General features: G+C 70.8%; 38 protein-coding genes and 1 pseudogene (1 of these 39 running past the window's edge). 12 read left to right on the top strand and 27 right to left on the bottom strand.

Annotated elements, in window-relative coordinates; all coding sequences use genetic code 11:
- From AB0F88_RS37365 to AB0F88_RS37355, 3 genes are all read right to left on the bottom strand, one after another.
- A protein-coding gene (locus tag AB0F88_RS37365; RefSeq protein WP_362695544.1) for a LamG domain-containing protein crosses the window boundary here: on the bottom strand, positions 1 to 1,647 show its 5' portion. It extends 1,005 nt beyond the left edge of the window; only the first 1,647 of its 2,652 coding nucleotides appear in the window; its start codon is at positions 1,645 to 1,647; the stop codon falls past the left edge of the window.
- A 540-nt stretch (positions 1,648 to 2,187) separates the two neighbouring features.
- Entirely contained in the window at positions 2,188 to 3,867 is a 1,680-nt protein-coding gene (locus tag AB0F88_RS37360; protein WP_362695542.1) for a BTAD domain-containing putative transcriptional regulator, read from the bottom strand.
- Positions 3,868 to 3,963: 96 nt separating this feature from the next.
- A complete protein-coding gene (locus tag AB0F88_RS37355; protein ID WP_362695540.1) occupies positions 3,964 to 7,653 on the bottom strand; it encodes a helix-turn-helix domain-containing protein in 3,690 nt (1,229 codons plus the stop codon).
- 261 nt (positions 7,654 to 7,914) lie between these two features.
- On the opposite strand from AB0F88_RS37355, the gene AB0F88_RS37350 reads away from it, so the two are divergent.
- Complete coding sequence (locus AB0F88_RS37350; protein WP_362695538.1) at positions 7,915 to 8,316, top strand: VOC family protein; 402 nt, start codon at positions 7,915 to 7,917, stop codon at positions 8,314 to 8,316.
- Positions 8,317 to 8,448: 132 nt separating this feature from the next.
- Here the strand turns inward: AB0F88_RS37350 and AB0F88_RS37345 are convergent.
- A pseudogene (locus tag AB0F88_RS37345) lies at positions 8,449 to 8,556 on the bottom strand (tyrosine-type recombinase/integrase); the annotation flags it as partial.
- Positions 8,557 to 8,948: 392 nt separating this feature from the next.
- On the opposite strand from AB0F88_RS37345, the gene AB0F88_RS37340 reads away from it, so the two are divergent.
- The 3 genes from AB0F88_RS37340 to AB0F88_RS37330 all read left to right on the top strand — a co-directional run bounded on the left by AB0F88_RS37340 (position 8,949) and on the right by AB0F88_RS37330 (position 10,559).
- Positions 8,949 to 9,236 (top strand): hypothetical protein, encoded by a 288-nt coding sequence (locus tag AB0F88_RS37340; RefSeq protein WP_362695536.1) that lies wholly within the window; start codon positions 8,949 to 8,951, stop codon positions 9,234 to 9,236.
- Positions 9,237 to 9,297: 61 nt separating this feature from the next.
- Positions 9,298 to 9,837, top strand: a complete 540-nt coding sequence (locus tag AB0F88_RS37335; protein WP_362695534.1) for a DUF6461 domain-containing protein — start codon at positions 9,298 to 9,300, stop codon at positions 9,835 to 9,837.
- A gap of 68 nt (positions 9,838 to 9,905) precedes the next feature.
- The gene (locus AB0F88_RS37330; protein ID WP_362695532.1) at positions 9,906 to 10,559 is read left to right on the top strand and encodes a TetR/AcrR family transcriptional regulator; all 654 of its coding nucleotides are present in this window, start codon (positions 9,906 to 9,908) and stop codon (positions 10,557 to 10,559) included.
- A 192-nt stretch (positions 10,560 to 10,751) separates the two neighbouring features.
- Here the strand turns inward: AB0F88_RS37330 and AB0F88_RS37325 are convergent, their stop codons facing one another.
- The 5 genes from AB0F88_RS37325 to AB0F88_RS37305 all read right to left on the bottom strand — a co-directional run bounded on the left by AB0F88_RS37325 (position 10,752) and on the right by AB0F88_RS37305 (position 15,684).
- On the bottom strand, positions 10,752 to 11,021 hold the full coding sequence (locus AB0F88_RS37325) for a hypothetical protein (protein WP_362695530.1): 270 nt from the start codon (positions 11,019 to 11,021) through the stop codon (positions 10,752 to 10,754).
- A gap of 8 nt (positions 11,022 to 11,029) precedes the next feature.
- Positions 11,030 to 12,232 carry an alpha/beta hydrolase gene (locus tag AB0F88_RS37320; RefSeq protein WP_362695528.1) on the bottom strand — a complete coding sequence of 401 codons (1,203 nt, stop codon included), beginning with the start codon at positions 12,230 to 12,232 and terminating at the stop codon, positions 11,030 to 11,032.
- Positions 12,233 to 12,293: 61 nt separating this feature from the next.
- A complete protein-coding gene (locus AB0F88_RS37315) occupies positions 12,294 to 13,733 on the bottom strand; it encodes a S41 family peptidase (RefSeq protein ID WP_362695526.1) in 1,440 nt (479 codons plus the stop codon).
- Positions 13,730 to 14,797 carry an ABC transporter permease gene (locus tag AB0F88_RS37310; RefSeq protein ID WP_362695524.1) on the bottom strand — a complete coding sequence of 356 codons (1,068 nt, stop codon included), beginning with the start codon at positions 14,795 to 14,797 and terminating at the stop codon, positions 13,730 to 13,732. Before AB0F88_RS37310 ends, AB0F88_RS37315 begins: the two co-directional genes overlap by 4 nt.
- Positions 14,794 to 15,684, bottom strand: a complete 891-nt coding sequence (locus AB0F88_RS37305) for an ABC transporter ATP-binding protein (protein ID WP_362695522.1) — start codon at positions 15,682 to 15,684, stop codon at positions 14,794 to 14,796. The genes AB0F88_RS37310 and AB0F88_RS37305 overlap by 4 nt, the downstream gene beginning before the upstream one ends.
- Positions 15,685 to 16,401: 717 nt before the next feature.
- Between AB0F88_RS37305 and AB0F88_RS37300 the strand changes: the two genes are divergently transcribed.
- Positions 16,402 to 17,463, top strand: a complete 1,062-nt coding sequence (locus AB0F88_RS37300; RefSeq protein ID WP_362695520.1) for a histidine kinase — start codon at positions 16,402 to 16,404, stop codon at positions 17,461 to 17,463.
- Complete coding sequence (locus AB0F88_RS37295) at positions 17,460 to 18,131, top strand: response regulator transcription factor (protein WP_362695518.1); 672 nt, start codon at positions 17,460 to 17,462, stop codon at positions 18,129 to 18,131. Before AB0F88_RS37300 ends, AB0F88_RS37295 begins: the two co-directional genes overlap by 4 nt.
- Positions 18,132 to 18,312: 181 nt before the next feature.
- Here AB0F88_RS37295 and AB0F88_RS37290 read toward each other — a convergent pair whose 3' ends face one another.
- From AB0F88_RS37290 to AB0F88_RS37270, 5 genes are all read right to left on the bottom strand, one after another.
- Complete coding sequence (locus AB0F88_RS37290; protein WP_362695516.1) at positions 18,313 to 20,055, bottom strand: biotin carboxylase N-terminal domain-containing protein; 1,743 nt, start codon at positions 20,053 to 20,055, stop codon at positions 18,313 to 18,315.
- A 153-nt stretch (positions 20,056 to 20,208) separates the two neighbouring features.
- On the bottom strand, positions 20,209 to 20,961 hold the full coding sequence (locus tag AB0F88_RS37285; protein ID WP_362695514.1) for a 4'-phosphopantetheinyl transferase superfamily protein: 753 nt from the start codon (positions 20,959 to 20,961) through the stop codon (positions 20,209 to 20,211).
- Positions 20,962 to 21,050: 89 nt separating this feature from the next.
- Positions 21,051 to 21,698 (bottom strand): response regulator transcription factor, encoded by a 648-nt coding sequence (locus tag AB0F88_RS37280; protein ID WP_362695512.1) that lies wholly within the window; start codon positions 21,696 to 21,698, stop codon positions 21,051 to 21,053.
- Entirely contained in the window at positions 21,685 to 22,788 is a 1,104-nt protein-coding gene (locus AB0F88_RS37275) for a sensor histidine kinase (protein ID WP_362695510.1), read from the bottom strand. The genes AB0F88_RS37280 and AB0F88_RS37275 overlap by 14 nt, the downstream gene beginning before the upstream one ends.
- Before the next feature lie 345 nt (positions 22,789 to 23,133).
- On the bottom strand, positions 23,134 to 24,813 hold the full coding sequence (locus AB0F88_RS37270) for a 2-isopropylmalate synthase (protein ID WP_362695508.1): 1,680 nt from the start codon (positions 24,811 to 24,813) through the stop codon (positions 23,134 to 23,136).
- A gap of 346 nt (positions 24,814 to 25,159) precedes the next feature.
- Here AB0F88_RS37270 and AB0F88_RS37265 point away from each other — a divergent pair, with 346 nt between their 5' ends.
- Positions 25,160 to 26,086, top strand: coding sequence for a UbiA family prenyltransferase (locus AB0F88_RS37265; protein WP_362695506.1), 927 nt, complete (start codon positions 25,160 to 25,162; stop codon positions 26,084 to 26,086).
- Positions 26,087 to 26,102: 16 nt separating this feature from the next.
- Here AB0F88_RS37265 and AB0F88_RS37260 read toward each other — a convergent pair whose 3' ends face one another.
- The 4 genes from AB0F88_RS37260 to AB0F88_RS37245 all read right to left on the bottom strand — a co-directional run bounded on the left by AB0F88_RS37260 (position 26,103) and on the right by AB0F88_RS37245 (position 31,133).
- On the bottom strand, positions 26,103 to 28,862 hold the full coding sequence (locus AB0F88_RS37260; protein ID WP_362695504.1) for an AAA family ATPase: 2,760 nt from the start codon (positions 28,860 to 28,862) through the stop codon (positions 26,103 to 26,105).
- Positions 28,863 to 29,074: 212 nt separating this feature from the next.
- A complete protein-coding gene (locus tag AB0F88_RS37255) occupies positions 29,075 to 29,362 on the bottom strand; it encodes a DUF5988 family protein (protein ID WP_362695502.1) in 288 nt (95 codons plus the stop codon).
- Between the two features lie 65 nt (positions 29,363 to 29,427).
- Positions 29,428 to 30,231 (bottom strand): ABC transporter permease, encoded by an 804-nt coding sequence (locus AB0F88_RS37250; protein ID WP_362695500.1) that lies wholly within the window; start codon positions 30,229 to 30,231, stop codon positions 29,428 to 29,430.
- Between the two features lie 56 nt (positions 30,232 to 30,287).
- On the bottom strand, positions 30,288 to 31,133 hold the full coding sequence (locus tag AB0F88_RS37245; protein WP_362695498.1) for an ABC transporter ATP-binding protein: 846 nt from the start codon (positions 31,131 to 31,133) through the stop codon (positions 30,288 to 30,290).
- A gap of 206 nt (positions 31,134 to 31,339) precedes the next feature.
- Between AB0F88_RS37245 and AB0F88_RS37240 the strand changes: the two genes are divergently transcribed.
- The 5 genes from AB0F88_RS37240 (at position 31,340) to AB0F88_RS37220 (ending at position 37,217) form a co-directional block, all read left to right on the top strand.
- Entirely contained in the window at positions 31,340 to 32,053 is a 714-nt protein-coding gene (locus AB0F88_RS37240) for an ABC transporter ATP-binding protein (RefSeq protein WP_362695497.1), read from the top strand.
- Positions 32,053 to 32,775 (top strand): ABC transporter permease, encoded by a 723-nt coding sequence (locus AB0F88_RS37235; RefSeq protein ID WP_362695496.1) that lies wholly within the window; start codon positions 32,053 to 32,055, stop codon positions 32,773 to 32,775. The genes AB0F88_RS37240 and AB0F88_RS37235 overlap by 1 nt, the downstream gene beginning before the upstream one ends.
- Positions 32,772 to 33,992 carry a sensor histidine kinase gene (locus AB0F88_RS37230; protein ID WP_362695494.1) on the top strand — a complete coding sequence of 407 codons (1,221 nt, stop codon included), beginning with the start codon at positions 32,772 to 32,774 and terminating at the stop codon, positions 33,990 to 33,992. The genes AB0F88_RS37235 and AB0F88_RS37230 overlap by 4 nt, the downstream gene beginning before the upstream one ends.
- A 3-nt stretch (positions 33,993 to 33,995) precedes the next feature.
- The gene (locus AB0F88_RS37225) at positions 33,996 to 34,634 is read left to right on the top strand and encodes a response regulator transcription factor (protein ID WP_362695492.1); all 639 of its coding nucleotides are present in this window, start codon (positions 33,996 to 33,998) and stop codon (positions 34,632 to 34,634) included.
- 105 nt (positions 34,635 to 34,739) lie between these two features.
- Positions 34,740 to 37,217, top strand: coding sequence for a PEP/pyruvate-binding domain-containing protein (locus AB0F88_RS37220; protein WP_362695490.1), 2,478 nt, complete (start codon positions 34,740 to 34,742; stop codon positions 37,215 to 37,217).
- Between the two features lie 121 nt (positions 37,218 to 37,338).
- Here the strand turns inward: AB0F88_RS37220 and AB0F88_RS37215 are convergent, their stop codons facing one another.
- From AB0F88_RS37215 to AB0F88_RS37175, 9 genes are all read right to left on the bottom strand, one after another.
- Positions 37,339 to 38,313: a methyltransferase gene (locus AB0F88_RS37215; RefSeq protein WP_362695488.1), complete on the bottom strand. Its 975-nt coding sequence runs from the start codon at positions 38,311 to 38,313 to the stop codon at positions 37,339 to 37,341.
- Positions 38,314 to 38,376: 63 nt separating this feature from the next.
- Positions 38,377 to 39,117, bottom strand: coding sequence for an alpha/beta fold hydrolase (locus AB0F88_RS37210; RefSeq protein ID WP_362695486.1), 741 nt, complete (start codon positions 39,115 to 39,117; stop codon positions 38,377 to 38,379).
- Entirely contained in the window at positions 39,114 to 40,148 is a 1,035-nt protein-coding gene (locus AB0F88_RS37205; RefSeq protein ID WP_362695484.1) for a Gfo/Idh/MocA family oxidoreductase, read from the bottom strand. The genes AB0F88_RS37210 and AB0F88_RS37205 overlap by 4 nt, the downstream gene beginning before the upstream one ends.
- Positions 40,145 to 41,218 (bottom strand): saccharopine dehydrogenase NADP-binding domain-containing protein, encoded by a 1,074-nt coding sequence (locus AB0F88_RS37200; RefSeq protein ID WP_362695482.1) that lies wholly within the window; start codon positions 41,216 to 41,218, stop codon positions 40,145 to 40,147. Before AB0F88_RS37200 ends, AB0F88_RS37205 begins: the two co-directional genes overlap by 4 nt.
- Positions 41,215 to 46,605 (bottom strand): amino acid adenylation domain-containing protein, encoded by a 5,391-nt coding sequence (locus AB0F88_RS37195; RefSeq protein WP_362695480.1) that lies wholly within the window; start codon positions 46,603 to 46,605, stop codon positions 41,215 to 41,217. Before AB0F88_RS37195 ends, AB0F88_RS37200 begins: the two co-directional genes overlap by 4 nt.
- Positions 46,602 to 52,964, bottom strand: a complete 6,363-nt coding sequence (locus AB0F88_RS37190) for an amino acid adenylation domain-containing protein (protein WP_362695478.1) — start codon at positions 52,962 to 52,964, stop codon at positions 46,602 to 46,604. The genes AB0F88_RS37195 and AB0F88_RS37190 overlap by 4 nt, the downstream gene beginning before the upstream one ends.
- Before the next feature lie 39 nt (positions 52,965 to 53,003).
- Positions 53,004 to 56,087 carry an amino acid adenylation domain-containing protein gene (locus AB0F88_RS37185; RefSeq protein WP_362695476.1) on the bottom strand — a complete coding sequence of 1,028 codons (3,084 nt, stop codon included), beginning with the start codon at positions 56,085 to 56,087 and terminating at the stop codon, positions 53,004 to 53,006.
- Positions 56,084 to 56,902 (bottom strand): hypothetical protein, encoded by an 819-nt coding sequence (locus tag AB0F88_RS37180; RefSeq protein WP_362695474.1) that lies wholly within the window; start codon positions 56,900 to 56,902, stop codon positions 56,084 to 56,086. Before AB0F88_RS37180 ends, AB0F88_RS37185 begins: the two co-directional genes overlap by 4 nt.
- Positions 56,903 to 56,916: 14 nt before the next feature.
- Positions 56,917 to 57,671: beta-ketoacyl reductase (locus AB0F88_RS37175; RefSeq protein WP_362695472.1), on the bottom strand; the 755-nt coding region annotated here is incomplete at its 5' end.

Here is a 57,671-nt window from a genome sequence, read left to right as displayed (position 1 = left end):
GCAGAGGTAGGCGTCACAGCCGCGCACCCGCCACGAGTAGGCGCCTTCGGGTAGGTTGGTCGGCACCTGCCAGGACGCGGCCTGGCCGGCGGCCCTGTTGGCGACCGTGGTGCCCGACGCCGCCTTCTGGACGGCGCGGGTGGCCTGGTCGTACACCTCGAACTCGACCCTGCTGAGGGTGCCCCCGTTGGGGTCGTTGGGGGTGGCCTGCAGCGTCGGCTGCCCCGACCGGACCTGCGCGCCGGACGCGGTGCAGGAGAAGCCGCAGTCGCCGGCGATCTGCAGCGCGGTGGGCGCGGTCGGGGTGTGGTTGTAGGTCACGACCAGGGCCGCGCTGCTCGGCACGAAATACGACCAGCCGTATTCGTCGTCCTCGTTGTTCGACCTCAGGCCCAGCGTCAGCGAGTCGCTGTTGCTGTTCGCCAGGGCCTGGAGCTTGGCGTCCAGGACCGTGCCGGCCTCGTCGAAGATCTTCTGCTGGTTGGGGCTCGGGCAGCTGGCCTCGTTGGACTTGAAGGTCTGGGTTTCGATGTGCCCCAGGTAGTCGTCGGCGGCCGTGTTCCAGGTGTAGGAGTGGAAGTTGCTGATGTGCCGCGTCTGCCACAGTTGCGTCTTGTAGCCGGCGCAGGCGGCCACATGGTTGGCCGTCACCTTGAAGAGCGCGCTATGGATCTTCGCGCCGTTCATCTCGCCGATGTCGAACTGCATGAACGTCCGCCAGACGCAGCTCTCGTTCCACTTCCTCCCGACGCGCATGTCCGATCGGTACTGGGTGAAGTACGAGCCGCTCTTGTCGCAGCTCGTCACGTGCGTCCAGTAGGTCGGCGAGGGCTTGCTGAAGGTCGGGTCGATGTACAGGGGGTACTTCACGTCCTTGGCGCGGAGCATCTCCGCGACCGGGGTGACCGTGAACTCGGTGGCGTCGGCCGTCGTCTCCATCTTCTCGACGCGGTGCCGCACGGCGTTCGCGCCGGTCATGTCGGTGCCGGTCGGCGCCGCGCCGGAGTCCCACATCAGGGCGGAGCCGGACTGGAACAGCTGCTTGCCCGCAGAGTCCACCACCTCCAGCACGCCGTCGCGCTTGCGGACCGTGCCGTTCTCCGCGTCCACTCCGAACCGGAGCCGGGCCAGCGCGGGGTTGGCCGCCGCCTGGGCGTTCTTGACCACCAGTAGCTGTGAGAATCCATCCCGCTCGGCGCGTAGCTGGAGATCCACGCCCGGCAGGACCTCCGGGTAGGTGGCGGTGTCGCCGCTCAGGACCGGCTTGGGCAGCAGCCAGGGCGACTTCAGCCGGACCCGGGTGTCACGTTCGCCGAGCGTGACCAGCGGCGCGGAACCCCCTCCGGAGAACCGCACGTGCGCCGTGATCGCCCCTGGGCTCACGGCGCCGTCGGCGTCGAAGCGAAGTGAGGTGTCGATCGGCCGCCAGCCGCCGGCCGTCCTGACCCGTACGGGGATGATCGTCTGAACCGAGGTCAGCGTGCCGTCCGGGTTGGCGAAGACCTGTCCTGTCTCCGTCCGGAGCGACAGGTCCTCGATTCTGCCGCCGCAACGGGCGGCCTCCACTGCGGCCAGCGCACCGGTGACCGCCTCCGGCGCGCATGAGGGCTCCGCCCGTACGGCGGCTTCGGCGGGCGTTGCCGTCAATCCGGTCAGAAGTAAGCCGAGCACAACACCGACGCGAGCCGGCAGTCTCAAAGGGGGCATCGACAACTCCGTGTTCGAGAGCGAACGTGCGCCAGAAAATGGCCACACCGACGCAACTATCACAAACCCCAGCTATATCTCCGTATATCCAGCGTATATGGGCGTTGATACAAAACGGATATCCATCCGATGCGCCCCGCCCTATATCTTCGAGAAAGTCTCACCGTCAGGGAATTGGAGCATTTTCAATGCGGAATCTCAGACCGATCAGAGCGCTCACTCTGGGACTCGCCATGAGTGCCGCGCTCGTGACCACGGCGGTCACCCCGGCCTCGGCGGCCTCCAGCAGCTGCGCGATCACCTACCTCAGCTGCCAGACCGGCACCATCCCCGCCAACGCCTCCGGGCATTTCATCGTTCTCTCGGTCGCGCCCCCGAACGCGGGTACGGTCAGCTGCACCGTCCACGATGCCTATTCCGGTATCGCGGAGGGCTCACTCAGCCGGGGTTATCGCGACCAGCCGAGAAGCATTAAAATCCCTAACCTCTACGGAAGATATTTCGCTGTTTGTGTGAACAACCGGAACAGCGGTGCCGGGGCGATCCAGAACAGCTGACCATGGGCTGCCAAGGCCGGGCTACGAGCGTCTTCCCCGGCCTGGCGGTCAACCCCGGGTCCTCGCGGAGAATCGCCGAGTGCAGGTTCCTCAGGACCGGGCTCGGGTCGAGCCCGGTCCGCTCGACCAGCAGGGCCCGCACGGCCGCGTAGGCATCCAGCGCGTCGTACCGGCGCCCCGCCAGGCACAAGGCCTTCATCCACAACTCGACCAGCCGCTCCCGGAGCGGATACTCACCGACCAGCTCGCCCAGCTCGGCGCTGACCTCGGAGTAGCGCCCCAGGCGGAGCTCCAGCTCCAGGCCCCGCTCGCGGCACCGCAGCCGCTCCTCGTCGAGCCGTTGCGCGGCGGCCGTCAGCAGCGGCGACCGCAGCCCGCCGAACGCCGGGCCACGCCACAGGGCGAGCGCCTGGCGGAGCAGGTCCACCGCCTCGATCGTCCGGCCCTGGCCGGCCAGCGAGAAGCCCTGCTCCGACCACCGCCGGAACTCCCACAGATCCAGCTCGACCCCGGCGGTGTCCAGCGTGAACCCGGCCTCGCCTCGGGTGATCAGGGTCGCTCCGGTCACCGGCTCCAGATTCCGGCGCAACCTGCTCATCACGGTGCGCACCTGCGCCCGGGCCGTCGCGGGCGGGTCCTCCGCCCACAGCGCCCGGGTCAGCTGCGCCACTGTCACCAGGCTGCCGGGCCGCGCCAGCAGCGCCGCCAGCCCCTTGCGCTCCCGTGGCCCGCCAACAGATACGGCCTGGCCGCCGCACCACACCTCGACCGGCCCGAGGAGACCGAATCTCACCTCACGGACCTTCGTGGCGCCCGCGCCACGAACCGGATGGCACATCCGCACCGGCGCACCCGCCCTCAGCCCGTCGTCCGCGGCGTCCTCGCCGAGGATCGACTCGTGCAGCGCCCTGAGCTCGGGCCCGGGCTCCAGGCCCAGCTCACGCACGAGGCTCCGGCGGCCCTCCCGGTAGACGCCCAGGGCGTCGGCCCGGCGGCCGGACCGGTGTAGCGCGAGCATCAGGTGGGCGCGCAGCCGCTCCCGCAGCGGGTGGCTGGCGACCAGGGCGGTGAGCTCGGCGACGAGGTCGGCGTGACGGCCCAGCCCCAGGTCGGCGGTGATGCGCTGTTCGGTGGCCCACAGCCGGGCCTCGTCCAAGCGGAGCACGCTCTGCCGTACGAGGGGCAGTTCCGCCAAGTCGCCGTAGGCGGGGCCGCGCCACAGCGCCAGCGCCCTGCCGTACGCCTCGCTGGCCTCGGCCAGCCGTCCGTCGGCCAGATCGAGGTCCGCCTCGCGGACGAGGCCCTCGAACTCCTCCACGTCCACCTCGCCCGGCCGTACGACCAGGCGGTAACCGGCGGGCTCGCTGATGATGCGGTCACGATCGCCGAGAGCGCGGCGCAGATAGTAGAGGTACAACCGCAGGTTCTCGCCCGCCGACACCGGCGGCGAATCCCACAGCGTCTCCATCAGACGCCGGCCGGACACGCTCCGGCCGGAATGGGCCGCCAGCGTGGCGAGCAGCACGCGCTGCTTGGCCGAGCGAAGCGGAACCCCCTTGCCTTCGACCGTCAGGGCGAGCGGACCGAGAACCCCCAGTCGCATCAGACGCACCTCCCGCTGCATACCCGGATACGAGGGAAGTCTCCGAGGTGAGCGAGTTGTCCGGCAGAGCGCTGGGGGTCGGACAATCAACTCCGATCAATCGCAGATCGCCTGGTACGGCGTGGAGCCCAGGTAGTCCGCCCAATCGGCCGGGCTGAGCCCGTGCCCGACCTCACGGCAGATCCGCGCCGCGGCCCGCTCCGGATCGAGCGCCCACCGGATGATCCGGCTGTCGTTCCCCCCGGACACCAGGTCGCCGTCGGCGGTGAACGTCAGCCCCTGCACCGGTGCCCCGTGCCCGCTCAGCACCGCCACCGGCTCCCGGGTCCGGAGATCCCTGACGATGATCGTGCGGTCGGACCCGGCCGACGCCAGCCACCGCCCGTCCCGGCTGAACGCCACCACCTCGACCGTCCCCGCGTGTCCGGGCAGCGTACCGAGGGCCGCGCCGGTCGCCGCGTCCCACAACTTCACCGTGCGGTCGGCACCTCCGGTCGCGATCACCTTCCCGTCCGGACTGTAGGCCACGTCCAGGATCGAGATCTGTCCGGTCTTGATCCGGTAGCGGGGCGTCTCGGTGGCCAGGTCCGACCCTGTCAGGTCCCACCCGGTCAGGAATCCGGAGCTGCTCGTCGCCACCACCATGCGCCCGTCCGGCGCGTACGCCACCCCGGTGGCGACCAAGGGGAGGAACGGCGACTCCGTGCCCTTCCCAGCGGGGTCAATCGTGAACCGGTGCCAGCCCAGGGCGGCGGCCACGAGGCTTCCGCCGTCCGGATGATAGGCGACGTCGGTGGAGGCGCCCATCCCGTCGTAGGCCAGGGTGGCGAGCTTCTCACGGGTGGTCAGGTCCCAGAGCACCACGTGGTGGTCACGGGTCACGGCGGCGAGCCTGCGCCCGTCCTGGCTGAAGCTGATGGCCTCCACATGGTCGGGATGGCCGTCCAGCCGGTCGAGCTGGTTGCCCGCGTTGTCCCAGAGCCTGACGGTCTTGTCACTGCCCGCCGAGGCGATGAGCGTGCCGTCCGGGCTGGTCTCGACCGCGTTGACGGCGGCGCTGTGGCCGCTGAACGGCGGCAAAGCCGGCTCACGTACCACGATCACGCCGCCGAGCCCGGCCGAGACCAGCCGCCGCCCGTCCCTGCTCAGGCTCAGGCTCAGCGTCTCGGCCCTGGTCCTGTCCTGGTAGGTCGCGAGCAGCTCGTTCTTCGCGTGGTCCCAGATCGTGATCGAGCCGTTCTCGTCGGCCAGCGCGATCCGGTCGCCCACCGGAGCGGAGATGTCCCACGCCCACGGCGACAGCTTGGGCAGCGCGTTGACCTCGACGTTCCGGTCCAGGTCCCACAGGTGCACGCCGAGGCGGTCGGAGGCGGTGACCAGCAGGTGGCCGCTCCCGAACACCACCCGGTGCACGGACGTCGCCGGGATCGTCCCCCGCTTGTCCCCGGTGGCGACGTCCCATACGATCGGCCGTTCCTCCCCGCCGGAGGTGGACACCAGCAACCTGCCGTCCTGGCTGAACGCGAGCCCGCCGACCGGGTCCCGGTGTCCGGTGAGCACGTGGTGGGTGCCGTCCCTCAGGTTCCACACCTCGATCTTGCCGTCGCGGGCGCCGAAGGCCAGCCGGACGCCGTCGGGGCTGATCGCCATGGCGTTGGTCATCTGATCCCTGGACAATCGGAACACCTCACGGCCGGTGCTCGGCTCCCGCACCACCACCAGGCCCGTCTGCGCCGGGCCCTGCTCGCGGCCGAACGAGGCGAGCAGGTCGCCGTCGCCGCTGTAGGCGACGCGACGGGCGAGGATGGCCTTACCCGGCTGGACGTGCTCGGTGAAGGTCCGGACGGGGGCGCGCCGGGCGGGGTCCCAGAGGGTCACCACACCGTCGGCTCCGGCAGCGGCCAGCAGTGTGCCGCTCGGGTCCTGCGCCACGTCGTAGACGCCTGGGCCCCCCGCGTTCAGCTCGATCCGCCGCCGCGCGGCCGCGGCCGCGCTGATCACGCCGCCGCTGGTCTCGGCGTCCGGATTCAGCCGGTACGCGATGACGGCCAGCAGCCCGGCCAGGTCGGCATCGGTGTCCAGTAGCTCAAGGGCCTTCAGCGAGACCTGGTGAGAGACGGCGATGCGCTGCTGGCGCCCGGCCTCGCGCCCCTGCTGGAGTGCCATCCCGCCCGCCGCCAGCGCGGCCACCAGCAGCACGGCCATCACCCCGGCCACCCTGGTCAGCAGCCGCACCCTGCGCCGCTCCAGACCTCGGCTGGCTTGCAGGAAGTCCGATTCGAGCGGGTTCAGTTCGGCGGGGTTCTCCTCCGCCCAGGCCCCGGCCACGGCCAGCTGCGCGCCCCGGTAGAGAGCGCCGGAGTCGCGGCGCAGGTCCTGCCACCGGTGCGCGGCGTCGGTGAGCCTGCGGTGGGTGAGCAGGTTGGCCCGATCGTCGGTGAGCCAGCGGTGCAGCCGGGGCCAGGCCCGGATCAGCGCCTCGTGCGCCACCTCCGCCGACTGCTCGCCGACCACCACCAGCCGCGCGGCGGCCAGCCGGTCGAGCACGTCCTGGTCCCCCACGCCCTCCAGCTCGGCCAGGGCGACCGGGCGGCGGGTGTCCTCGGTGCCCTCCCCCAGCGCGGTCAGCCGCACGAAGATCCGCCGCACGAAGTGCTGCCGCGGCACGTCCATCTCCGCGTACACCCGCTCGGCGGTCTGCGCGATCGCCCCGCGCACCCCGCCGATCTTCTGGTACGCGGCAAGCGACAGCCGGTCCCCCGCCCGATGGCGCCAGGTCTCCTGGAGGGCGTGCGAGAGCAGGGGCAGCGCGCCCGGCTCGGTGGCGGTGTCGGCCAGCACGGCGGCCAGCAGGTCGGGGTCGACGGTGAGACCAGCTCTGGCGGCTGGGCGCAGCACGATCTCGCGCAGCTCGGCGGCGGTGGGCGGCCCGACGAGCAGTTGCGCCTCCCCGCTCAGCGCCGCGATCAGGCGTGGATCCAGGTGCCCGATGAAGTCGGCCCGCACGCCGATCACCACGGTGGTCCGCCGCCCCGGCCCGATGGCCAGGTCGAGCAGAGCGTCCACGAACTGGCGGCGCTCCTGCTCGTCAGGGCAGAGCGTGAACACCTCCTCGAACTGGTCCACCACCAGCAGCGCCCGGGTGTCCTCCGAGGCTCCCGCAAGTGCGCCGCGCACGGCGATGTCCAGTGCGGCCGGGTCCTCCCTGAGCTGTTGGATTTCCTTTCCGGACAATTTCGCGACCTGGCCGGACAACGCGTCCAGCGGGTGCGCGGTGGGGGTGGCGAGCATGGTCCGCCACCGGGCGTCCCCGGCCAGCGCGCCCAGCAGGCCCGCCCGCAGCAACGACGACTTGCCGCTCCCGGACCCGCCGAACACGCCGACCACCGGCAGCCGCCCGGTCAGCTCGCGCAGGCGCGCGGCCGGCTGGTCCCGGCCGAAGAACCACTTGCCGTGCTCCGGCTCGAAGGCCATCAGCCCCTGGTAGGGGCACGGCGTCTCGGGCGGCCAGTCCGGGTGGTCGTCGCTCTCGGCGGCCGCCTGCCAGCGGGCCCGCCACTCGGCCTCGTCCCCGCCGAGCGCCCGCACGTAGGCGAGGGTCACCTCCAGGGACGGCAGGCGGTCGCCCTTGGCGGCGTCCGCCAGCGTGCTCGCCGAGTAGTGGGCCAGCTGGGCGAGCCGCCGGTAGCTCATGCGCCCGGTCCTGTCGCGCAGCTGGCGCAGGTGCCAGGCGAGGGCTTGTACCGGCCCCGCCTCCGGGTCGAGCGGGCGTTCTGGCCTGCCCATGACCGCCTCCGCTGTGATCCCGATCTCGCCAACGCGCGCGACCCAACCACACCCTGCTATAGATCGTCCAGATGCAGTCGCACTTAATGCGAAATCTCCAGTGGAAGCACCATAGTGAGCCCGCCGCCGGGCGTCTCGTTCGGGACCAGGCTGGCGCCTGTGGCCCGCACAGAGGACGGCTCGGGCAAGGCTCCTGGAGCCGCCCCGTTCCCGCCGTCGTGGCCAGGGCCTATACCAAAGATCTTGTGAAAAGATCTCGGGATGCTGCGATTCACCGATTTCATCATCGACTGCCCGGACACGATGAAGCTGGCGACTTTCTACTCTGAGGTGACGGGCCGCCCCGTCAAGGAAGGCAGCCACGAGAACTGGGCCAGCATCACGTTCGGCGAGGTCGAGCTGGCCTTCATCCGGGTGGACGACTACCGCGCTCCGCAGTGGCCCGACAGTGAGCACCCCAAGCAGTTCCACCTCGACTTCGAAGTGGACGACATCGAGTCCGAGCAGCGCCGCGTCCTCGACCTCGGCGCGACGCTGCAGCAGGACTTCATCGGCCCCGAGGGCTACGGCTGGCGGGTCTACACCGACCCGATCGGTCACCCCTTCTGCCTGTGCCGCAACAAGGGCGTCGTCTGGACCGACCAGGGCCTGATCTGGCCCTAACCGTGGGTCACCCACCGCCCCCGTACGGGTCGCGGTCGCGCTGTGGCTGATCAGCGGACCGGTTGACGGCGATCGAAGGGCCGGGCTGACGAAGGAAGCCCGGCCCGCCGCCTCGATCGCGAGCGTCTCGGTGATGTGGGTGTACGGCCTGGTCGTGGTGAGCTGGGAGTGTCCGAGGAATGCCTGGATCACCCGGATGTCCGCCCCCTGTTCGAGCAGGAGCGTTGCGGCCGTATGGCGCGCGTCTCACCGCGTGCCGTGCAAGGTGGTTTGAGGTTCTCCTCGGGGCCGGCAGGAGCATGGAAAGAGCGTGGCGATGACCGGGCACAGGACTGGTGCGCATGCCCGGCACAAAAGACGAGCAAAAGGTGCCCTTTGAGGTCCCGCTTTGGTGGATTTCGGACTCGGTGTGCCCGCGATCATGTCGCTTGGACGGGTCGCGTAAACGGATATGGTCGCCGACTGGTTCGAGGCGTTACACTATCGCGTCAAAACACCTCTTCCTGATGGTTTCAGGATGAGGTCCGGAGCCGTCGCAGGCAGATGATGCCGAATATCAGGCCGAGCATCGAGAAAGCCGATTCCAGCCTGCCTTGGTACAGCTCCGACCGATCTACCATAATGGAAGATTTATGATCTACGATGTGATCGGAATGCTGTATCAGACCCTGCCCTTAACTCTCGGCGGATTGGTATTCGTGGGGCTCTATCTGGGCCTACGCCGCACGCGACCGGGGTGTCGCCATCTGCTGTTACCGGCTGCGGCCTGGTTCTTGGCCGCCCTTGACCAGTGGTACATGAGCACCTACCAGCCGCAAATGAATATCCGTATCGACATGCTGCCCTTCCTGGCGCTGATGGCCGTCACCACGCCATCCGGCATTCTTCTGGCAGCCCTGGGCGAGCGTTCACCGCGTTGATCAACGGACGCCGCGCCGCCGCGGCCAATCGCAGGTTCGATCCTTCAGGAAAGGCGTGTTGATGAGCGGTGCAGCGGCAGGGGAGTACGAATGGCTCCATCAAGAGTTCACCGATGGTGCCGGTGACACCTGGCTCTGTGCCAGCTTCGTGCAGGGCCTCACCCCTCGCGAAGTTCTGCACCGGATCGACGTCGTTCCTGGAACCGTCGGCGATTTCGGAGTCGGAGCTTACGCGGCCGACGGAGGAACAGTGCTGATCGACTATGGATGGGGCACGTCGGGGGGCACGGCGCCGGGGTCGCTGTCGTCGGGCACGACGATGGCCAGGGTGTTCGCCAACATCAAGGGCGACGATTTCAGCCTCCTCGTCGACGGGGTTCTGATCACCGAGTTCAGTCTGTACGGTTACTCCTATCGCTCCGGAGAGGTCCCCGGACATCTTCTTCCCGACCTTCACGAACTGGGCCTCGACCGTGATGACTTCACCGAGAACGCCGTCCCCGCGGCTCTCGCCTTCGCCTCCCGCGCCACCGGTGTGCGTTTCTCACGGAGAAACTACGCCCGGGACGCCCTGACCGGCGCGAGCGACCACCTCCAATGACCTGCGTCCACAACCGCTGCCGCGTTCTCCCCCTGTAGACGACCCGGCCTTGATCACGTGCCGGACGCATGTCGATACCGAACGTTCTATCTGCTAAACTCCCGGCAATGGTGCAGAACACTCGAGGTCAGGTGTCCGAAGCGCGATCACGGCTGCTCGGCACTGCCACCCGGCTCTTCTACGCGGAAGGTCTCCACTCCGTGGGGATCGATCGGATCGTCGCGGAGGCGAAGGTGACCCGCGCGACGTTGTACCGGCATTTCCCCAGCAAAGACGAACTCGTCGTCGCGTATCTGCAAGGAGCCGACCAGGCCATCCGCGATCGGGTCGGCGAAGCCCTCGGCAGCGGCAGGCCGGCGGCCGACATCGTACGAACCATCGCCAGGTCGATCGCCGAGGACATCGAGTCGCCCGGATTTCGCGGCTGCGCCTTCCTCAACGCCGTGGCGGAGTATCCAGACCCCGGGCATCCCGTGCACAAGGCCGTCCTCGCGCACCGCCAGTGGTTCCTGCGCACCATCGTCGATTTGCTCGCGCAAACCGGAGAGACGCCGTCCGAGCCCGCGGGCCGGCATTTCGTCATGCTGCGAGACGGCGCGATGGCGGCGGGCTGCCTGTCCGACCCCGCGGCGGTCCGCGAGACGTTCATCCAGGGAATCGAGGGAATCCTGCGGTTCCGCGCCGGCTCCACGGCTCCTCGGCCCGGGACAGGAACCGCCTGAGCGCCACGGACCGCGGGGTCTCCTCTTCGCAACCGGCCCTTGAGGTCACCCACGGCGTGCTCATGGGTGCGGGGGCGTACCTGAGCGAGATGACCGTCCGAAACAGTGATCAACCCGTTCGGCTCCTCCCGCCACCGGGAACGGCACGCGGTCTCGCGCGAGAAGCCGCACGGCTCGGCACGACTCACCGGATCACCGTTTGCGGGCCAGCAGCTGCACTGCTCGCGCCGGGTGACCGTTCATCGTGACAGCGGAGATCCGGCGCTCTTCCACGAGATCGAACCCAGACAGGAGGGCGTGCAGCGCGGCCATGTCGTGGTGCCGCACCACCGCGCCGTCGTCGGTGGCGAACACCCCGTACGGGGTTCCGAATCGCCGGGCGTAGGCGGCGTAGCGGTCCCGGTTCCGCTCGTCCGTCGAGTGTCGAGAGACCATCGCCGCCCGCGTGCTGGAGTGGCCCATGCGCTCCATCAGCTCCCGGATCGACGCCCCGGCGTTCGCGGCAGGGGTGTTGCCGGTGTGCCGCAGGTCGCGGGGCAGAAGGTGACCTCGGGGTAGCGCGGTGATGGCCCCTCCAGCAGGGGCTGTCGCTGTGATTTCAGGTGCTGGTCGAGGAAGGCCGCCACGTAGGTGCGGGTGAGCTCCGCGCCACGGGCCGCGGGCAGCATGCCGGGAAGAGGTTCGAGGCCGATGACGTCTGCCAGCAGCGGGATGTCGGTGAAGGACTGGTGCTCGGCGTCCGACAGCGTGAGCCAGCGTTTCCATCCGGTCAGCCGCTTCCAGTCGCGGTCCCAGGAGGTGTCGCGGCCGCCCGGGACATGTTCTCGAGAACCCAGGAACATGAACGGCCGGGCGAGGCCGCCCGTGGGGATGCGGGCGTAGGTGGTGCCGTCCATGTCGATCCCGGCGCGCACGCGGGAGTCCTTGATCATGGCCGCCACGGCGCCGGCTCCGCCGATCGACTGGCCTGCCATCGCGATCCGGGAGCGGTCGATCAGGCCGGGATGCCTCCACGCCGACGGCAGCCGGTCGAGGACGAAGGAGACGTCGGCGGCCCGGCCCTGGACCACTCTGGCGCCGAAGCCGGGGTCGGTGTCGCTGTCGCAGGCGAGGCATTCGGCGACCCGGCCGTCGGACAGGGTGGTGGCGTGGCTTTCGTGGGTGTGGTCGATGCCGGCCACGACGTAGCCGCGGCTGGCCAGGTCCTCGGCCAGGGAGGTGAGGGTGCTCACCGGCTTGGTGAAGCCGGGAGAGAGCACCACCAGCGGGAGCCCGCGCCCTGCGGGGTCGGCGTCCTTGACGGCGTTCGTGCGCGTCTTGCTCAGCACGTCGTACGGCGCGCTCGCGACGTTGGAGCCTTTCAGGAGGAGTTCCGATTCCTTGGCCGTCATGTAGGGCGCGCGGTGGCCGTCGCGTTGCCTGGTCGGGTACCACAGGGTGACTTTGAGCTGCCGGGCGTCGAGGTCGGGATCCCAGGGATCGGGGCGGGAGGTGTCGGTCAGGTGCAGGACGGTGGTGGCGACCGGGTGGGCTCCGGTGGGGGCGGGCAGGGTGGCGGGGCCGGTCGAGGTGGGCGGCGGGGCGGCGGCGCGGGGCGGGGTGGGCGCGGAGCAGGCGGACGCGGCCAGGACGACCAGTCCGGTGGTCACGGTCACGGTCAGGAGCTGTCTCATGGGGCCGTGGCCATGGCCAGGAGCTGTCTCATGGAGGGATCCCTTCGCGGGTGCAGCAGGGTCAGGTGTGCAGCAGGGTCAGGGCCTTGGCCAGGGCGGGGTCGCGTCCGGCGGCGGCGTCGGCGGCGGTCAGGGGCACGTGGTGGTCGGGCGGCACGCCGATCTTGTCGATCACCTCGCGGTCGGGGCCGAGGTGGTGTCGGGTGGGGAAGCTCAGCAGGGTGTTGTCGGTGAGCAGGTAGGAGCCGGCCGGGCCGGAGATGAGGCCGGCGGTGCGGGTGCCGATCAGCCGGCCCAGGCGCAGGTCCTTGACCGCGGAGCTGAAGTGCTCGCACGCCGAGGCACAGCCGCGGTCGGTGAGGACCACCAGTGGCAGGTTGACCAGCTCGACGGTGTCGTCGGTGCGCATGGTCTGGCAGGTGCCGTCGGCGGCGCACTGGTGGGCGGTGACCTTGCCGTGGGCGAACGCGCTCAGCAGCCGGATCGCCTCCACGGGGCTGCCGCCGCCGTTGCCGCGCAGGTCCAGCACGACGCCGGACAGGGTGCGGCCCGTGCGCAACCGGGTGATGGCCTTGAGGACCCGGTTGGCGGAGTCGGGCGCGAATCCGGTCATCCGCACGTAGGCGACGTCGTCGTCGAGCAGCTGTGACCGCACCACCTGCAGTTCGGTCAGGTCGCGCTGGAAGAGGCCGGGTTTGAGGGTGACCGTCCAGCGGCGGCCGGTGCTCTGCCGTAGCAGCCGTAGCTGGACCGGTCGGGCTTGGGGGTAGCGCGGGTACAGGGCGGTGATGGCGGGGGTGGCCTTGGCGTCGATGAAGGGCGCCGAGTCGTTGATCGACTCGATGATGTCGCCGGGGCGCAGGCCGGCGGCCCGGGCGGCGCCGCCTTGCACGGTGGTGACGAACAGCGGGCCGACGGCGGTGCCGGGGTTGGCGTCCGCTTGCGGGCCGTCGATGTTCGCGGTCAAGCCCAGGCCGTAGCCGTCGCCGTCGTAGTGGTCGGGGTGGCGCTCGACGTCGTGCGTCCAGCGGGCGTGGTTGTCGCCGAGAGCGGCCACGATGGCCTCGAGGGTGACGGCGGCCAGTGCGTCGCGCAGGTCGAGAACCTGGTCGGTGATCTTGCGGTAGGTGGTCTCGAAGGCGCTCCAGTCGGCTTTGCGGTCGCCGGTCAGCGCCGGCATGGCCGCGGTGGGCACCTCGCGCCCGGCGCGGTTGAGCTCCTGGGTCAGGGCGACGAATCCGGCCCTCAGCAGCGCGCGGGCGTCCAGCGTGGCGCCGCTGTAGTAGGTGCCCAGGATGCAGAAGTAGGCCTGCTCGATGACGTCGATCGTGGTGGCCGTCTCCGCCCCGGGAGGTCCATGGGGAGGCGCGCAGACCGCCGGCCCGGCGGTGCCCGCCTGGATGCGCGGCGGCGTCGGCGCGGTGCAGGCCGCCGCCAGCAGGAGGGCGAGCCCGGCAGCCGTCCGGGCGGCGGCCCTGACGGCGGGCTTGGCGGCGGTCATGACAGGCGCCTTCGGACCCACCAGAAGCAGAACCAGGTCAGGGCGGCGGTGAGCAGGGCGTAGATGCCGGTCTCGATCCACTGGAAGGGCCAGAAACGCTCCAGGGGCTGGTAGGTCGCCTGCTGCCGGTAGCCGAGCCGGTTGATCTCGGCCGGGCACCCCTCCGCGGACAGTCCCTGCGGTGAGCAGGGTCCCGACGTCGTGGAGACCGGGACGGCCCGCACGATCGTCGACGACGGTCCCGAACTTCCGTCTCCGCCGGAGACCGTACGTCCGGACGGATCGACCAGCCTGCTGGACAGGACCCAGGCGCCCGGGTGGCCGGGAACGGCCGACGTCCTCAGGAAGATTTGCAGGGATCCGCCTCTTGGCGCGCCGAGGCCGTCCATGTTCTCCCGGCCCAGCTCGAAGGTCCCGGTGACCGGGGGCATCAGGTGGGGACGGACCAGCAGCGGCATGGCGAGCTGGATCGCGACGAAGACGGCCAGGGTGAGGGCCATGGCGGGCAGCGTGCGGCGCACCAGCATGCCCACGGTCACGCCCAGGACGAAGGCGAAGGCCGCGTACCCCATCGGGGCGATGCCGCGCGCGCCGAACACCACGGGAGCCATCTGCGCCATTTCCGGCACGGCCGACTTGTCCAGAGGGGCGGACCACCAGGTCACCGCGAGGCCGCACACGCCGGCCGCGGCCACGGCCACCAGGCCGGTGAGCCCGAGCTTGACCGCCAGCCACCGGCCGCGGGTGACGCTCTGGTTCCACACCAGCAGGTGCGTGCCCGCCTCCAGCTCCCGGGTGATCAACGGTGCCCCCCAGAAGAGCCCGACCAGCGCCGGCAGGATGAGCACGACGAGGGTGAGGGCGAGGAAGGGGATGTCGTACTCGCCGAAGAACCGGTCGAAGAAGTCGAGGCAGGTGTTGTCCGGGGTGCAGTCGGAGATCCCGGCAGCGTAGCCGGAGGCCAGGTTCGGGCCGGTGAGGGCCAGGACGGTGGCGAGAACCACGAGTACGGCGGCCATCATCGCGGCCGAGCCGCGGAACTGGCGCCAGGTCAGCCAGATCATCGCCACACCTCCAGGGCGGCCCGCCGGTTGTCGGCGGTGCGTTTTTCCATGTAGGCCAGGACGAGGTCCTCCAGGCCGAGCCGGCCGACCGTCCAGGCGGGGTCGTGGATCGGGGCGTCGGTGCGGACCACGTACGTGCTCTGCCGGTCGGTGTGGTGCGCGGAGACCACGTGCTGGTCGGCGGGGAGCCGCTCGAGGGCGCCGCGCGGGCCGGTGAGCCGGTGGTGGGAGGCCAGTAACCGGTCGACCTCCCCCGCCATCCGGACGCGGGAGTCGACGAGCACGATCACGTAGTCGCAGATCCGTTCCAGGTCGGAGACCAGGTGGGAGGAGAGCAGCACGCTCAGCTCGTGCTCGACGGTGGCCTCCATCAGTCCCCGCAGGAACTCGTGGCGGGCCAGCGGGTCGAGCGCGGCGACCGGCTCGTCCAGGATCAGCAGTTCTGGCCGCTTGGCCAGGCCGAGGGTGAGGGCGAGCTGGGCGCGCTGGCCGCCGGACAGCTTGCCCGCCCGCTGGGTGGGGACGAGACCGAGCCGCGCGATGCGCTCCCGTGCCGTGGCGGCGTCCCAGCGGGGGTTGAGGCGGGCGCCCAGCCGCAGGTGTTCGGCGACGGTCAGTCCCGCGTAGACGGGGGTGTCCTGGGCGACGAACCCGACCTTGGCCAGCTGCTCGCGACCGCCTGCGGGACGGCCGCCCAGCACGGTGATGCCGCCCGCCGTCGGCTCCAGCTGGCCGCCGGCCAGCTTCAGCAGCGTGGTCTTGCCGGCGCCGTTGGGGCCCACCAGCCCCACGACGTGGCCCGCCGGGATGTCGACGGTGCACTCGCGCAGCGCCCAGCGCCTGCCGTACTTCCTGCCTAAACCTCGGGCTTCCAAGACAGCGGTCACGCTGTGTCCTCCTGAGCGGTGGTCCGAAAGGTGGTCGTGAACAGCGCCTCGATGCTTTATCGAGGGCGCGGCGAGGGGAGGCGAGGGCAATGTCGCGGTCGCGGCTCCAGAACGATGTGACGGCGGGAACGAAACTAGGCACTGCCCCTGCCGGTGCGCGTCGGCCGTCATGCCGAGATCGCGTACCTCCCGAGGACGAAGGGCCGGCGGGTCATCCCTGCGATGTACTCCCCGAGACCGTGAGCCCCCGTCACAACGGCCGATGCGGGACGGACGGGCAGACGTGACAATGTGCCGGTGGACACCGGTGAACGACCGCCGTGGTGGCGGCATGTGCTCGACCTGGACAGCCGGCTGGACAAGGTCCTCCCGGACCGGCACGGCGTCCGGGACACCCCGGGGCCGAAGGGCGACGGACCCTCGAGGCCGTCTCGCGGAGCACTCGCCGCCGACGCGGTGGTCGCGCTCGTCCTGACGGTCATCGCGGTGACCGTATCGGTGGAATACCCGGTGACCGGCCCTGTCGCGGATCAGCCCGAAGTGATCGAGTACTTGCGGCTCCGGCCTACCGTCTCACCCCACCCGCCGCTTCCTGATCTCCCGACGATTCCTGATCTGCCCTCGCTCCCCGATCTCCCCTCGATTCCTGATGCCCCGCCCGGTCACTCACCACCTCCTGACGGCCCGTCCCCACCCTCCGGCGACCCTTCCGGCAACGTGCCGGCCCAGCTCCTGCCCTACGTTCCGACCGCGTTCCTCGTGGTGCTGACGGCGTTGCCGCTGGCGGCGCGGCGCCGGTACCCGCTCATCACCTTCTGGGTGGTGCTGGCCGCGGCGCTGGCCACACACGCGGTCGCGACCTGGATCACCGTGCTGACCTGCGCTGTCGCCGCGTACGGCGCCGTCACCCACGGCCGTAACCGGTTCCTGGCGATGGGCGGCCTCGTGCTCGCGGCCGGGCTCGCCGGTGGCGCCTTCCGGGACGTCGCGCCCGGGCTGCCGGACTGGACGGTGCCGTTCGTCGTCCTGCTGAGCGTCGGCGTCTTCGGGAGCTTCGTCCGTTTCTGGCGGCGGCAGCTGGGAGCCAGCCGGCATCGGCTCGCCGAGCTGCAGCAGGCGCAGGCGAACGCCATGCGCAGAGCCGTCGCAGAGGAGCGCTCCCGGATCGCCGCCGAACTCCACGATGTGGTGACCCACAATGTCAGTGTGATGGTGATCCAGGCCGGCGCGGCCCGCAAGGTCATGGACGTGGAGCCGGAGCAGTCGAAGCAGGCCCTGCTCGCGATCGAGTCCGGCGGCCGGGCCGCCATGGCCGAACTGCGACATGTCATGGGCCTGCTCGCCGGCCCGGGCGGCGAGCGTCTCGACGGGCCTTCCGACGGGCTGGAACCCCAGCCCGGGCTCGACCAGCTCGACGCCCTGGTGGAACGGGTCCGCGCCGCCGGCGTGCCGGTGAGCGTCGAGGTGTCGTCGCCTGGACCGCTGCCTCCCGGGGTCGACCTCGCCGCCTACCGCGTCGTGCAGGAGGCCCTCACCAACACGATCAAGCACGCGGCCGGAGCCGCCGCGTCCGTGACGATCGGTCATGACGGCGACTGGCTGGAGATCGAGGCGACCGACACCGGCGGGACACGCAGCGCCGGGCCGCGGACCGGCGACGGCAGGGGGCTGATCGGGTTGCGCGAGCGGCTCGCCGTCTACGGGGGAACGCTGTACGCCGGACGGACGGCCGGGGGCGGATTCCAGCTCAAGGCCCGCGTCCCGTGGAGGACGACATGACCGAGCGGTTGCGCGCCGTCATCGCCGACGACCAGGCACTGGTACGCACGGGATTCCGCATGATCCTCGCCGCCGACGGCATCGAGGTGGCTGCCGAGGCGGCCAACGGGGACGAAGCCGTCGCCGCGGTCCGCCGTACCAGGCCCGACGTCGTGCTCATGGACATCCGGATGCCGCAGACGGACGGCCTCGAAGCCACCCGGCGGATCTTCGCGGGCGACGCCGGGGACACCCGCGTGCTGATCCTGACCACCTACGACCTCGACCACTACGTGTACGCCGCGCTCGCCGCGGGAGCGAGCGGGTTCCTGCTCAAGGACGTCACACCCGAACACCTGGTGGCCGCGGTACGCCTGGTGCGCTCGGGCGACGCCCTTCTCGCGCCTGTCATCACCCGCCGCCTGGTCGAACGTTTCGCCCGTCGCGACGACGTGAAGCCCGCCCTCCACCGTGATCTGTCCCAGCTGACGCCCCGGGAACTGGACGTGCTGCGCCTGCTCGCCACCGGACTGAGCAACGCCGAACTCGCCGACCGGCTGACCCTCAGCGTGGCCACGGTGAAGACCCACGTCGCGCGCATCCTGTCCAAGCTCGGCCTGCGTGACCGTGCCCAGGCGGTGGTGGTCGCCTACGAGACCGGTCTGATCTCCCCCGGCGGAATCCGTTAGGAGCCGTTGGGTGGGCGGGCTGCCGACGGCGTCCGGGCGGCAGCCCGCCCACCGGTGCGACGGTGTGCGTTCCGCCGCTCGTGCGGCGCCGCACGGCGATCTCGTTCTCCGGCTCGGCGCGCGGGTCCCGGTCGTGCGCGGGGCGGGCGGGCCGTCCGCGAGCGGGTCCCCGGCCCCGGGGTCACATGTCGACGATCTCGCAGATGACGGCGCCGGAGGCGATGGTCTGGCCCGCGGTGACGCCGAGGTTGGTGATCATGCCTGGTTTGTGGGCGGTGATGGCCTGCTCCATTTTCATGGCCTCGATGACCACCACGAGGTCGCCGGTGTCGACCAGGTCCCCGTCGATCCTGGCGACCATCGCGACGGTGGCCTGCATGGAGCTGACCAGCGCGTCTCCCCCCGCCGGCGCCTGCCTGGCCATGCCGCCGCCGCGCCGCGGCGTCCTGGGCGCCGGAGCCGGCGCGGCGGAGCCGAAGCCCGCGGGCAGCACCACCTCCAGCCGCCTGCCGCCGACCTCGATGAGCACCTTCTCGCGCGGTTGCGCCACCTCGATGTCGCCGGTTCCGGAGTGGGGCGGGATGGTGTTGTCGAACTCGGTCTCGATCCAGCGGGTGTGGACGGTGAAGGGTTCGGAGGTGAACGCCGGGTCCGCCACGATCGCGCGGTGGAAGGGCAGCACGGTCGGCATCCCCTCGATCTCCAGCTCCGCCAGCGCCCGCCGCGACCTTTCCAGGGCCGCCGCGCGGCTCTGCCCGGTCACGATGAGCTTGGCCACGAGCGAGTCGAAGGTCTGCGGCACCGTCTTCCCGGCCTCGTAGCCCGCGTCGAGGCGCACCCCGGGCCCCGACGGGGTGCTCATGCGCGTGATCGTGCCGGGGGCGGGCAGGAAGTTGCGGCCGGCGTCCTCGGCGTTGATGCGGAACTCGATCGAGTGGCCGCGCACCGCCGGGTCGGTGTAGCCCAGCGGCTCCCCGTCGGCGATGCGGAACATCTCCCGTACCAGGTCGATGCCCGTCACCTCCTCCGAGACCGGGTGCTCGACCTGCAGGCGGGTGTTGACCTCCAGGAAGGAGATCGTGCCGTCCTGGCCCACCAGGAACTCGCACGTGCCCGCCCCGACGTAGCCCGCCTCCTTCAGGATCGCCTTGGAGCTGGTGTAGAGCAGGTCCAGCTGCTCGGGCGACAGGAACGGGGCGGGCGCCTCCTCCACCAGCTTCTGGTGGCGGCGCTGCAGCGAGCAGTCGCGGGTGGACACCACGACCACGTCGCCGTACCTGTCGGCCAGGCACTGGGTCTCCACGTGCCGGGGACGGTCCAGGTAGCGCTCGACGAAGCACTCGCCCCTGCCGAACGCGGTGACGGCCTCCCGGACGGCGCTGTCGTACAGGTCCAGGATCTCCTCGATCGTCCTGGCGACCTTCAGCCCGCGCCCGCCGCCGCCGTACGCGGCCTTGATCGCGATCGGCAGTCCGTGCTCGCGCGCGAAGGCGACGACCTCCGCCGCGCCCTGTACGGGCTCCTTGGTGCCCGCCACCAGTGGCGCGCCCACCCTGGCCGCGATGTGCCTGGCCTGGACCTTGTCGCCCAGTGCCGCGATCGCCTCGGGGGGCGGCCCAATCCAGGTGAGCCCCGCGTCGATGACGGCGCGGGCGAAGTCGGCGTTCTCGGCCAGGAAGCCGTAGCCGGGATGGACCGCGTCGGCGCCGGACCGCGCGGCGATCCGCAGCAGCTTGGCGATGTTCAGGTACGTCTCCGACGGCGACTGACCGGCCAGCGCGTACGCCTCGTCCGCCATCCTGACGTGCAGCGCGTCCAGATCCTGCTCGGCGTAGACCGCCACGCTGCACAGCCCGGCATCCCTGCAGGCACGGGCCACCCTTACGGCGATCTCACCGCGATTGGCGATCAGGACCTTCCTCATCACGCGTTCCTCCGTGAACGTGGTGACCGACGACCTCGGGTGTGGCTCGGACTCCGCACCGCGCTCGGTCTCTGCGCCGTGCCCGGACTCCGTACTTCGCTCGATCTCTGTGCTTCGCCCGGTTCCCGGGCCGTGCCCGGTCCCCGCCGCCGCTCAGACTCTGTACGGCGCGCGTTCTCTGTAGCGCGCCTGCTCCCTGTAGTGCGCCCGGTCCCGGTGCTGCACGCGGTCGGAGCGCGCCGATATGGCGATGGCGGTGAGGATCAGCCCTTCACTGGCCATCCAGCGGCCGCGGAACCCGGTCAGCGGGCGGCCGAACACGCTGGGCCCGTTCACCAGCAGGCGCGCGTAGAAGGTGCCGCGCAGCGGGTCGAACGTCACCGTCGCGCTCTCGAAGTCCAGCCAGCGTCTGGTCAGCGGGAACCACGCCTTGTAGACGGACTCCTTGGCGCTGAAGAGCAGGCGGTCCCAGGACGGGCCCGGGTGATCCCGGTTCAGGGCCCGGATGGCCTCGCGCTCCTCGGGTTTGGAGATGGCCTCCAGCACCCCGCTGGCGATGCCCTTGTCGGGCTCCGCGTCGATGCCGATCGTGAGCCCCTCGCTGCTCGCGCCGACCACGGCCGCGCGGTAGCCCGTGCAGTGGGTGATGCTGCCGACGACGCCCTTGGGCCACTGGGGCTCGCCGCGCACGCCGGGCAGCACCTGCTGCGGGGGCAGGCCGAGCGCGCCCATGGCCTTCCTGGCGCACATCCGGGCCGTCGCGAACTCCGCGCGCTTCTGCGCCACGGACCTGCTGATCACCTCTGCTTCCGCGGGAAAGAGCATGGCATCGGCGTGGTCCTCGAAGGTGTCGGCAGCCATCGCCCATGGGGGCAGGATGTTCGCGATCAAAGCCTCGGCGTTCACAATTTCACTGTAGGGAGGCCCTCAACGCAGGAGAATCGCCACGACGCCCTTCTGGGGTCACGCAGAACTTGATCAGGGGGCGGACGGGGTCATCGTGTCGGTGTGATCAGCGAGGCGTCGATCGCCCGGTTGACGGCGTCGATGCGTGAGGCGGCCCCGAGCTTCACGAAGATGTTGCGCAGGTGGCGCTTGACCGTGGCCTCCGTGGTGTTCAGCCGGGAGGCGATCTGCCTGTTGCTGTACGCCTGGGCGACCAGTTCGAGCACCTCTCGCTCCTTGGTCGTCAGAACCTCGGTGCGCGCGGTCTCCATCTGGGCGAGGCTCTCCGGGGAGATGACCAGGATGAGGCGGTCGGGTTCGTAGTGCACGCTCCTGATCGCCGCGACGAGTTCGTAGCGGTGCACGGTCTTGAGCAGGTAGCCCCGGATGCCGGCGGACAGCAGTTGCCGCAGGAGATGCGGCCCGTCGTACATGCTCAGGATGATGATCTGGGTGGCCGGCGAGATCACGCGCGCCCGGGAGACGGTGTGCGTGACCGCGTCACCGGGGATCTCGACATCGAGCAGGAGCACGTCGGGGCGCTTCTGCGAGACCAGTTCCAGGGCGGTGAACGAGGTACCGGCCTCGCCCACGACCACCAGGTCCTCCTGCGCCTCCAGGATCTCTCGCACCCCCTCGCGGAACAGGGCGTGGTCGTCGACTATCGCTATTCTGATGGGGTGGTCACTCTTGATCATCGAAGGACCCCGGTAATGGCACGGCGAGATCGATTCGGGTGCCCCGTCCCACTTCGGTACTGATGGTGACCATGCCGCCGAGCAGGGCGGCGCGTTCCTGGATGGAGGCCAGCCCGAGGCTGTGATGTGCGGGACGACTGTTGACGTCGAAGCCGCAACCGTCGTCGATCACCGACGCCCGCAGCTCGTGCGGCGCGATGTCGACCCTGATGTAGATGGCCGACGGCCGGCCGTGCCTGAGCGCGTTGCGTATCGCCTCGCTCAGGATCAGCAGGCACTCCTCGCTGATGGCCGGCGTCGCCCAGACCTCGTCACCGTTGACCACCAGCTCCGCCGTCATGTCCTCGACGCCGATGGCCTCGAGATGCGCGAGCAGCGCCTTTTCCAAACTCTGTATCGGTTCGAGGGGGTGGAGGTCGGAGGTCAGTTGCCGTAATCGCCACATGGCCTCCTGGATGGCCTCCTGCACCCGCTCCATCTTGACCACCGCCTGGGCGGGGTCGCTGGTGCGGTACATGACGCAGAGTTCGGCCTGCCGGTGGGCGACGCTGAGGCTCTGCCCGATGCGGTCGTGCAGTTCCCTGGCGATGCGTCCGCGCTCGGCCACGTGCGCCTCATGCACCTTGCTGAGCAGGAAGCCCGCGTAACTGGTCGCGGCCTCCCGGATACGGAGCGAGACGGACTGCTCCAGCGTGGTGACCACGTTCCTGAGCAGCCGGTCAGTCTCGGAGTCGTCCTGGATCCACTTGCTCAGAATGGTGAAGGCCGCTCGGAAGAACACCGAGGCGGCCAGCAGGGACTCTTTCGGATGGACGCCTGTGGCTGCTCTGGTCAGGCCGATATCCCAGGACAGGAAGCGGAACGACTCGTCGGAGTGGGGAAGACCGTTGTCCAGGGCGGCGGCGATATCGGTCAGGATCTGATTGGCATTCGCCATGACCTGGGCTTTCGCCTGCTCGTCCTGGACGAGGACGCTGCCGACGACTTCCAGATCCTGTTCGTACTTGGCGAGGATATCCGCCCGGCACTCCTCGATAAGAGCTGCTGACGGACTCTGCGTGCGGGCTACTCCATCGTCGTCTTCCGCCATCCTGCCCCCTGCTTCCCTGCTGCCCCCTGCTGCGTTTCCGGGTTTTCCCCAGATGTTCACATCATGGTTCATGGATGGCGAGTAGGCAACCGACACCGGGTGAACAGGGCAGTCAAGCGGCAAAACCCGAGCCTAACTCAATTATCCCGGGCCCTTTACTGAATATCTCACAAATAGTCAGCATTTTTATATTGGAAGCAACTCGGCGGCGGCGAATGTGAGGCCGTCGCAATGCCGCGAAGCGCGAACCGCGCACCCGCGGCCGAGGCCGGGAGTGCGCAGTCCCTGATCAGCGGTCCCTGATCAGCGGTCCCTGATCAGCGGTCCCTGATCAGCGGTCCCTGATCAGACGTGCGGCGTGACGACGGCGGCCGCCTGCTTGCCGCCCCGCCTGAGGGCGACCCCGACCGCCGACAGGGCCGCGCCCACGGCGGAGGTGTCCACGCCGACCCCCCAGACCGTCGCCCCCCCGACCCGATACTCGGCGTAGACCGCGGCTCCCGTGAGCGCACCGCCGGCCGGGTCCACCTCTGCCGCGCGGTGCACGGTTCGTACGTCGATGCCCCAGGGGGCGAGCTTGGCGCCGATGGTCCTGGCGTCGTGCTCCCCCGCGCCGTCGAGGTGGAGTGTCGCGGCGACCCGCCCGCCGGCGATGTACGGCTCACCGACCGGGCCGTCGGAGGAGATGTACTCCTTCTCGAACAACTCCCAGACCTGTTCGGGCGAGAGCTCGCTGCCGAGCAGTTCCGCGCTCGACTGGACCACTGTCGCGAAGTCCTTCTGGAGCTCCTTCGGCAGCCGCATGCCGTACCAGGCGCTCATGATGTAGGCCACGCCGCTCTTGCCGGACTGGGTGGTGATCCGCACGATCGCCTCGTAGGTGCGTCCCACGTCCTTGGGGTCGACCGGCAGGTACGGCATCTGCCACGGCTGCTCGTCGATGCTCCCGCCGGCCTCGACCGCGCCGCGCTCGAGGTCGTCGAAGCCCTTCTTGATCGCGTCCTGGTGGGAGCCGGAGAAGGACGTGTAGACCAGCTCGCCCCCGTAGGGGTGCCTGGGGTGCACGGGGATCTCGTTGCACCACTCGACGGTGTCGCGGATCCTGTCGATGTCGGAGAAGTCGATGCCGGGGTCGACGCCGTGGCTGAACATGTTCATCCCCAGGGTCACGAGGCAGACGTTGCCCGCCCGCTCGCCGTTGCCGAACAGGCAGCCCTCGATGCGCTGGGCGCCGGCCAGGAGGGCGAGTTCGGCCGAGGCGACCCCGGTCCCCCGGTCGTTGTGCGGGTGGATGGACAGGCAGACGTGCTCCCGGCGCGACAGGTTCCGGTCGAGCCACTCGATCTGGTCGGCGAAGACCGAGGGCAGCGAACGCTCCACGGTCGTGGGGAAGTTCAGGATTATCGGCCGGTCGGAAGCGGGCTCCCACGCGTCCATGACGGCTTCACAGACCTCGAGGGAGAAGTCGGCCTCGGTCTCGTTGAACAACTCAGGGGAGTACTGGAACCGGAAATTGCCGCCACGGAGCTCTTTTTCGGCATATTTCTTCACGAGTTCCGTGCCCCGGACGGCCAGGTCCTTGCACTGCTCCCGGTCCATTCCGAACACCACGCGCCGGAACAGCGGGGCCGTCGCGTTGTAGAGGTGGAGCGTGGCCCTGGGCGCTCCCGACATGGAGCGGATGGTGCGCTCGATCAGTTCGTCGCGCGCCGGCACCAGAGCCGATATCCATACGTCGTCCGGGATCCGGTCCTCCTCGATGAGGAGGCGGACGAAGTCGTGGTCGTCCTGGCTCGCGACCGGGAATCCGATCTCGATCTCCTTGTAGCCGATGTCGACCAGAAGCTCGAACATCCGAAGCTTCCTCGCCGGGGACATCGGGTTGGCGAGTGACTGGTTACCGTCTCGGAGGTCGGTGGACAGCCAGCGCGGCGACGAACTAATCCGCCCGTCCGGCCACGTCCGATCGGGAAGAACGAGGGGAGTAAAATCGGAATAACGCTCTACAGGCCGGTTCGCGCCCATTCCCCAATCTCCTTCACTGAGATTATCCGACTGCCTCGGATGTTCACCATTACCAAATAGCCATTGAATTCCCCGGTCAAGACAAGTGGTCAGGAGTATTCCCGTCCCGCACCGAAGGATCACTTCGGGTATCGAAAGTTCGACCCGGTGCGCCCGTCTGACCGCTCCGGGGTGAAACATCGGATGTCTGTGCGGGGGTGCCGTGTGTGACACTAGGTCGAAACCTGGCGTCGATCTGCGACGACCCCTCTATCGGTAAGCGCTTGCCATGAATGCGTCCCGGGCGAGGGACACGACTGGAAACGATCACTCATCGATCTTCAGTTTGGCGGAAGGGCTGACAGTGATGACGACGAGCATCAGTTCCCCGACTGGGTTTCTCCCCCTCAGGCACACCGGGCTGTGCCTGGCCGAGGCCCGTCCCTCCGTGCAGTTCAACTTCCTGCTGCGCTTCCTCACCGGGGCGTCGCTGAGTTCCGCCGTCGCCGGCGAGGGCGACCTGGGCAGGACCGCGTGGGGCGCGCTGACATGGACGCTGGCCGTCTTCGCCGTCTATCTCTACAACGGCGTCACGGACGTGTGCGAGGACCGGCTCAACGGCTCGCGCCGGCCCATAGCCAGGGGCGAGCTACCGCCGGCCTTCGCCATCGCGGTCGCGGCCGGGGCCGCGGTAGCGGCCGTCGCGATCAGCGTGGCGCTGGGGCCGGTGAACGTGGGGATGGTCGCCTTCATGCTGGCCCTCGGCTACCTCTACTCCGGACCGCCCTTCCACCTCAAGCGCAGGACCAGCGGAACGGTCGCGATCGGGCTGACGGCCAGCATCCTGACCTACTACGCCGGCGCCCACGCCTACGCGGGGGGCATCGACCTCGGGACGCAGCTGATCGTGTTCGTCCTCGCCGCCTCGCTCTGGACCGGTCTCGTGGGTACGACGACCAAGGACCTGCCCGACCTGGAGGGCGACGCGGCGGCCGGCCGCGTGACGTTCGCCGTCGTGCACGGCGAGCGTGCGCTGCGGCTGGCCATCGTCGGCGTCTCGCTCGCCCTGCCCGCCGTCGTCGCCGGGGGGGTGCTGCTGCTGGGGGATCCGTCGCTGTACCCGCCGGCGGCCGCCATGTGCCTGGGCGGGCTGGCCGTCGCCCTGCTCTGCCGCGCCCCGATCCCGCCCGGGCCGCGCCGGCGGCGGCCGTACGCCGTCTTCATGGTCACCCAGTACGTGCTGCACGCCTGCGTGATCGTGCCGCAGGTGGTGCGTGACTGGCCGCTCCTCTGAGCGGCCGGTCACGCCGCTAGCGGCCGGCGGCCGGCCTGGCCGGGTGTGCCCCCTCGCGGGCGAGACCGGGAACGCGGCCGGGCTGGGCCGTCAGGTCCGGCGGCAGGTCCGAGCGCTGGGTGATGTTCAGCTTGCGGTACACGCGCGTCAGGTGCTGCTCGACGGTGCTCACCGTGATGAACAGCTTGGCGGCGATCTCACGGTTGGAGTAGCCCACCGTGGCCAGGCCGGCCACCCTGCGCTCGGCGTCGCTGAGGATGGCGACCACCCTGCTCGTCTCGCCGTCCCCGTCCTCCGCGCCGCCGTCGTCGGCGAGCGCCTGGCTCAGCGGGCGGGCACCGCACTCCTGGGCCAGGGCCCGCGCGCGGCTGGCGATGATGCCCGCCCTGCGGAACTCGCCCACGCCGTGATAGGCCTCGGTGAGGTCGATCAGCGACCTGGCCAGCTCGTAGCGGTCTCCGCACGCCTGCAGGTGCTCGGAGGCCTGGCGCAGGAACATCGGCCGGTGCCGCACCTCGCTGGTGGCGGCCAGCACCCGCAGCGCGACGCCGTCGGTGCGCTCCGAGCCGGCGCCCGACCGGCTCAGCTGCTCCTCGACCAGGTCGCGGGCCTCGTCGTGCCTGCCCAGCGCGATGAGGGCCTCGGCCACGTCCGTGCGCCAGGCGACGAACCCCGGGGCGTCCATCTTCCAGGCGGTCAGCAGCTCCCCGCAGAGCCGGAAGTCGCGCAACGCCGCCACCGGGTTGTCGACGGCGAGCTGGTAGCGGCCGCGGGCCTGCAGGAACCGCACGCCGCACCTGGTCTGCAGCATCGCCTCCGGGAACGCCTGGTTGAGCTGCGCGAGCGCCTCGTCGTAGCGTCCCATCGCGGTGGCGGCCAGCATGAGGGTGGCCGCCGGTCCGCCCACGGCCACACCCCAGCTGCCCGGCGGAATGATCTCCAGGGCCAGGCGGGCGTACGACGCGGCCTCCTCGAGCTCTCCCTGGCGCAGCGAGATCTCCGCCCGGATCGCGGTGAGACGCGCCCGGCGGGCGGGCGAGCCCCCGGAACGCAGCTCCCCGATCAGCGCGTCGCACCGCGGCGCCGCCCGGTTGGACCGCCCGGCGTACACGAGGGCGAGCAGCGCGCTCTCCACGGTGTCCATGGACATCTCGTCCAGGTTGGAGCCGCGCAGGATCCGCTCGGCCGTGGCCACGATGCGGTCGTGGGGACCGCCGGTGAGCACGCCGACCAGCGCGTTGATCGACTCCAGGCGCCGGCTCACCTGGAACGGCAGCACCGCCTCGCTGATGTTCTTGCCCGCCCAGCTGTTCATGTGGGACAGGAGCGGCGGCGCGGAGCAGCGCAGCCACATCCTGGTGCTCACGCCCTCGGCGACCGTGTGCGGGTCGGTGTCGCCGAACTCCGCCGTACGCTCCAGGACGTCGCAGGCGACGTCCATCCTGCCGTGCCACAGCAGCGCCCTGGCCAGGATGATCGCGTCACTGCCGCGCAGGCTCCCGTTGTGCAGCGCGTCGGTGAGCTCCTCCATGTGGCTGATCGGCGCCTTCGGGTCGATACGCCACTCGGCGCGCATCAACATGGTCGCGATCGACGTGCGCTCCTGGTCGTCCAGGCGGCCGCGCAGGGCGAGCTTGAGATAGTCGACGGCCGACTCGACCTCTCCGTCGGTCAGCCTGCGGCGGGCCGCCGACCGCAGCACGGACACGGCCCAGGGCGTGTCGGCGTCGTCGGCCTTGCTCAGCTGCTCGGCGATCGCCAGGTCGGAGGCGCCCTCGCCGTTCAGCAGCTCGGCCGCGCGCCGGTGCATGTACTGGCGCTTGTCGGCTCCGAGGTCGGCCAGGACCGCCTCCTCGCCCGCCTCGTGGTGGAACCGGCCGTCCTTCAGCAGCCCCGCCGTCTCCAGCCAGCGGATCGACAGGGGCACCGACGGCGTGTCCGCGCGGGCCAGCCGGTGGACGAGCGCCGGATCGTCGATCGCCGCCGCCCACCTGGCCACGTCCAGCAGGGGCGGATCGACGCGGTGCAGGCAGGACAGCACGGCCTCGCCGTACCTTTCCGCCGGCGCTCCCGTGCCGTTCCTCGCGAAGTCCTCGAGCAGCCCGGCCACGAGGATCGGGTTGCCGCCGCTGAGGTCGTGCCACTCCGGCGCCAGCCGCTCGGCCGTCTCGTGCCCCAGGTGCTCGCCCACCATGCTCAGCACGGCGCCGCGCGAGAGCGGATGCAGCCGGATGGCGGTGCAGTGCGGCTGTCTGATGATCTCGGTGGGAAAGAACCTGTCCGTCTGGTGGGGGTAGTCGGCGTGCCCGAACACCGTCATCACCGGCGACGATCTGGCCCGGCGCATGAAGTAGGACAGGCACATCTGCGAGGCGCGGTCGGAGTCGTGGACGTCGTCGACGACGATCACCAGCGGGAGCTGTTCCGCCAGCGACAGCAGCACCCCGCAGAGCCCCTCGACGACCTGGGTCTCCAGTCGCCCGCCGCCCTCGCGCAGGAGGTCCATCGCGCGCTCGCGCAGCCCCTCGCCCAGGGGGGCGTTGTGGAAGAGCTGTCCCAGCACGCCGAGCGGGAGGTCGCTCTCCCCCCGCGACGCCGTCGCCACGAGCGGGAGCGCTCCGCGGTCGTAGACCTGCTCGGCGAAGGCGTGCAGCAGCTCGCTCTTGCCGGTGGCGACCACTCCGGTCACCATCGCGACCCTGCTCCTCCCCTCGATCGTCTCGGTGAGCAGCCCCTGCAGGGAGCCCATCGCCGCGTCTCTCTCAAAGAACCCCATACCGAACACCCCTCACGAGAGTGAGAACGATTTCCCATGGTCCGCAAACCCGGTTCACGATTAATAAGCTACGCCGCCCCTTATAGACCCACAACGGGGTGACCCTTAATAGCATCCGGTCTACAACTTTCGATTCCCAGGCCGACCAAAAAAGCGCCGCGCCCGGATTTCAGGGGGCGCGGCGCACGGAATCGGGCGTCTGTTGTCCTTGATTATTCAGCGATCCTCGTCCTGGTCGTCCAGCGGTAGATCAACCCCTGGCAGTCGCCCTCGAGGTGGTAGTGCTCCTCGGTGCGCTCGAAATGCTCGTAACCGCTCCGATACTGGATCTTGACCTTTCCGTCGGCCCTGTCCAACCGTCGGGACCGGGCAGTCTCCGGAAAGTCGGCGGGTCCGCCGAGGAGAAAGACGTTGACATCGTACGGGCCGTGGTCGGAAATTGTGCAATCCGCGTGAACCTCTCGTGTCGAGCCGGGGGCTATAGTCACTGGCACCTCCATGGATTGACCTTTACAACATATTAAAAAACAGTTTTCCAGAAGGCACCCCCGACCGGCCCCTAGGACTAGGCGCTGTCGCGCGCGGTCCAGCGGAACGTCCTCAGGCACAGGAGCAGGCCGACGACGCACCACAGGCCCAGCGCCAGGGCCACCATCGGGAGCTCCCAGGTGCCGGCCGGTTCCAGGACCACCGCCTGCTCGGGCAGGAACACCGATCGCATGCCCTGGGTCATCCACTTGAGCGGGAAGATCGACGCGAAGATCTGCAGGATCCACGGCACGTCGGAGAAGGGGATGTAGACACCGGAGCAGAACTGCACGATGAGGAAGGGCAGCGTGATCACCGCGTTGGCCCCGCGCGTGGACTTCGGCAGGCTGCCGATCGCGATGCCCAGGAAGGTGCAGGCCATGCCGCCGAGGAGGAGGACCCAGGTGAACGTCAGCCACTGGTGGACGGTGGTGGGCAGGTTGATGCCGAACATCAGCACCCCGACCGCGATCAGGAGGATGACCTCGGCGATCATGCACACCAGGACCTGGATGATCTTCCCGCCGAAGTAGGCCGTACGCGGCATGGGCATGCCGTACAGCCTCTTGAGCGTCCCGTCGTGGCGCTCCAGCGTGATGTTGATGCCCAGGTTCTGGAAGGACGTGCCCATGATGCCGGCGCCGATCATGCCGGCGGTGAGGATCTGGGCACCCGTGACGCCGGGCAGTCCCTGCCTGCTGCTCGACATGGCGCCCAGCAGCATCAGCATGATCGCCGGGAGCGAGAAGATGACGATGAACTGGCTCTTCGTGCGGAAGAAGCCCTTGAGCTCCATCGCGCCGCGTTTCAGGGTCAGCCGGCCGGCGCTGGGCAGTCGCACCGCCTGCACCGGTCGGATGTCGGGTGGTTGCGTCGGTTGCATCGGCAACGTGGTTGTCACAACTGTTCTCCGATAAGGCCTAGGTAGGTGTCTTCGAGAGTCGGCCGCCTGACGGTCAGGTCGGGGATCTCCCCGTCGAACTGCGCGATGAGCTCCGCGACGACCTTCGTGGGCGTCGGGGTCTTCACGCGGCGTTCCCCGTCCGGGGTGGACCAGCTGACCGTCGCGTCCGCCTCGGCGCGGCCGGCCAGCGTGGCCGGCTCGCCGATCGCGACGACCCTGCCTCTCGCGATCACCCCCACCCGGTCGGCCAGCGCCTCGGCCTCGTCGAGGTAGTGCGTGGTCAGCACGATGGTGGTGCCCTCGTCGGACAGCAGCGAGATCAGGCCCCAGAACTGGCGGCGGGCCTCGGGGTCGAATCCGGTGGTCGGCTCGTCCAGGAAGAGGAGCTCGGGGTTGCCCACGACGCCCAGGGCCACGTCGACCCTGCGCCGCTGGCCGCCGGAAAGGTGGCGGATGTGGGCGTCCGCCTTGCCGGACAGGCCCACCAGCTCGATCACCGAGTCCGGGTCGCGCGGGCGCGGGAAGTAGCTCGCGAAATGGTGCACCGTCTCGCGGACGGTGAACTCGGCCGCGTCGGTGGCCGACTGCAGCACGATTCCGAGCTTGGACCGCCACAGGCGGCCGGCCCGGCCCGGGTCCTCGCCGAGCACGCTGACCTCACCGCCGTCCCGGCGGCGGTGCCCTTCCAGAATCTCGACAGTGGTCGTCTTGCCGGCGCCGTTGGGGCCCAGGAGCGCGAAGACCTCACCCCGGGCGATGTCCAGGTCGATGCCGTCGACGGCGGATACGTCGCCGTATTTCTTACGCAGCTCACGTACACGTACTGCTGTGTCGCTCATGCTCCATAGGGTTCGAGATTGGCAGGATTTGCGATATTCATCCTTCGGAACCCCGTATCTACTCCCTTCGATACCCCTACGGCGATCCGTGCCTGCTCAACGGCCTGATTCGCCGCCTCCGCCGATGGAACCCCGACTGTGACGGCGAACCCCCATCAACCGTTCGGTGGATTACGAAGGCCCGGTGGAGCGGGGATTCTCGACACATGACAGTCATCGAGATCAACGGCCTGCAGAAGAGTTACGGGACACACAAGGCACTGGACGACGTCACCCTGACGGTCGAGCGAGGCGAGATCTTCGGCATTCTCGGCCCCAACGGAGCCGGCAAGACCACCGTGGTGGAGTGCGCGTCCGGGCTGCGCAGGCCCGACGGCGGCACCCTGCGCGTGCTCGGCATGGACCCGCAGACGCAGCGGCGCGAGCTGCTCCAGCGCATCGGCACCCAGCTGCAGGAAGCCGCCCTGCCCGACGCCATCAGGGTCGGCGAGGCGCTGAGGATGTACGCCTCCTTCTATGACAGGCCCGCCGACTGGAACGCCCTGATGGAGGAGTGGGGGCTGACCGAGAAGAAGCGTGCCCGCTTCTCGGGGCTGTCCGGTGGCTGGAAGCAGCGCCTTTTCATCGCGCTGGCCCTGATCGGCAACCCCGAGGTCGTCTTCCTCGACGAGCTGACCACCGGCCTGGACCCCTCCGCCCGCCGGATGACCTGGAACCTGATCCGCGCCATGCGCGACCGCGGCGTCACCGTCGTGCTGGTCACCCACTTCATGGACGAGGCGGACGCCCTCTGCGACCGCATCGCCGTCATCGACCAGGGGCGCGTCGTCCACCAGGGCAGCCCCGGCGAGCTCCTCACCAGGGACTCCTCCGGCTCCCTCGACGACGCCTACTTCGCACTCATCGAGAGGACCGTGTAATGAAGGGTCTCGGCAACGTCATCGCGATCGAGCTCAAACTGGCCATGCGCGACCCGATGGCCGCCTTCTTCGCCGTGGCCTTCCCCCTGGTCATCCTGTGGATCAAGATGCGCAACGGCGGCTCGCTGCCCAGCGGGCTGCCCATCATCGAGGCCATCGTCCCGATGCTCAGCGTCTTCGTCATCGGCATGGCCTCCCTGGTCGTCCTGCCGGCCACGCTGGCCCAGTACCGTGAACGCCGCGTGCTCAAGCGGCTGCGCGCCACCCCGGCCGCCCCCACCATGATCTTCGGTGCCCAGTGGGTCGCGCACATGCTGCTGGCCGTGCTCGGCGGCCTCCTGCTCGCCGTCGTCGGCCTGGTCGCCTACGGCATGAGCGGGCCGGCCGACCCGGTCGGTCTCGTCCTCGCCTGGGTCCTCGGCGCCCTCAGCCTCGGCTCCATCGGGCTGCTCATCGGCGCCCTGGTGCCCAGCGGCCGCGCCGCCACGGTGATCGGGCTGGCCGCCTTCTTCCCCATGGTCTTCGTCTCCGGCGCCATGAGCGCCCGCGAGACGCTGCCGGAGTCGATGCGCTCCGTCGGCGACTTCACCCCCATGGCCCCCGCCGTCCAGGCCGTCCGCGCCGCGTGGGAGGGCCAGCCCGCGTCTCCGCTCACCCTGGCCGTGCTGGTCGCGATCACCATCGTCGCCGGCGGGTTCGCGCTGAAGGCGTTCCGCTGGTGACGACCATCGAGCCCAACGTCTCGCGATGGGACCGCGCCTGGCCGGCCCTGCCGTACCTCTTCATCCTGCTGCCCACCGTCTTCGCCCTGCTGCGGGACTGGCGGCCGGACGTGGTGGTCCTGGCGGTGTGCACCGGGGTCTGGCACTGGTTCATGGTCTCATCGCGATTCAGCCGGATCGAGCGGCCGGTGGTGGCGATCGTCTACTTCGTCGTGATGCTCGCCTTCATCGCGGCACTGATCAGGATCGACCCGGTGTTCACGGTGGCCGGCCCCGGCGCGTTCATCCAGGCCTTCACCCTGCTCCGCGGATGGACGGCCTACCTGGGGGTGGCCGCCACGGCCGCCGTCCTGGTCGGTGTCCGCCCCGAGTCCCGGCCGCCGACGGAGCTGATCTTCTCCTTCCTCGTCGCCGTCCTGATCGCCTCGACCGTCGGCCTGTTCATCCAGACCATCTCGAAGCAGAACCAGCAGCGCAAGGTGATGATCGCGCAGCTGAAGGCGACCGGCACCAAGCTGGCCGCCATGGCGGAGGAGAACTCGAACCTGCAGGCACAGCTGCTGACCCGGGCCCGCGAGGCGGGCGTGCTCAGCGAGCGCCAGCGGATGGCCAGGGAGATCCACGACACGATCGCCCAGGGGCTGACCGCCATCCTCACCCAGCTCGAGGTCGCCGAGAACGTCATCGACGACGTGCCCGCCGCCCGCTCCAGGCTGAACACGGTACGCGCGCTGGCCAGGGACAGCCTCAACGAGGCTCGCCGGTCGGTGCTGGCGATGCGTCCCGCCCCGCTGGAGGAGGCCCAGCTCGCGACCGCTCTGGAGGACGTCGCGGCCACCTGGTCGCAGACGTCGGGCGTGCCGGTCCCGGTGTCGGTCACCGGCGACGCCAGGCCGCTGCACGCCGAGGTGGAGATGACCCTGCTGCGGGTGGCCCAGGAGGCCCTGGCCAACGTCGGCAAGCACGCCTCGGCCAGCAGGGTCGCCGTCACCCTGTCATACATGGAGGATGTGGTGGTGCTCGACGTACGCGACGACGGATCCGGGTTCGACCCCAAGGCGGTGGAACCGTCCATCGCGGGTGGATTCGGGCTCGTCGCGATGCGTCAGCGCGTCACCCGGCTGGCCGGGGACTTCGAGATCGAGACCGCTCTCGGCCAGGGAACGGGTGTCTCTGCTACGGTGCCCGCCATCACCGCCGACTCCAGAAATGCGTGAGGCATGCCGATTCGTATCATCGTCGTGGACGATCACCCGGTCGTCCGCGACGGGTTGCGCGAGATCTTCTCCACCGACGAGGCCTTCGAGGTCGTCGGCGAGGCGGCCGACGGGCCGGAGGCTCTCGTCCTGACACGCCAGACCAACCCCGATCTCGTGCTGATGGACCTGCGGATGCCGAAGATGAGCGGCACCGAGCTGATCCGCCGCCTGCGCCAGCAGACACCGGACATCAAGGTGCTGGTCCTGACCACGTTCGACAACGACGCGGACGTGCTGCCCGCCATCGAGCAGGGCGCCACCGGCTACCTGCTCAAGGACACCCCGCGCGTCGAGCTGCTCCGCGCCGCGCAGGCGGCCGCCCGCGGCGAGACGGTGCTGTCCCCCACCGTGGCAGGACTGCTCATGCAGAAGGTGCGCGCGCCCGAACAGCAGACGCTGAGCCGGCGAGAGCTCGAGGTGCTCGGGCTGATCGCCCGCGGCGCCACCAATCGCGAGGCCGCCGCGAAGCTGTTCATCACCGAGGCGACGGTCAAGACGCACCTGCTGCACATCTTCTCCAAACTCGGCGTGAACGACCGGGCCGCGGCGGTGGCGACGGCCTACGAGACCGGGCTGCTCAAACGGGCCTCCGAGACCTGACTTAAGGGCGCCTAGGGGTGGGCCGTCCCGGCCGGTGCTCCGTAGCGTGAACGTGTCTGCCCTGTTCATGCGAGTGGACACCCCCGGGACGAATGGAGATGGTCCATGAACACGCTTGCGCTGGCTGACCCTCGTACCGAGCTGGCGACCGTCGGAGGCAAGGGCGAGTCCCTCGCCCGCCTGGCTCGGGCCGGGCTGCCGGTTCCACCGGGCTTCCACGTCACCACCGCCGCCTACCGCGCCTTCGTGACCCATCACGACCTGCGGGAACGGATCCTGTCCTGCGACGCGGCGGAGACCGCCGCCCTGTTCGCCGCCCACGAGATGCCGCGGGACATCGCCGACGACATCCGGGCCGCCTACCGCGAGATGGGTGACGAGCCGGCGGTGGCCGTACGATCGTCGGCGACCGCCGAGGATCTGCCCGGGATGTCGTTCGCGGGGCAGCAGGACACCTACCTCAACATCAGCGGCGCCGAGCGGGTCCTGGACGCGGTCAGGCGCTGCTGGGCCTCGCTGTGGACCGAGCGGGCCATCGCCTACCGCGAGCGCAACGGCGTCCCCCACGACGAGGTGGCCCTCGCCGTCGTCGTCCAGGAGCTCGTGCCCGCCGACGCGGCGGGCGTGATGTTCACCGAGGACCGCGATCACCTGAGCATTAACGCCGCGTGGGGGCTGGGCGAGGCGATCGTCGGCGGGCTGGTCACGCCCGACACGATCACGCTCGACCGCGCCGACCACACGATCGTCGAGGAGCACATCGCGGCCAAGACCGTGATGACCGTCCGCGTACCCGAGGGCACCCGCGAGGTGCCGGTGCCGGAGACCGGGCGCGACCTGCCCGTGCTGTCGCGGGCGCAGGCCGTACGGCTCGCCGAGCTGGGGATGGCGATCGAGGAGCTGTACGGCCACGCCGTCGACGTCGAGTGGGCCGTCCACGAGGGCCGGCCGTACATCCTTCAGGCCAGGCCCATCACCGGGCAGCGCGAGGTGTGGAACGACTCGCTCAAGGGCGACTACCTGTGGACCAACGGCAACCTGGGCGAGGCGATCCCCAGCGTGATGACACCGTGCACCTGGTCGCTCGTGCAGGCGTTCATCAGCGAGATCATGGTCGCCGGGCACCTCGGCGGCCACCCCCAGTGCGGCAACATCGGCGGCCGGGTCTACATGAACATGAGCCTGACCGCCTCGCTCGGCAGGGCCCTGGGCATGACCAAGAAGATCAGGGACACCCAGGAGCCGGTGTACGGGCGGCTGCCGGAGGGGGTCGAGACGCCGCTGCTGCCGATGTCGCGGTGGCAGACCCTCAAGGCGGCCAAGCCGCTGCTGGGAGGCCGCCGCGCCATCCAGCAGCTCGTGGGCGGGATCCCCGAGTACGTCGCGTCCGCGCCCCGGACCACCGAGGCCATCCGTACCAGGATCGCCGGGACCGCCACCGGCGCGGACCTCGCCGCGCTCTGGGAGAGCGAGGTGGAGCCGAGGTTCCGCGAGTGCAACCGCATGCTCGCCGCCGCCGCCCGCCAGGACGCCGGTTCGCTCATCTACCTCGGCTCGCAGCTGACCAAGCTCGTCGGGGAGGCCGACGCCGCCGTGCTGATGTCCGGGATCCAGGCCGCGGACGGCCGGCTGGAGAGCCTCGGCCCGCTGCTCGGCCTGGCGCGGTTCAAGCGCGGCGAGATCTCCCGCGAGGAGTACGTCCGCAAGTACGGCCACCGGGGCCCGGACGAGTTCGAGGTCTCCGTGGCCCGGCCGGTCGAGGACCCCGCCTGGCTCGACAGGCAGATCGCCGGGCTCACGGTCGACCCGACCGAGCTGCTGACCCGCCAGGACGAGGCGAGCGACGCCGCCTGGCGCAGGTTCCGCGAGCGGTATCCGAGGCAGGCCGAGAAGTTCCGCCGCAAGATCGACCGCTGGGAGGAGATCGTCCGCGCCCGCGAGGAGACCCGCTCGGAGATGATGCGCGGCTTCTGGATGGTGCGCGGCTTCGTCGTGCGGGCCGGCGAGGTGACCGGGTACGGCGACGACCTGTTCTTCCTGACGATCGAGGAGATCCTGGACGTGCTGCGCGGTTCGCGCCGCCCGCTCTCGCAGGTGGCCAAGCGCCGGGCGACCTACGAGCTGTACAGGTCGCTCCCGCCGTACCCGGGCATCATCCGCGGCCGATTCGATCCGGAGCGCTGGGCGGCCGACCCGAACCGCCGCGGCGACGTGTTCGACGCCGGCGCGACGGTGGCGCCCCCCTCGCAGACCATCAGCGGCTTCCCCGGCGCGGCGGGCGTGGTCGAGGGCATCGCCCGGGTGATCTCCTCCGTGGCGGACGGCGACCGGCTCGCGGAGGGCGAGATCCTGGTGACGACCGTGACCAACGTGGGCTGGACGCTGCTGTTCCCGCGCGCCGCCGCGGTGGTCACCGACGTCGGCGCGCCGCTGTCGCACGCGGCCATCGTGGCGCGCGAGCTGGGCATCCCGGCCGTCGTCGGCACCAGGAACGCCACCATGCTGATCCGGGACGGCGACCTGATCCGGGTCGACGGCGGCCAGGGCAGCGTCGAGGTCGTCCGGGTGCCGGCGGTGGTCTGACCGGCGCGGAGAAGGCCGCGGTCCCGTCGGGACCGCGGCCTTCTCGTGTCTTCCCTGCTGTCTTACCTAGGCCCTCTCTGTGGGCTTGTCGCCGGATCGTCCTCCCTGCCGTCTCGGAGGATCAGCGGGTCGCGGTGAGCATCCGCATCCCGAGCGGGAGCTCGACCAGCTTGCCGGGGATCAGGTCCGCGCTCTCCAGCAGCGTCCGGTACTCCTCCTCGGTCCGCTCCCGCCCGCCGGTCATCACCATCATGTGCAGGTCGTAGGCGAGCGGCAGGTGACTGTCGGCGGAGACGACGCGTTCGATGATCAGTAGTTCCGCCCCCGTCTCCATCGCCCCGGCGCAGTTGCGCAGCAGCCGGACGCACCGGTCGTCGTCCCAGTCGTGCAGGATGCGGGAGAGCAGGTAGACGTCCCCGCCCTCCGGGACGGACTCGAACAGGTCGCCGCCGACCAGCTCGCACCGGTCCAGCACCTCCATCCGGTCCAGGTGGGCGGGCGCCTTCGCGACGACCCCGGGCACGTCGAACAGGATTCCCCGGGCCTCCGGGTGGTCCCGCAGGATGGTGCCGAGCAGGGCGCCGGTGCCGCCCGCCAGGTCCACCACGGTCCGGGCGCCGGAGAAGTCGTGCGCCATGGGGACCTCGCGGAAGAACGCGGCGCCCGCCGCCATGCCGGCGTTGAAGACGGAGGCCCTGCCGGGATGGCCCGTCAGGTGCGCGAAGACGGGCTTGCCGAAGACGTGCTCGAAGGCCGTCTCACCGGTGCGCAGGGTGTGCGGCAGCCCGCGCCACGCGGCGCCGAAGTAGTCCTCGCCGTAGAGCGCGGCGAGCGGGCCCAGCTCGTCGCGGCCCAGCAGGGCGCCCATCGGGGTGAGGCCGTACCTGCCGTCCTCGTCGGTGTCGACCAGGCCGACCCCCGCCAGCAGGCGGAGCAGGCGGCCGAGCGCGCCGGGGTGCGCGCCGACCGTTTCCGCGATCTCACAGGGGAACAGGCGGCGTTCCGCGATCGTGTCGGCGACCCCGAGCCGGACGGCGGCGAAGGTCGCCTCCGCCACCCATCCGCCGGTGAGGATCCTCATGAGCTCGTGTTCCATCATCGAATACCTCCGGCGTGGAATCCCCCGGCTCCAGCCGCGGGGAGGAAGTCAAGGTGTTTCCTACGGTGTGGAGGGCCAGGCCATGGAGACGGTACGGAGCACGTGGGCGACCACGTCCGTCCGCCGTGGCACGAGGTAGAAGTGATCGCCGTCCAGCACGCGGGCGGCGAACCGGTCGCGGGTCAGTTCGCTCCACCGCGCGGCCTGTTCCGGGGTCACCTCGGGATCGCGGTCGCCGAGGATCGCGGTGACGGGGCAGTGCAGCGGGCCGCCCGGACGGTGCCGGTAGGTCTCGTCGACCCGGTAGTCGTTGCGGACCACCGGCAACGTCAGCTCCCTGATCACCGGATCCGCCAGGTGCTCCTCCTCCACGCCGCCGAGGCGTACCAGGTCGGAGATCAGGTCGTCGTCGGTGGTGTGGGCGTCGCCCGTCCGGTGGTCGTGCGGCGCGTGCCGCCCGGAGGCGAACAGGTGCACCACGCCCCGGCCGCGCGCCTCCAGCTCGCGCGCCACCTCGTAGGCGATCAGGGCTCCCATGCTGTGCCCGAACAGCGCGACCGGCCGGTCGAGGAGGGGCGCCATCGCGTCGGTGACGAGCTTGGCGATGTGGTGGGCGTCGTCGATCAGCGAGTCGGCGCGCCGGTCGGCGCGTCCCGGATACTGCACGGCGCGCACCTCGACGGCCGGCGGCAGGGTGTGGTGCCAGGACCGGTAGAAGTTCGCCGAGCCGCCGGCGTGCGGGAAGCAGAACAGCCGCAGTCCCGACCGCGGCCTGGGGTCGTAGCAGTGGAACCAGCTCATAAAATCTCCGCTGCGGAAAGGGGGCGGGGGGCGTCCTGGACCAGTAGTTCGGGACGGCCGATCGCCGCGGTGGCGTCCAGCCAGAGGCGGCTGAGCGTCAGGTAGTACTGGCCCTGCCGCATCGGGTCGACGGCTTCCTCCGCGGCCTGGCGCAGGTCGGTCAGCGCGCGCCGGACACCGCTCGGCCACAGTGATCCGACGATTTCCTGAAATGTCGGTGCCTGTTCCGGTCCGAGGAGCGTAGCGCTCGGCAGGCGGAGATGATCCTCCCCGAGGGCGAAGCGGTCGTCGGCGTCGCGGCCGACGTACATGCGGGGGCTCCACACCATCGGCCCGTGCGTGTTGACCAGCGTGAGGTTGCCGCCCTCCGTGCCGAGCGTGATGCGGTGCAGCAGGTGCAGGTGGGCGTCGGGGTCGTTGGGGGCGATCTGGTTCTGCACCCGCAGGGTCAGCGGCACGCCGCCGATCGTGCCGGTGAGGCAGCTGAACGGCGTCCCCTGCGCCACCGGGCCGAACGTCCACGGCCGCAGCCCGCCGAGCGCGCGGCCGAGGATGTCGAACAGGGCGTAGGCGACGTGGACGCTGCAGGCGGCGTCGACGTAGAGGGGCCGCTGGAGCTCGCACAGCCGGCGGGCGGCGTCGATGAACCGACGCACCGGCTCCAGGTGCACGTAGAGCGTGTTCACGTGGTGGACCGCCGAGGCGGCCCGCGCGGTGCGCAGGCACCGGGCCAGCTCGTCCGCGTGCAGGGGGTGCTCCTGGAGCACGTGGACGCCGCGGGCCAGGAGCGCCCCGGCCAGCTCGCTGCCCTCTCCCCCGACGACCCCGGAACGCACGACGACGCAGGCCAGGTCGGCCAGGTCGGGCACCTGGTCGGGATCGGTGAGCAGCGGCACGCCGTACGCCCTGGCGTATCCGGCGGACCGGGCGCTCCCGCGGGCCAGGATGCCCGTCAGCTCGAACGGCCCGTCCGCCAGGGCCGACAGGTAGACCTGGCCGAATTTCGTCCCGCAGACCACGACCCGCTTCACAGCGCGCCCTCCTCGAACGCCGGCGCGGCCAGGTCGATCCTCGGGATGTCGTCGGAGATCTCGATCTTGGCCACGGGTTCCAGGTCGGCCAGCATCCTGGCGGGGTCGAGCACCGCGTCGGCGTGGTGGAGACCGGCCTCGACGTCGCCCCGCAGCACGGCCTCCGTCGCGTGCGCCACGACCGCGGCGGTGAGCTCGTAGGAGTCGTCCACCCGCAGCGCCATCGTGCGGGTGGTGTCGGGGCCGCTGAGCTGGAAGAGCAGGACGTAGTACGGGGTGCGCCCGGCCAGTTCCAGCTCGGCCACGCGCATCAGGTCGGCCGCCGAGACCGCCGCGCTCATCGCGGCCATGACGCGGTCGCCGGTGATGACGTTGTACCAGCGCGCCTCCTCCAGCCCCAGTTCCCCGGCCACCCGCGCCGCCTCGGTGCCGAGGAAGGGGTAGGCGGTGACCGGTCCGTGGAAGTAGGGCAGCTCGACGCCGTACGCCGGGGACAGCGCCCGCGAGACCGTGGCGCCGCCGCGCCAGGCGGCCAGCGCCTCGCCGTGATCTCCCCTGCCGCTGAGCAGGACGTCCCCGGCGGCGGCGGGGGTGAGCCGGTCGAGGCCGCCGGTGTACACGTCGAGCCGGTGCGGGCCGGCTCCGGCGAACCGCGCGAGATGGCGCGGCAGCAGTCCGGTGAGGCCGGGCAGCATCCCGGCCGAGAGCACCGCCGTCGCGTCCGCCGTGCCCGTGCTCGCGAGCCCGGAGAACGCCGGGCCGTCGCCCGCGGCGTCCACGTAGTCGGCCCCGGCGAGGAACGCGGCGCGCGCCACCCGGTCGAGCAGCAGGTAGGAAGGGCCGGCGCAGTTGACCACGACCGTGCAGCCCCGGCAGAACCTGGCCAGGGCGGCCTCGTCGTAGGCGTCCACCTGCCAGGCCTCGCCGCGGCCGCCCAGCTCCTCGTCGACGAAGCGGCGGGCCGCCTCCAGGTCGCGCCCGCCGACACGGACGCCGCCGACGCCACGGCCGGCGAGCAGCCGCGCCGCCGCACCGCCGACCGCGCCGTACCCTCCGACGATCCCGATCATGCCGAGCCGCCGGTGATCAGCCGGGCCACGCCCGGGGCGTGCGCCTGGTCGAGACAGCTGAAGTGGTCGCCCGCCACGTCGATGACGGTGAGCCGGCCCAGGCAGAGTTCCCGCCAGAATCCGGTCATGTCGTCCTGGAGGGTCGGCACGACGTTGGTGACGCCGCGCTGGCGCAGGAACGTGATGTCACCGGCGTAGGGCTCGGGGTCGTAGTGGGTGACGGCCGCGAAGCTCTGCCTGAACACCCGGTGGGCGAGCTCCACCCGCTCGGGCGGCTGCCCCAGCTCGCGGGCGAGGGCGGCGAGCCGTTCCCGGTGCGGGGGCAGGGCGAGCGTGGCGAAGCGGCGGCCGACCTCCGCGAGCCCGGGGTCGGGGTCGTCCGCGAGCGCGGCCAGGCCTCCCTCGGGCACCTGTCCCGGCGAGCCCTCCTGGACGGCGTGCAGCGCCCTGGCCAGGTCCCCGCCGGGGTAGCCGAGCCGGACCGGGTCGACGCCGCACGCCTGGGCGAAGCCGTACTCCAGCATGAGCTCGTCGGTGATCCGGTAGGGGAACCGCGAGCTGCTGATGACGGTGAGGTCCTCGACGACCGCGCCGCTCTCGGTGAGCTGGCGGGCGAGCTCGGTGGCGATCAGCCCGCCCATGCAGTAGCCGACGATGCGCACGCGCGTCACGCCCTCCTTGAGCAGGAGCCGCGCGTAGGATCCGGCCAGCGTCTCGGCCGCCGTGTCGGGGTCCAGCTCCAGGTAGCGTTCGGCGTCGTCGATCGCGAGGCCGAGCAGCGGCGTGCCGGCGAGTTCCGCGGCCAGGGCCCGGTAGGGGGTGAGGGTCCCGGTGCCGTCGTGGACCAGCACGCGGGCCGTCCCCTCGCCCTCCGACAGGCGCACCAGCGAGCTGGCGTGCGTGCGGGTCAGCCCGTGGTCGCGGTCCTCGCGCGCCTGGCGGAGGTGGGCGGCCAGCGCGGCGACGGTCGGCTGGTTGACCAGCTGGCGGACGAGGCTGTCCCAGTAGAAGTTGCCCGCCTCGGGCAGCTCCTCGCGGACCCGCCCGGCCAGCCGGGTGACCAGCAGGGAGTCGCCGCCCAGGGCGAAGAAGTCCTGGTCGCGGCCGACGCGCGGGAGGCCGAGCAGCTCCGCCCAGAGCGCCGCGAGCCGCTGTTCGAGGTCGTCGCGCGGCTCCTCGCCCTCGGGTGCCGCCTCCCCCGCGGTCCGCGGGAGCAGGGTGGCCAGCGTGGTTCTGTCGATCTTGCCGTTGTCGGTCAGCGGCAGCTCGTCGACCACCTGGATGTGGGACGGGATCATGTAGTCGGGCAGCCGTTCGGCCAGGAAGGCCCGCAGCTCGGCGAGGTCGACGTGCTCGCGGTCGGCGGGGAAGCGGGCGGCGAAGACGCTCTGGCCCAGCGGCGCCAGCGGGTCGGCGGGCTCGGGCAGGCAGGCCAGGGTCTCCGCCCCGGCCGCGGCCAGCAGGCCGAGCCACTCCTCGCGGGTGATGAACGTGCGGTCGCGGCCGCGCCGCACGTCGTCGTAGTCGCGCGGGCTCATCAGGAACTCCATCGAGCTCATGATCTGCACGTGCTCCCGGGTGGTCTCGATGAACACCAGCCAGCCGCCCGGCACGAGCAGCTCGCGGAACCTGTCCAGGACCACGCCCGCGTCGTGGGCGTTGTGCAGGACGTTGGCGCAGAGGATGACCTCGAAGGAGTTGGGCTCGTAGCCCTGGTCGCGGTAGTCGGCGTTGATGTCGAACAGGCCGTAGCGCACCCAGGGGTGGCCGGCGAACCGCTCGGCCGCCCGGGTGAGGAAGAACCTGGACAGGTCGGTGAAGAGGTAGTCGACCCGGTGGCCGGCCAGTTCGGGGATGAGCTCGGCGCTGGTGCCGCCCACGCCCGCGCCGGCCTCCAGCACGCGCAGCGGCCCGCCGGCGTGCTCCTCCGCCACGCGGCCGATCACGGCCCGGACGACGCGGTTGACGTAGCGGCTGAGGACGTTGTCCTTGTAGGCGCCCTCGGCCGTCTCCACCCCCGCCTCGGGGAACAGCAGATCGCGCGCGTCGAGTTCGCCGCGCATCAGCTCGGGCAGGTGCGTGGTGCTGACGCGCAGGAAGCCGATCAGCTCGGCGCCGTAGTCGAGCCCGTCCGCCAGCTCGCCGACCCGGCGCCAGAGCGCGTCCAGGTCGGCGCCGGTACGCAGGTTCCGGTACCGGCCCGCCGGGTCGTGGTCGAGCAGGCCGTGCTCGCACAGCGCGGTGAGCCAGCGGCGGACCAGCCGGTGGTGGTCGGGCCCGACCCGCGCGGTCTCCAGGATCTCGGCCGCCTCGTACGCGTCTTCCTCGAAGGTGAACAGCCCCGAGGCGCGCAGCGCGGCCGCCATCGACGCGAGCGCGATCTCGTCGAGCGTCTCGGCCACCGCGATCACCCGTGGCAGGTCGACGCCGGCGGTCGCCGCGTCCGCCGCGTCCCTCGCCGCCGCGCCGACGTCCGGTACGGCGTCCTCCTCCTGTCCGGGGACGGCCTGCTGCCTGTGTGCGGCCTGCGCGAAGGCGATCAGCCGCCGGTCGAGCCCGCGGTCGCCGTCGACGATCACGGTGCCGGCGGCGACGGCCGGGTGGGCCTGCAGCTGGGTCTCGACCTCGGCCAGCTCGATGCGGTGGCCCCGGATCTTGACCTGGGAGTCCTCCCTGCCGAGGAACTCGATGTTCCCGTCCGGCCGGTACCGGCCGAGGTCGCCGGTGCGGTAGAGGCGCTCGCCGCGATGGTGGACGAACCGCTCGGCGGTCTTCGCCTCGTCGCCGAGATAGCCCAGCGCCACGCCGGCGCCGCCGATGTACAGCTCTCCGGGCACCCAGTCGGGGCTCGGCCGCATGCTCGCGTCGTAGACGTGGAAGCTCTGGTTGGCCAGCGGCCTGCCGTAGGGGATGCTGGCCCAGCCGGGCAGGTCCTCGCCGATGGGGTGGTAGATCGACCAGATCGCGGCCTCGGTCGCCCCGCCGAGGCTGACCAGTTCCAGGCCGGGCAGCCGCCGCCGGATCCGGCCGGGCAGCGCCACCGGGATCCAGTCGCCGGAGAGCAGGGCGAGCCGCAGCGTGGGCAGCTCCACCTGGGATTCGGCCTCGAGGTAGTGCTCCAGCATCTGCAGCTGCGCGGGCACCGAGTTCCAGACCGTGACCCCGTGCTCGGCGACGAGCCCGGCCCAGTGGGAGGGGTCTCCCCGGCGCAGGGCGTCGGGCAGCACGAGGGCGGCGCCGGTGGCGAGGGGGCCGAAGATGTCGTAGACCGACAGGTCGAAGCCGAGGTTGGCCAGGCCGAGCACGCGGTCCCCGGCGCCGATGCCGAAGCGGGCGCCGATGTCGTCGACGGTGTTGCGCGCCGCCCGGTGGCTGATCACCACGCCCTTGGGCGTCCCGGTCGAGCCGGAGGTGTAGATGACGTAGGCGGGCTCGTCCGGATGCCGCTCGATCGCCGGGCCCGGGGGCGCGGGCGGCAGGGTGTCGACCGCGATCCAGCCGTCCTCGGCCCGCCAGGACTGGGTGAGCACCAGCCGCGCCGAGGCGTCGGCGAGGATGCGGTCGCGCCTGCCCGGCGGCTGGCCGGTGTCGACCGGGAGGTACACGCCGCCGGCCAGCAGCGTGCCCAGCACCGCCACGACCTGCTCGACGCCCTTGTCCATCACCACGGCGACGATCTCGCCCGGTGCGTGCCCCGCCTCGCGCAACGCCCGCGACACCCCCGACGCCCGTGCCAGCAACTCGCCGTAGGTCAGCGAGCGGTCGCCGACGACGGCGACCCGTTCGGGGGTGCGCCCCGCCTGGGCCACGACCTCGTCGTGCAGCAGGCCGTACGGGAGCGGCGCGACGGTGTCGTTGACGTGGTCGCGGCGGCGCCTCTGGATCTCGGGCAGCTCCACGGGAGACGCGGACGCCCAGGTCTCCTCCCTGGTCAGGCGGCCGAGGAGGTCGGTGAACGCGGCGAACATGTCGTCCACGAGACCGTCGGGGAACACTCCCTCGCGGACGTCCCAGTTGGTCAGCAGCGCTCCGCCGTACTCCTTGACCTGGCAGTCGACCCACACCTGGGGGGTCTGGCTGATGCCGTACACCGGCATGCCGTGCTCGGCCTCGTCCTGGCCGATGCCGATGGCGCTGGTGAACACCACGGGCATCAGGGCGGCGGCCCTGCCCCGCTTGCGGGCCAGCTCGCGGATCACCTCCATGCCGCCGCAGCGGCGGTGTTCCAGGTCGGTGAAGAGCTGCCGGCCGATGGCGGTGGCGCGGGCGGCGAACGGGGCGTCCGGCGAGGTGTCGACGGCGAGGAGGTTGAGCGAGGTGAAGTCGCCCACGACCTCGTCGATCTGCGGGTGCAGCGGCGGGCGGTCGAGCAGCGTCAGGTTGAGCGTGAACCCGGGCCTGCGGCTCCATCGCCCGATGACCTCGGCGTAGGCGGCCAGCACGGCCTGCGAGGGGGTGATGCCCGCCGCGCTCGCGCGGGCGCGGAGCAGCGCCCACTCCCGCGGTTCCAGCGTGGCCTCCCAGCGGGTGAACCTGGCGCCCGCGTCCTGGCCGAGCGCGGGCAGTTCGGGGGCGGGGGGCAGGTCGTCGATCCTGGCCCACCAGTAGGCGCGGTCCCGGTCGTACCGGCTGCTCTCGCGCTGGGAGCGCAGGCCGAGCACGCAGTCGCGAAAGCTCAGCGGCACCGGCGGCAGGACGGTGTCCGGGTCGTCGAGCAACAGGTGCAGCTCGGCGAGCAGCAGCTGGATGCTGACGTAGTCGGCGATGAGCAGGTCGATCGAGGCGTGCAGCAGGGCCGCGCCGTCGGTGTGGGTGATCCGCAGCTCGAACAGCGGCCAGGCGCCCGGAGGGTAGACCTTGTGCGCCATCTCCTCGCGGATCGCGGCGAGGCTCTCCTCGGGGTCGGTGCCGCGAAGATCGGTCACCCGGATGTCGTAGTCGGGGACCTCCGCCTGGACGTTCTGGTGGCCGTCGGGATGGATCACGGCGCGGAGCATGTCGTGGCGGCCGATCAGGGTCCGCCAGGCGGCCTGGACGCGGTCCGCGTCGAGCTCGGCGAAGGCGACCTCGACGTAGCCGTGGCAGGCGACGCCGCCGTAGCCGAACGCGTCGTTGCGGCCCACCAGGTAGGCCTGCTGGACGTCGGTGAGCGGGAAGGGGTCCAGGCGCCGTTCCGGCTCCGGCCGTACGGTCTCCGACGCGGTCTCGCGGCGCAGCTGCTCGATGATCTCCGGTTTGGCGTTCAGCAGGACCGCGCGCCGGTCCTCGGTCAACGCCCCCTTGGGGGCGCGGAACCTGAGCCGCCCCTCCTCCTCCCACAGTCTGATCCCCGCCGACTCCATGTCGGCGATCAGTTCGCGTACGGCAGGTGCCTGGGCCTGGGTCACAGCACGCCCTCTTCCGTGTCATGGTCGTCGTCGATGGACAGGGCGCAGTCCGCGATGGTGGGGGCGGCGAAGAAGCGCCGCAGGGTCACCTCCACGCCGAGCCGCCGCCTGGCGACCTCTGCGAAGCGGGTGGCGAGCAGCGAGTCGCCCCCCAGGGTGAAGAAGCTCTGGTTGCGGCCCGGTGCCGGGATCTCCAGGAGTTCCGCCCAGATCTCGGCGAGCCGCTGTTCCGTTCCCGGCCGAGGCGGATCGTCGTCGGGTGGGGGTTCGAGAGTGGTGGTGAGGGCGGATCTGTCGATCTTTCCGTTGGGGGTGAGGGGGAGCTCGTCCAGCGGGGTGATGGTGGGCGGGATGGCGTGGGCGGGGAGGCGGTCGGTCAGGAAGGCGCGGATCTGGTCCGGATCGGCGGTGGCGGGGGTGACGAACGCGGCCAGGCGGCGCTGGCGGCGCTCGCCCACCGCGACCACCACCGCGCGACTCACCGACGGACACGCCTCCAGCGCCGCCTCGACCTCGCCCAGCTCCAGCCGATGACCTCGGATCTTCACCTGGTGATCGGCGCGGCCCAGGAACTCCAGGGTGCCGTCGGCCCAGTAGCGGCCCAGGTCCCCGGTGCGATACCAGCGCTGCCCGCCGTAGCGCACGAACTTCGCCGCCGTCGTCACCTCATCCCCCCGGTAACCCGACGCCACCCCGGCGCCACCGATCCACAACTCCCCGGCCACCCAGTCCGGACAATCCCGGCCCTGGCCATCGACCACCCGAAACCTCTGGTTACGCAACGGGAACCCGTAGGGCACCGACGTCCAGTGCGCCGGAACGTGCGCCACCTCCCAGATGTTCGACCAGATCGCCGCCTCCGTCGCACCGCCCAGCGCCACCAGGCGACACCGGCCGCCGCTGCCGGCCGCCAGCCGCGCCTGCAGATCCAGCCCCACCCAGTCGCCCGACACCAGCGCCACCCGCAACCGCGGCGGAACCCGGTCGACGGCTGACAGCAGCATCTCCAGCAGGGTCGGGACGCTGTTCCAGATCGTCACCCCGTGCGTGACGCACAGCTGCGCCCACCGCTGCGCGTCCCTGCGCTCGTCCTCGGCGACCAGCACCACCGCGCCGCCCGCCGACAACAACCCGAACACGTCGTAGACCGACAGATCGAAATCCAGCGCCGACACCGCCAGCACCCGATCCCCGCACCCCACCCCCAGCCGCTCGTTGACGTCCACCACCGTGTTCAACGCCGCCCGATGCGAGACCTCCACACCCTTGGGCACCCCCGTCGACCCCGACGTGAAGATCACATACGCCACCGCGTCCGGCGACACCCCCACCGGACCCGCCAGCCGCTCGCTCAAGAGCGCTTCGGCCACCGACTCCTCGGTCAGCACCCGCACCACCCCGGCGCGCGACAGGATCGACTCCCGGCGGGCAGCGGGCTGATCCACCCCCACCGGCACGTACACACCCCCCGCGGCCAGCACCCCCAGCACCGCGACCACCTGATCCACACCCTTGGGAACCACCACCCCCACCGCGTCACCCGGCACCACACCCCAGCCCCGCAACAACCCTGCGACCCCCAACGCCCGATCCGCCAGCTCCCCGTACGTGACCGTGACGGCGTCGGAGATCAGCGCGGGCAGGTGCGGCTCGCTGAAGGCGCGGGTGAAGAACGCGCCGTGCAGGGTGCCGTCCGGCACGGGACCCTCGGTGTCGTTGGCGCGCCGGCGGACGAGCTCCTGCTCCATCGGCAGGCCGACGGGGGCCGGGGCCGACCAGTCGCCCTCCGACAGCCACCGCAGCAGGTTCAGATGCGTGTCGAACATCGCGTCCAGCACGCCCGGCGCGAACAGCTCCTCCACCGCGTCCCAGCGGACGAGCAGCTCGCCGTCGACCTCCGCCACCTGGTAGTCCAGCCAGACCTGCGGGGTCTGCGACACCCCCCAGACCTGCTCGGCGAAGGAGGGCCCGAGCCCGCCGCCGTCGGCGACGCCGAGCATGCTGGTGAACACCACGGGCATGGTCATCTCGATCGAGTCGGCCCGCCTGGCCAGCTCGCGCATCACCCACACGGCCGAGACCTCGCCGTGCTCCAGGCCCCGCCAGACCTCCTCCTGCAGCCGGCGCGCGCCCTCCAGCCAGCCGGATCCCGACCGGTAGCCGACGAGCATCAGCGAGGTGAAGTCGCCGAGGACGCGGTGGATGTCGGGGTGCACCTCGCGCCGGTCGAACAGCGTGAGGTTGAGCGTCAGCTCCGGCTGGGCGCTCCAGGCGGAGAGGATCTCGCCGAAGGCGGCCGCCAGCACCGTGGAGGCGGTCAGGTCGTGCTTCCTGGCCAGTTCGGAGACGCGGCTCCAGCGTTCGGCGTCCATCCTGACCTCGCGGCGGACGAACCTGGGCCGGTCGATCATGGCCGGGTCGACGCGCAGCGGCAGCCGTGGCGCGGGCGGCAGTTCGGGCAGGCGGTGACCCCAGTACTCCTTGGCCGCTTCGAAGACCGCGCGATCGGGGGTGAGTCCGAGCACGTAGTCGCGGAACGACACCTCCAGCGGCGGGAGCACGGTGGCGGGGTCGTGGTAGAGCAGGTCGAGTTCGGCGAAGAAGACCATCGTGCTCAACGCGTCGATGATGATGTTGTCGAAGCCGACTCCCAGCCGGACGCGGCCCTCGTGTCGCGCGGCCCGCGCGTCGAACAGCGGCCAGGTGGCCGGGTCGAACACCTGGTGCGACATCTGATCGCGCAGCTGCTCGGCACTGTCGACCATCGCGATCGTGAAGCGCGGCACCTCGGGCAGGATGCGCTGGAACCCTCCCTCGTCGAAGACGGCGCGCAGCATCTCGTGCCGCTCGATCAGCAGGTTCCACGCGGCCTGCAGCCGGTCGAGGTCGATGTCGCCGTCGAACTCGGTGTAGAAGTGGCAGCCGACGCCACCGAGCGTGAAGTGCTCGGCGCGGCCGAGCCAGTAGGCGCGCTGCACCTCTGTCGGCGGGAACGGATCGTGGCGGTGTTCGAGGTCGGCGCCCAGCACCTTGGCGGGCACGAGCGTCTCGTCCAGGGTGAGGGTCGCGGCGAAGTCGGCGAGCACCGGCGAGTCGAACAGCAGGGTCAGCCTGGCGTCGGTGACGCCCGCCGACCGCAGCCGCGCGATCATACGGGTGGCGAGCAGCGAGTCGCCGCCGAGAGCGAAGAAGTTGTCCGCGCGGTGCACCCCGGGCAGGTCGAGCAGCCCGGCCCAGATCTCGGCGAGCAGGATCTCGGCCGCCCCGGCGGGCGCCTCCCCCGCCTCGATCACCGACGTGTCCTCCGCGAGGGAGACGAGGGCGGATCTGCTGATCTTTCCGTTGGGGGTGAGGGGAAGCTCGTCCAGCGGGGTGACGGTCGGGGGGATGGCGTGGGCGGGGAGGCGGTCGGTCAGGAAGGCGCGGATCTGGTCCGGATCGGCGGTCGCGGGGGTGACGAACGCGGCCAGGCGGCGCTGGCGGCGCTCGCCCACCGCGACCACCACCGCGCGACTCACCGACGGACACGCCTCCAGCGCCGCCTCGACCTCGCCCAGCTCCAACCGATGACCCCGGATCTTCACCTGGTGATCGGCGCGGCCCAGGAACTCCAGCGTGCCGTCGGCCCAGTAGCGGCCCAGGTCCCCGGTGCGATACCAGCGCTGCCCGCCGTAGCGCACGAACTTCGCCGCCGTCGTCACCTCATCCCCCCGGTAACCCGACGCCACCCCGGCGCCACCGATCCACAACTCCCCGGCCACCCAGTCCGGGCAATCCCGGCCCTGGCCATCGACCACCCGAAACCTCTGGTTACGCAACGGGAACCCGTAGGGCACCGACGTCCAGTGCGCCGGAACGTGCGCCACCTCCCAGATGTTCGACCAGATCGCCGCCTCCGTCGCACCGCCCAGCGCCACCAGGCGACACCGGCCGCCGCTGCCGGCCGCCAGCCGCGCCTGCAGATCCAGCCCCACCCAGTCACCCGAGACCAGCGCCACCCGCAACCGCGGCGGAACCCGGTCGACGACCGACAGCAGCATCTCCAACAGGGTCGGGACGCTGTTCCAGATCGTCACCCCGTGCGTGACGCACAGCTGCGCCCACCGCTGCGCGTCCCTGCGCTCGTCCTCGGCGACCAGCACCACCGCGCCGCCTGCCGACAACAACCCGAACACGTCGTAGACCGACAGATCGAAATCCAGCGCCGACACCGCCAGCACCCGATCCCCGCACCCCACCCCCAACCGCTCGTTGACGTCCACCACCGTGTTCAACGCCGCCCGATGCGACACCTCCACACCCTTGGGCACCCCCGTCGACCCCGACGTGAAGATCACATACGCTGTTTTGTCCGGCGACACCCCCACCGGACCCGCCAGCCGCTCGCTCAAGAGCGCTTCGGCCACCGACTCCTCGGTCAGCACCCGCACCACCCCGGCGCGGGCCAGGATCGACTCCCGGCGGGCAAACGGCTGATCCACCCCCACCGGCACGTACACACCCCCCGCGGCCAGCACCCCCAGCACCGCGACCACCTGATCCACACCCTTGGGAACCACCACCCCCACCGCGTCACCCGGCACCACACCCCAGCCCCGCAACAACCCCGCGACCCCCAACGCCCGATCCGCCAGCTCCGCATAGGTCACGCGGTTCCCGTCGGAGATCAGCGCGGTGCGCTCGGGCTCGTGCCCGGCCCAGGAGAAGAAGCCCGCGTGCAGCAGGCTCTCGGGCAGCGGCCCGGCCGTGTCGTTGACCTGCTCGCGGACGAACTCCTGCTCCATCGGCAGGCCGACCGGGGCCGGGGCCGACCAGTCGCCCTCCGACAGCCACTCCAGCATCCGGCCGTACGCGTCGAACATCGCGTCCAGCACGCCCGGCGCGAACAGCTCCTCCACCGCGTCCCACGCCAGGTGGAGCCCGTGCTCGTACTCGTTGATCTGGTTGTCGAGCCAGACCTGCGGCGTCTGGGTGATCATCCACCCCGGATCGCCGAACGCCTCGCGGACCTCGGGGACGATCAGCTCGGTGCCCAGGTTGCAGGCGAAGACGACCGGCGCTCCGGTGTGCTCCCCGTCGCGGGCGAGGTCACGGAGCACCTCGACGCCGGAGTAGCCGGTGTGCCGGGCGTCGGCGCGGAACCTGGCCTGCAGGGTCCTGGCGCGCTCCGCGAACGGCAGCGCCTCGGACAGGTCGGCGGCCAGCAGGATCAGGTTGGTGAAATCGGCCACCATGCCGGCCACGTCGGGGTGGACGGTCTCGTCGCGGTCGAACAGCGGCACGTTGACGAGGAAACGCGGCTCGCCGCTCCAGGCGGCGAGGACCTCGCAGTAGGCGGCGACGAGCACCATGGCCGGGGTGAGCCCGTGCGCGCGGGCCTGTGCCTGGACCCGCTGCCACGCGGCGAGGGAGAGCCACCTCTCGCGCCGGACGAACCGGGGCCGGGTGATCCGGCCCGGGTCGAGCGCGAGCGGCAGTTGCGGCGCGCCGGGCAGGTCGGGCAGGCGGCCGAGCCAGTACTCCCGGTCCCTGGCGTGCTCCCGGGAGCGTTCCGCGTCGCGCGCCGCGAGATACCGGGGAAACGAGCAGGCCAGCGGCGCGGGCGGGTGGTCGGGGTCCAGGTAGAGGCGCGCGAGGTCCTTCATCAGGATCTGGAGGCCGAGCACGTCGGCGACCAGGAAGTCCACCTCGAAGTGGACCCTGGAGCGGGCACCGGGCAGCAGCGACAGCTGGACGTCGAAGACCTCGCCGCGGGAGGCGTCGAACCGGCGGTGCGACAGCCGGTCCCGCAGCTGCTCGGCGGCGTCCTCGCCGAGCTCCGACAGGTCGTTCACGGTCAGGCCCGGCCACGGGCTGGTGTCCATGATCTGCTGGGTACCGTCGTCGTGGAAGATCGCGCGCAGCATCCCGTGCCGGCCGATCAGGGCGCGTACGGCCCGTTCCAGCCTCGCCGGGTCGACGCCGAAACCGTCGAACTCAAGGTAGGCGTGGCAGCCGACGCCCCCGATGACCTGGCCGTCCGCGCGGCCGATCCAGTAGGCCAGCTGTACGGGGGTGAGCGGGAACGCGGCGGTCTCGTCCACGCTCACCCCCCGTTCGGCCGGGACGGCGGGCGACAGCCGCGAGCCGACCAGCGACCACCAGGCGGTGAGCGTGAGCTCCTCCGCCAGCTCGGCGAAGACGATACGGGCTCCCGCGCGCCGCCAGCGCCCGGCCAGCCGCATGGCTCGGAGCGAGTCCAGGCCCAGGCCGACCAGGTCGGCGTCGTCACCGACCTCGGAGGGGGCGATGCCCAGCTGGTCTGCGATGTCCGCGCGCATCGACTCCATCGTCAACGCCGCGACCGCGGTTTCTTCCATCACAACGAGAGCCCAATCTTCGTATCGTGTCTGACGGGTTCAGCCGGCGGTGGTCGCGTGCAGCCTGCGGGCCAGACCCGCGGGCGTCGGCTCCTCGAAGATGTCCTTGAGCTTGAGCCGGATCTGGGTCGCCCGCTTGACCTCCTGGAGGAGCTTGACGGCCAGCAGCGAGTGCCCGCCCAGGGCGAAGAAGTTGCTGTCCGGCCCCAGGTCGGTGCGGTTCAGCATCGCCTTCCACAGCAGGACCAGCGAGTCGGTCAGCTCGTCGCCGCTGCTCTCCACGAGGTCGGCCTCCTCCGGGCCGGACGCGACGCTGCGCAGCTCGGTGGCGAGCCGGCGCAGCGCCGGGTAGTCCACCTTGTCGTTGCCGGTCATCGGGAAGGAGTCCAGGACGACGTACTCCTGCGGCGTCGCCGAGTAGGGAAGCGACGCGCTGGCGTGCTCCCACAGCTCCGAGGTCACCTTGGGATTCCCCGGAGCCGTCACGAACGCCCACAGGACCGCGTCGGCGCTGGGATCGCCGACGACCACGACCGCCGCCGCCCGGACCTCCGGGTGGGTCAGCAGCACGCCCTCGACCTCGGCGAGCTCGATCCTGTTTCCACGCAGCTTGATCTGGCGATCGAGCCTGCCGAGGATCTCCAGCTTGCCGTCCCCGGTCCACTGGGCCAGGTCGCCGGTGCGGTAGAAACGTCCGTACCAGGCGTGCGTGCCGAACCGCTCCGAGGTCAGCTCGGGGCGGTCGTGGTAGCCGATGGCCAGCCCGTCGCCCGCGATGCACAGCTCGCCGCGGGTTCCGATCGGCAGCGGCCGGCCGTGCGGGTCGGCCACGTACACCTTCGTGTTCGCGATCGGCACGCCCACGTCGACGCGGTCACCGGCGGGATCGATCCGGCCCGCGGTGGACCAGATGGTGGTCTCGGTCGGGCCGTACACGTTGTAGAGCTCGCACCCGGTCACGGTGAGCTGCCTGGCCAGTACGGCGGGCATCGGCTCGCCGCCGCACAGCACGCGGCGGCCGGCCAGCAGCCCGGCGACCTGGTCGATGACCAGCCGCCAGGTGGTCGGCGTGGCCTGGACGATGGAGATGTCGTGGCGGAGCAGCGCCTCGGCGAGCGGCTCGCCCTGCGTGCGGGCGTCGTCGGGCGCGACGGCGAGCCGCGCGCCCGACGTCAGGGGCAGGAACAGCTCCAGGGCGGAGATGTCGAAGCTGAACGTGGTCAGCCACAGCACGGTGTCGTCGGCGCCCACCGCCAGCTGGTGCGCGAAGTGCGCGATCAGGTTGGCGAGGGCGCGATGGTCGATCAGCGTCCCCTTGGGCAGCCCGGTGGAACCGCTGGTGTAGATCAGGTAGGCGCGGTCTCCCGGCCCGACGGGGCTGGACGACAGCACCTTCCCGGTCACCGGCCTCACCGAATCGACCGCCACGAGGGGCAGGACGGTACGGTCGCCGGGCACGATGATCCCCTCTCCGGCGAGGACCACCGCGGCGCCGGAGTCGCCGAGCTGGTAGTCGAGGCGCTGCTCGGGGTGGTCGGGTTCGAGCGGCAGGTAGGCCGCACCGGCGAGCCACACGCCGATCGCCGCGGCGGCCAGCTCGGGACCGCGCCGCGCCAGCAGCGCGACGACGTCGCCCGCGCCGACCCCGGCCTCCACCAGCCGGTCGCGGGTGGCCTCCGCGGCGGCCCACAGCCGGCGGATGCCGATGTGGCGGTCGCCGTCGAGGACCGCTGCGGTGTCCTCGGCGGGCGCGCTCGACACCTGCCCGGCGATCATCTCCAGCACGGTCGCGGGCGTCACGTTGCGTTCCGTGGCGTTGGCCATCTCGATGGCCGCCCGGTCCTGGTAGCACCAGACGGGTGCCTCGCCGAGCGGCCTGTCGGGCTGTTCCGCGAGCGTGACGAGCATCTCGTCGAAGCGGGCCAGCAGCAGCTCCACGTCGGTCCTGTCGAGCACGTCCACGCAGAACGCGGTCCTGATCTTGATCGCCTCCGGGGTGGAGGTGACGAAGAACTCCAGGTCGAACTTGCTGTAGCCGTTCTCGACGACCACCTGCTCGGCCCGCATGCCGTCCAGGACGAACGCGGCGCCGATGTCGGCCGGGATGTAGTTGAAGGTGTGGCGGAAGAGGTTGTTGCGCCAGCCGTCGCGCGAGACGAGCTCCATCATGTCGTCGACGGGGTAGTCGGCGTGCGCCATGGCCTCCATGAACGTGCGGCGCGTCAGGCGCGCGTACGTGCGGAAACTCTGCGTCCAGTCGATCCGGGTGCGCAGGGTGAGGACGTTGATGTGGTAGCCGATGGCCAGGCCCGCCTCGGGTGAGCGGACGCTGACGGGCGAGCCGATGGTGAGATCGGGGCCCGCGCCGTGGGAGGCCAGCAGCACGCCGTACGCCGCCATGAGGATGACGGACTCCGGCGCGCGCAGCTCGCGCTGCATCTGCCGGGCCGCGTTGCGGGCGGCGGGAGAGAGCTCCCAGGTGAGCACGTCGCCCACGAGCGTGGTCTCGGAGGCCTCCGGCTTCTCGCACCACAGGTCCAGCTCGGCGGCGCTGAACCCGGCCAGCTTGTCGCGCCAGAAGTCCGCGCTGCGCGGATCGGCGGCCGGCTCCTCCCAGGCCGGGACGACCGCGGACTCGGGCACGCCTCCCGTGGCCAGGGTGTTGTAGAGCGCGACGAGCTCGTTCAGCAGCAACGCCGCGGACAGCCCGTCGAAGACCGCGTGGTGGATCGCCAGGCAGTAGAGCTCGCCCTCCGCCTCCTCGATGACCGCGGCCCGCACCAGCGGCTCGCCCTCGGGCTGGAACGGCCGGGCGAGGAACCCCGTCAGCCACTGCCGTGAGGCTCCGTCACCGCCCTCCTCGATCCGCAGGTCGATCTCCTCGACCGGCAGGACCTGCCGCGTCATTCCCTCGGCCTCGACGCGGAAGACCGTTCGCAGGATCTCGTGGCGGTACAGCAGGCGGTTGATCGCCTCCAGGACGAGCGGGCGTCGCAGCCTCCCCGCCACGCTGAAGGCCACGCTCAGGTTGTTCACCCCGGTCCCGGGGACGAGCTCTTCGAGCATCCACAGCGCCTGTTCCTTGCGCGTGGCCCGCTCACCCAGCATCTGCTTCATGGTCATCTCTCCAGTACCTTGGTAACGGCCCGGGCGACCTCGTCGGATCTGAAAAGCTCCGCGTGGCTCTCCTCGAACCTGAGTTCCTCGGCCACCAGCGGGCCGGCGGTGTCACGCAGCCTGTTCAGCCCGTTGTGCGAGGTGGACGAGCTCACCGCGACGGCCCGCAGCCAGTTGCCCCAGGGGTCGAACCGGTCGGCCAGGCTCATGTAGGACAGGAAGGCGCTGAACGTGCCGAGCATCTCCTCGGCGTACTCCCCGTCGAGCCCCACCCTCTCGAAGGCGTTGTGGGCGATCTGGCTGAAGACGTCGTAGAGCTGCGTGGCGTAGCGCTCGATCGTGATCCCTTCCTGCTGGAACAGCCGGTCCATGGTCTCCCGGGTCACGGCGACGTCCTCCGGGGTGAGGATCGAGGAGAGGATGTCGAAGACCTTGCCGAACTGGAAGTAGATGTTCTCCAGGGTGATGGGTTCCGGATCGAAGATGACGAGCGCGGGCGCCCGCTCCTGCACCTCGGCGAGCCGGGCGACGAGCTCCCCCGCGTAGACGGCGCCCACGCAGTAGCCCATGACCGCGCTGACGGTCCGGCCGCTCGCCATGATCGACGCGAGCCACGAGCCGAGGTAGCCCGGCCCGTCGACGCCCGTGCCGGGCGCCACCCCCGGTGGAACGACGTGCCAGAAGGTCGCGTCGAGGTCCATCCGGGCGACCAGGTCGGAGAAGCCGGCCTCGGCGCGGCCGGTCCCCGTGAAGTCGATGCAGAGGACGAGATCTGCCGAGTCGGATTCTTTGAGCGTCGTCCAGGTGGTTACCAGATTCATGATCACTTCCTTGACTAGGAACCCCCGCCTTCGAGGGCGAGTTGAATCAGGAGGTCGGCGTCCATGCTGTCGATCGCCTCGGCCTCGGTCGGGTCGTTCGCGTCGCGGTCGTCGAGGCGGGCCAGGCGGAACAGGCTGTCCAGCAGTCCGGCCTCTCGCAGCCGTGAGATGGGGATGGTCGTCAGGAACCGGCGTACCTCGGCGTCGCTGTGCGCCGAGGTCGCCTCGGCGGCGGCCACGGCCGGGAAGAGCTGCTCCAGGACGAACTGGGTCAGCGCGCCGGGGTTCGGGTAGTCGAAGATGAGCGTGGCCGGCAGCCGCAGGCCGGTGACCGCGGCGAGCTGGTTGCGCAGCTCGACCGCGGTGAGGGAGTCGAAGCCGAGCTCCTGGAACTGCCGCAGCGGTTCGATCGCCGACCCGTCGGCGAACCCGAGGACCGCCGCCACCCGGTCCGCGACGAGATCGGCCAGGGTGGCGTGCAACTGCTCCGGGTCCATCGTGGCCAGGCGTTCCGACAGGGGCTGCGCGGAGTGGGTACGGCGGGACTGCGGGCGGGTCCTGGCCTTGGTGAATCGTGCGGGGACGAGGGCGGGGTGGTCGGTGCGCAGGGCGGCGTCGAGCAGTGCGAGCCCGTCGGGGACGGACAGGGGTTTGACTCCTGCTCGTTCCATCCGTCGCAGGTCGGCTTCGCCGAGGTCGCCTGCCATGCCGCCGGAGGCCCACAGTCCCCAGGCCAGTGAGGTGGCGGCCAGGCCTTGGGCTCGGCGGT

Source organism: Streptosporangium sp. NPDC023963 (assembly GCF_040639135.1).
Lineage (GTDB): Bacteria > Actinomycetota > Actinomycetes > Streptosporangiales > Streptosporangiaceae > Streptosporangium.
The sequence above is the reverse complement of the archived record's forward strand: the minus strand, read 5'-3'. Positions and strand labels throughout refer to the sequence as shown.

What these genes read in the sequence shown, in the direction of transcription:
- AB0F88_RS37360 (WP_362695542.1), bottom strand. Translation starts at nt 3,867, where the DNA reads ATGCGACTGGGGGTTCTCGGTCCGCTCGCCCTGACGGTCGAAGGCAAG.
- AB0F88_RS37350 (WP_362695538.1), top strand. Translation starts at nt 7,915, where the DNA reads ATGCTGCGATTCACCGATTTCATCATCGACTGCCCGGACACGATGAAG.
- AB0F88_RS37215 (WP_362695488.1), bottom strand. Translation starts at nt 38,313, where the DNA reads ATGGAACACGAGCTCATGAGGATCCTCACCGGCGGATGGGTGGCGGAG.
- AB0F88_RS37270 (WP_362695508.1), bottom strand. Translation starts at nt 24,813, where the DNA reads ATGGGCGCGAACCGGCCTGTAGAGCGTTATTCCGATTTTACTCCCCTC.
- AB0F88_RS37210 (WP_362695486.1), bottom strand. Translation starts at nt 39,117, where the DNA reads ATGAGCTGGTTCCACTGCTACGACCCCAGGCCGCGGTCGGGACTGCGG.
- AB0F88_RS37325 (WP_362695530.1), bottom strand. Translation starts at nt 11,021, where the DNA reads ATGGGCCACTCCAGCACGCGGGCGGCGATGGTCTCTCGACACTCGACG.
- AB0F88_RS37220 (WP_362695490.1), top strand. Translation starts at nt 34,740, where the DNA reads ATGAACACGCTTGCGCTGGCTGACCCTCGTACCGAGCTGGCGACCGTC.
- AB0F88_RS37295 (WP_362695518.1), top strand. Translation starts at nt 17,460, where the DNA reads ATGACCGAGCGGTTGCGCGCCGTCATCGCCGACGACCAGGCACTGGTA.
- AB0F88_RS37255 (WP_362695502.1), bottom strand. Translation starts at nt 29,362, where the DNA reads ATGGAGGTGCCAGTGACTATAGCCCCCGGCTCGACACGAGAGGTTCAC.
- AB0F88_RS37245 (WP_362695498.1), bottom strand. Translation starts at nt 31,133, where the DNA reads ATGAGCGACACAGCAGTACGTGTACGTGAGCTGCGTAAGAAATACGGC.
- AB0F88_RS37240 (WP_362695497.1), top strand. Translation starts at nt 31,340, where the DNA reads ATGACAGTCATCGAGATCAACGGCCTGCAGAAGAGTTACGGGACACAC.
- AB0F88_RS37330 (WP_362695532.1), top strand. Translation starts at nt 9,906, where the DNA reads ATGTCGATACCGAACGTTCTATCTGCTAAACTCCCGGCAATGGTGCAG.
- AB0F88_RS37310 (WP_362695524.1), bottom strand. Translation starts at nt 14,797, where the DNA reads ATGATCTGGCTGACCTGGCGCCAGTTCCGCGGCTCGGCCGCGATGATG.
- AB0F88_RS37265 (WP_362695506.1), top strand. Translation starts at nt 25,160, where the DNA reads ATGACGACGAGCATCAGTTCCCCGACTGGGTTTCTCCCCCTCAGGCAC.
- AB0F88_RS37225 (WP_362695492.1), top strand. Translation starts at nt 33,996, where the DNA reads ATGCCGATTCGTATCATCGTCGTGGACGATCACCCGGTCGTCCGCGAC.
- AB0F88_RS37185 (WP_362695476.1), bottom strand. Translation starts at nt 56,087, where the DNA reads ATGACCATGAAGCAGATGCTGGGTGAGCGGGCCACGCGCAAGGAACAG.
- AB0F88_RS37280 (WP_362695512.1), bottom strand. Translation starts at nt 21,698, where the DNA reads ATGATCAAGAGTGACCACCCCATCAGAATAGCGATAGTCGACGACCAC.
- AB0F88_RS37180 (WP_362695474.1), bottom strand. Translation starts at nt 56,902, where the DNA reads ATGAATCTGGTAACCACCTGGACGACGCTCAAAGAATCCGACTCGGCA.
- AB0F88_RS37315 (WP_362695526.1), bottom strand. Translation starts at nt 13,733, where the DNA reads ATGACCGCCGCCAAGCCCGCCGTCAGGGCCGCCGCCCGGACGGCTGCC.
- AB0F88_RS37355 (WP_362695540.1), bottom strand. Translation starts at nt 7,653, where the DNA reads ATGGGCAGGCCAGAACGCCCGCTCGACCCGGAGGCGGGGCCGGTACAA.
- AB0F88_RS37335 (WP_362695534.1), top strand. Translation starts at nt 9,298, where the DNA reads ATGAGCGGTGCAGCGGCAGGGGAGTACGAATGGCTCCATCAAGAGTTC.
- AB0F88_RS37235 (WP_362695496.1), top strand. Translation starts at nt 32,053, where the DNA reads ATGAAGGGTCTCGGCAACGTCATCGCGATCGAGCTCAAACTGGCCATG.
- AB0F88_RS37320 (WP_362695528.1), bottom strand. Translation starts at nt 12,232, where the DNA reads ATGAGACAGCTCCTGACCGTGACCGTGACCACCGGACTGGTCGTCCTG.
- AB0F88_RS37190 (WP_362695478.1), bottom strand. Translation starts at nt 52,964, where the DNA reads ATGGAAGAAACCGCGGTCGCGGCGTTGACGATGGAGTCGATGCGCGCG.
- AB0F88_RS37275 (WP_362695510.1), bottom strand. Translation starts at nt 22,788, where the DNA reads ATGGCGGAAGACGACGATGGAGTAGCCCGCACGCAGAGTCCGTCAGCA.
- AB0F88_RS37260 (WP_362695504.1), bottom strand. Translation starts at nt 28,862, where the DNA reads ATGGGGTTCTTTGAGAGAGACGCGGCGATGGGCTCCCTGCAGGGGCTG.
- AB0F88_RS37340 (WP_362695536.1), top strand. Translation starts at nt 8,949, where the DNA reads ATGATCTACGATGTGATCGGAATGCTGTATCAGACCCTGCCCTTAACT.
- AB0F88_RS37200 (WP_362695482.1), bottom strand. Translation starts at nt 41,218, where the DNA reads ATGATCGGGATCGTCGGAGGGTACGGCGCGGTCGGCGGTGCGGCGGCG.
- AB0F88_RS37290 (WP_362695516.1), bottom strand. Translation starts at nt 20,055, where the DNA reads ATGAGGAAGGTCCTGATCGCCAATCGCGGTGAGATCGCCGTAAGGGTG.